The organism is Streptomyces sp. NPDC006140, from assembly GCF_040628815.1.
Lineage (GTDB): Bacteria > Actinomycetota > Actinomycetes > Streptomycetales > Streptomycetaceae > Streptomyces.
Window position 1 is genome coordinate 56,597 of record NZ_JBEXTS010000020.1, and the last position, 53,998, is coordinate 110,594.

55 protein-coding genes and 3 pseudogenes (2 of these 58 cut by a window edge) are annotated in these 53,998 nt (G+C 72.6%); 31 read left to right on the forward strand and 27 right to left on the reverse strand.

What is annotated here, in order from left to right; all coding sequences use genetic code 11:
- Positions 1-1,251 carry the 5' portion of a serine hydrolase gene (locus ABZ386_RS36335; RefSeq protein ID WP_356504599.1) on the reverse strand. Its footprint begins 189 nt before the window's first position, so 1,251 of the gene's 1,440 nt are visible here — the first part of the coding sequence; the start codon lies at positions 1,249-1,251; its stop codon lies off the left edge, out of view.
- 72 nt (positions 1,252-1,323) lie between these two features.
- On the opposite strand from ABZ386_RS36335, the gene ABZ386_RS36340 reads away from it, so the two are divergent.
- Entirely contained in the window at positions 1,324-2,295 is a 972-nt protein-coding gene (locus ABZ386_RS36340) for an LLM class F420-dependent oxidoreductase (protein WP_358967855.1), read from the forward strand.
- Here the strand turns inward: ABZ386_RS36340 and ABZ386_RS36345 are convergent.
- Positions 2,192-2,884, reverse strand: coding sequence for a hypothetical protein (locus ABZ386_RS36345; RefSeq protein ID WP_351348466.1), 693 nt, complete (start codon positions 2,882-2,884; stop codon positions 2,192-2,194). The genes ABZ386_RS36340 and ABZ386_RS36345 overlap by 104 nt on opposite strands.
- Before the next feature lie 150 nt (positions 2,885-3,034).
- Here ABZ386_RS36345 and ABZ386_RS36350 point away from each other — a divergent pair, with 150 nt between their 5' ends.
- Positions 3,035-4,090, forward strand: a complete 1,056-nt coding sequence (locus ABZ386_RS36350) for a hypothetical protein (RefSeq protein WP_356619075.1) — start codon at positions 3,035-3,037, stop codon at positions 4,088-4,090.
- A 62-nt stretch (positions 4,091-4,152) separates the two neighbouring features.
- Positions 4,153-4,578, forward strand: a complete 426-nt coding sequence (locus ABZ386_RS36355) for an SsgA family sporulation/cell division regulator (protein WP_114250088.1) — start codon at positions 4,153-4,155, stop codon at positions 4,576-4,578.
- A gap of 30 nt (positions 4,579-4,608) precedes the next feature.
- Here ABZ386_RS36355 and ABZ386_RS36360 read toward each other — a convergent pair whose 3' ends face one another.
- A complete protein-coding gene (locus ABZ386_RS36360) occupies positions 4,609-5,106 on the reverse strand; it encodes a DUF6328 family protein (RefSeq protein ID WP_114250089.1) in 498 nt (165 codons plus the stop codon).
- A gap of 152 nt (positions 5,107-5,258) precedes the next feature.
- Here ABZ386_RS36360 and ABZ386_RS36365 point away from each other — a divergent pair, with 152 nt between their 5' ends.
- On the forward strand, positions 5,259-5,603 hold the full coding sequence (locus ABZ386_RS36365; protein WP_356504603.1) for a hypothetical protein: 345 nt from the start codon (positions 5,259-5,261) through the stop codon (positions 5,601-5,603).
- A gap of 9 nt (positions 5,604-5,612) precedes the next feature.
- Here ABZ386_RS36365 and ABZ386_RS36370 read toward each other — a convergent pair whose 3' ends face one another.
- The gene (locus tag ABZ386_RS36370) at positions 5,613-6,596 is read right to left on the reverse strand and encodes an aldo/keto reductase (RefSeq protein WP_356504605.1); all 984 of its coding nucleotides are present in this window, start codon (positions 6,594-6,596) and stop codon (positions 5,613-5,615) included.
- Positions 6,597-6,735: 139 nt separating this feature from the next.
- Here ABZ386_RS36370 and ABZ386_RS36375 point away from each other — a divergent pair, with 139 nt between their 5' ends.
- A complete protein-coding gene (locus tag ABZ386_RS36375) occupies positions 6,736-8,463 on the forward strand; it encodes a cholesterol oxidase substrate-binding domain-containing protein (protein WP_358967858.1) in 1,728 nt (575 codons plus the stop codon).
- Here ABZ386_RS36375 and ABZ386_RS36380 read toward each other — a convergent pair.
- From ABZ386_RS36380 to ABZ386_RS36390, 3 genes are all read right to left on the reverse strand, one after another.
- Positions 8,453-9,037 carry a TetR family transcriptional regulator gene (locus tag ABZ386_RS36380; RefSeq protein WP_351348482.1) on the reverse strand — a complete coding sequence of 195 codons (585 nt, stop codon included), beginning with the start codon at positions 9,035-9,037 and terminating at the stop codon, positions 8,453-8,455. The two genes, ABZ386_RS36375 and ABZ386_RS36380, sit on opposite strands and share 11 nt — an antisense overlap.
- Complete coding sequence (locus ABZ386_RS36385; RefSeq protein WP_358967861.1) at positions 9,034-10,524, reverse strand: MFS transporter; 1,491 nt, start codon at positions 10,522-10,524, stop codon at positions 9,034-9,036. Before ABZ386_RS36385 ends, ABZ386_RS36380 begins: the two co-directional genes overlap by 4 nt.
- 91 nt (positions 10,525-10,615) lie before the next feature.
- On the reverse strand, positions 10,616-11,824 hold the full coding sequence (locus ABZ386_RS36390) for an FAD-dependent monooxygenase (RefSeq protein ID WP_358967864.1): 1,209 nt from the start codon (positions 11,822-11,824) through the stop codon (positions 10,616-10,618).
- A 341-nt stretch (positions 11,825-12,165) separates the two neighbouring features.
- On the opposite strand from ABZ386_RS36390, the gene ABZ386_RS36395 reads away from it, so the two are divergent.
- From ABZ386_RS36395 to ABZ386_RS36405, 3 genes are all read left to right on the forward strand, one after another.
- Positions 12,166-12,534 carry a tyrosinase cofactor gene (locus ABZ386_RS36395; protein ID WP_351348491.1) on the forward strand — a complete coding sequence of 123 codons (369 nt, stop codon included), beginning with the start codon at positions 12,166-12,168 and terminating at the stop codon, positions 12,532-12,534.
- 32 nt (positions 12,535-12,566) lie between these two features.
- The gene (locus ABZ386_RS36400) at positions 12,567-13,388 is read left to right on the forward strand and encodes a tyrosinase family protein (protein WP_355721416.1); all 822 of its coding nucleotides are present in this window, start codon (positions 12,567-12,569) and stop codon (positions 13,386-13,388) included.
- 101 nt (positions 13,389-13,489) lie between these two features.
- The gene (locus ABZ386_RS36405) at positions 13,490-14,437 is read left to right on the forward strand and encodes an IS481 family transposase (protein WP_358967866.1); all 948 of its coding nucleotides are present in this window, start codon (positions 13,490-13,492) and stop codon (positions 14,435-14,437) included.
- Positions 14,438-14,463: 26 nt separating this feature from the next.
- On the opposite strand, the gene ABZ386_RS36410 is transcribed toward ABZ386_RS36405, so the two are convergent.
- The gene (locus tag ABZ386_RS36410; RefSeq protein WP_358967869.1) at positions 14,464-15,177 is read right to left on the reverse strand and encodes a ribonuclease H; all 714 of its coding nucleotides are present in this window, start codon (positions 15,175-15,177) and stop codon (positions 14,464-14,466) included.
- Between the two features lie 33 nt (positions 15,178-15,210).
- Complete coding sequence (locus ABZ386_RS36415; protein WP_351347977.1) at positions 15,211-16,011, reverse strand: VOC family protein; 801 nt, start codon at positions 16,009-16,011, stop codon at positions 15,211-15,213.
- Positions 16,012-16,472: 461 nt separating this feature from the next.
- Here ABZ386_RS36415 and ABZ386_RS36420 point away from each other — a divergent pair, with 461 nt between their 5' ends.
- The 5 genes from ABZ386_RS36420 to ABZ386_RS36440 all read left to right on the forward strand — a co-directional run bounded on the left by ABZ386_RS36420 (position 16,473) and on the right by ABZ386_RS36440 (position 22,269).
- Positions 16,473-17,924: a family 2B encapsulin nanocompartment shell protein gene (locus ABZ386_RS36420; protein WP_351347979.1), complete on the forward strand. Its 1,452-nt coding sequence runs from the start codon at positions 16,473-16,475 to the stop codon at positions 17,922-17,924.
- A gap of 458 nt (positions 17,925-18,382) precedes the next feature.
- Positions 18,383-19,444 (forward strand): family 2 encapsulin nanocompartment cargo protein terpene cyclase, encoded by a 1,062-nt coding sequence (locus ABZ386_RS36425; protein WP_351347981.1) that lies wholly within the window; start codon positions 18,383-18,385, stop codon positions 19,442-19,444.
- A gap of 44 nt (positions 19,445-19,488) precedes the next feature.
- Entirely contained in the window at positions 19,489-20,373 is an 885-nt protein-coding gene (locus ABZ386_RS36430) for a geranyl diphosphate 2-C-methyltransferase (RefSeq protein ID WP_355718895.1), read from the forward strand.
- An 87-nt stretch (positions 20,374-20,460) separates the two neighbouring features.
- Positions 20,461-21,360, forward strand: a complete 900-nt coding sequence (locus tag ABZ386_RS36435; protein ID WP_358967872.1) for an SGNH/GDSL hydrolase family protein — start codon at positions 20,461-20,463, stop codon at positions 21,358-21,360.
- 33 nt (positions 21,361-21,393) lie between these two features.
- Positions 21,394-22,269, forward strand: a complete 876-nt coding sequence (locus ABZ386_RS36440) for an aminoglycoside phosphotransferase family protein (protein WP_358967875.1) — start codon at positions 21,394-21,396, stop codon at positions 22,267-22,269.
- A gap of 203 nt (positions 22,270-22,472) precedes the next feature.
- Here the strand turns inward: ABZ386_RS36440 and ABZ386_RS36445 are convergent, their stop codons facing one another.
- The gene (locus ABZ386_RS36445; protein ID WP_358967878.1) at positions 22,473-22,952 is read right to left on the reverse strand and encodes a VOC family protein; all 480 of its coding nucleotides are present in this window, start codon (positions 22,950-22,952) and stop codon (positions 22,473-22,475) included.
- A 103-nt stretch (positions 22,953-23,055) separates the two neighbouring features.
- Here ABZ386_RS36445 and ABZ386_RS36450 point away from each other — a divergent pair.
- From ABZ386_RS36450 to ABZ386_RS36460, 3 genes and pseudogenes are all read left to right on the forward strand, one after another.
- Positions 23,056-24,019 (forward strand): annotated as a pseudogene (locus ABZ386_RS36450) (epoxide hydrolase); the annotation flags it as partial.
- Between the two features lie 141 nt (positions 24,020-24,160).
- Positions 24,161-24,802 carry an ATP-dependent Clp protease proteolytic subunit gene (locus ABZ386_RS36455; protein ID WP_358967951.1) on the forward strand — a complete coding sequence of 214 codons (642 nt, stop codon included), beginning with the start codon at positions 24,161-24,163 and terminating at the stop codon, positions 24,800-24,802.
- Positions 24,802-25,404 (forward strand): ATP-dependent Clp protease proteolytic subunit, encoded by a 603-nt coding sequence (locus ABZ386_RS36460; protein ID WP_358967880.1) that lies wholly within the window; start codon positions 24,802-24,804, stop codon positions 25,402-25,404. Before ABZ386_RS36455 ends, ABZ386_RS36460 begins: the two co-directional genes overlap by 1 nt.
- Before the next feature lie 64 nt (positions 25,405-25,468).
- Here the strand turns inward: ABZ386_RS36460 and ABZ386_RS36465 are convergent, their stop codons facing one another.
- Positions 25,469-25,897 carry a helix-turn-helix transcriptional regulator gene (locus ABZ386_RS36465; RefSeq protein WP_351347993.1) on the reverse strand — a complete coding sequence of 143 codons (429 nt, stop codon included), beginning with the start codon at positions 25,895-25,897 and terminating at the stop codon, positions 25,469-25,471.
- Between the two features lie 251 nt (positions 25,898-26,148).
- On the opposite strand from ABZ386_RS36465, the gene ABZ386_RS36470 reads away from it, so the two are divergent.
- Entirely contained in the window at positions 26,149-27,033 is an 885-nt protein-coding gene (locus ABZ386_RS36470; RefSeq protein WP_351347995.1) for an RNA polymerase sigma factor SigF, read from the forward strand.
- 208 nt (positions 27,034-27,241) lie between these two features.
- Here the strand turns inward: ABZ386_RS36470 and ABZ386_RS36475 are convergent, their stop codons facing one another.
- Positions 27,242-27,706, reverse strand: coding sequence for an ATP-binding protein (locus tag ABZ386_RS36475; protein WP_114250108.1), 465 nt, complete (start codon positions 27,704-27,706; stop codon positions 27,242-27,244).
- A 185-nt stretch (positions 27,707-27,891) separates the two neighbouring features.
- On the opposite strand from ABZ386_RS36475, the gene ABZ386_RS36480 reads away from it, so the two are divergent.
- The 3 genes from ABZ386_RS36480 to ABZ386_RS36490 are packed head-to-tail and all read left to right on the forward strand — an operon-like array spanning position 27,892 to position 29,035.
- Positions 27,892-28,032 (forward strand): hypothetical protein, encoded by a 141-nt coding sequence (locus ABZ386_RS36480; RefSeq protein ID WP_232840372.1) that lies wholly within the window; start codon positions 27,892-27,894, stop codon positions 28,030-28,032.
- Positions 28,029-28,622 (forward strand): PRC-barrel domain-containing protein, encoded by a 594-nt coding sequence (locus ABZ386_RS36485; RefSeq protein ID WP_358967883.1) that lies wholly within the window; start codon positions 28,029-28,031, stop codon positions 28,620-28,622. Before ABZ386_RS36480 ends, ABZ386_RS36485 begins: the two co-directional genes overlap by 4 nt.
- Positions 28,619-29,035, forward strand: a complete 417-nt coding sequence (locus ABZ386_RS36490) for a PRC-barrel domain-containing protein (protein ID WP_351348000.1) — start codon at positions 28,619-28,621, stop codon at positions 29,033-29,035. The genes ABZ386_RS36485 and ABZ386_RS36490 overlap by 4 nt, the downstream gene beginning before the upstream one ends.
- 17 nt (positions 29,036-29,052) lie before the next feature.
- On the opposite strand, the gene ABZ386_RS36495 is transcribed toward ABZ386_RS36490, so the two are convergent.
- Positions 29,053-30,192 carry a DUF6777 domain-containing protein gene (locus ABZ386_RS36495; RefSeq protein ID WP_351348002.1) on the reverse strand — a complete coding sequence of 380 codons (1,140 nt, stop codon included), beginning with the start codon at positions 30,190-30,192 and terminating at the stop codon, positions 29,053-29,055.
- A 178-nt stretch (positions 30,193-30,370) separates the two neighbouring features.
- On the opposite strand from ABZ386_RS36495, the gene ABZ386_RS36500 reads away from it, so the two are divergent.
- Positions 30,371-31,669 carry a streptophobe family protein gene (locus ABZ386_RS36500; RefSeq protein ID WP_351348004.1) on the forward strand — a complete coding sequence of 433 codons (1,299 nt, stop codon included), beginning with the start codon at positions 30,371-30,373 and terminating at the stop codon, positions 31,667-31,669.
- Positions 31,670-31,679: 10 nt separating this feature from the next.
- On the opposite strand, the gene ABZ386_RS36505 is transcribed toward ABZ386_RS36500, so the two are convergent.
- From ABZ386_RS36505 to ABZ386_RS36520, 4 genes and pseudogenes are all read right to left on the reverse strand, one after another.
- The gene (locus ABZ386_RS36505; protein WP_351348006.1) at positions 31,680-32,675 is read right to left on the reverse strand and encodes a serine/threonine-protein kinase; all 996 of its coding nucleotides are present in this window, start codon (positions 32,673-32,675) and stop codon (positions 31,680-31,682) included.
- 428 nt (positions 32,676-33,103) lie between these two features.
- Positions 33,104-33,646: pseudogene (locus tag ABZ386_RS36510) on the reverse strand (hypothetical protein); the annotation flags it as partial.
- Positions 33,647-33,655: 9 nt separating this feature from the next.
- Positions 33,656-35,986: an FHA domain-containing protein gene (locus tag ABZ386_RS36515; RefSeq protein WP_358967886.1), complete on the reverse strand. Its 2,331-nt coding sequence runs from the start codon at positions 35,984-35,986 to the stop codon at positions 33,656-33,658.
- Positions 35,987-36,043: 57 nt separating this feature from the next.
- The gene (locus ABZ386_RS36520) at positions 36,044-36,454 is read right to left on the reverse strand and encodes a hypothetical protein (RefSeq protein ID WP_351348012.1); all 411 of its coding nucleotides are present in this window, start codon (positions 36,452-36,454) and stop codon (positions 36,044-36,046) included.
- Between the two features lie 336 nt (positions 36,455-36,790).
- Between ABZ386_RS36520 and ABZ386_RS36525 the strand changes: the two genes are divergently transcribed.
- Positions 36,791-37,174, forward strand: a complete 384-nt coding sequence (locus ABZ386_RS36525; RefSeq protein WP_351348014.1) for a nuclear transport factor 2 family protein — start codon at positions 36,791-36,793, stop codon at positions 37,172-37,174.
- A 74-nt stretch (positions 37,175-37,248) separates the two neighbouring features.
- Positions 37,249-37,536, forward strand: a complete 288-nt coding sequence (locus ABZ386_RS36530) for a DUF1905 domain-containing protein (protein WP_358967889.1) — start codon at positions 37,249-37,251, stop codon at positions 37,534-37,536.
- A gap of 231 nt (positions 37,537-37,767) precedes the next feature.
- Here the strand turns inward: ABZ386_RS36530 and mgrA are convergent, their stop codons facing one another.
- A complete protein-coding gene (mgrA, locus tag ABZ386_RS36535; RefSeq protein WP_356506069.1) occupies positions 37,768-38,760 on the reverse strand; it encodes an L-glyceraldehyde 3-phosphate reductase in 993 nt (330 codons plus the stop codon).
- 114 nt (positions 38,761-38,874) lie between these two features.
- On the opposite strand from mgrA, the gene ABZ386_RS36540 reads away from it, so the two are divergent.
- Positions 38,875-39,759, forward strand: coding sequence for a LysR substrate-binding domain-containing protein (locus ABZ386_RS36540; protein ID WP_356528119.1), 885 nt, complete (start codon positions 38,875-38,877; stop codon positions 39,757-39,759).
- 68 nt (positions 39,760-39,827) lie between these two features.
- On the forward strand, positions 39,828-40,343 hold the full coding sequence (locus tag ABZ386_RS36545; protein ID WP_351348021.1) for a DinB family protein: 516 nt from the start codon (positions 39,828-39,830) through the stop codon (positions 40,341-40,343).
- On the opposite strand, the gene ABZ386_RS36550 is transcribed toward ABZ386_RS36545, so the two are convergent.
- Entirely contained in the window at positions 40,325-41,404 is a 1,080-nt protein-coding gene (locus ABZ386_RS36550) for an adenosine deaminase (RefSeq protein WP_358967891.1), read from the reverse strand. The two genes, ABZ386_RS36545 and ABZ386_RS36550, sit on opposite strands and share 19 nt — an antisense overlap.
- Positions 41,405-41,449: 45 nt before the next feature.
- On the reverse strand, positions 41,450-41,842 hold the full coding sequence (locus tag ABZ386_RS36555; RefSeq protein WP_358967894.1) for a VOC family protein: 393 nt from the start codon (positions 41,840-41,842) through the stop codon (positions 41,450-41,452).
- Between the two features lie 148 nt (positions 41,843-41,990).
- Between ABZ386_RS36555 and ABZ386_RS36560 the strand changes: the two genes are divergently transcribed.
- The 4 genes from ABZ386_RS36560 (at position 41,991) to ABZ386_RS36575 (ending at position 44,473) form a co-directional block, all read left to right on the forward strand.
- The gene (locus tag ABZ386_RS36560) at positions 41,991-42,386 is read left to right on the forward strand and encodes a tautomerase family protein (protein WP_356506065.1); all 396 of its coding nucleotides are present in this window, start codon (positions 41,991-41,993) and stop codon (positions 42,384-42,386) included.
- 61 nt (positions 42,387-42,447) lie between these two features.
- Entirely contained in the window at positions 42,448-42,909 is a 462-nt protein-coding gene (locus tag ABZ386_RS36565) for a pyridoxamine 5'-phosphate oxidase family protein (protein WP_355725125.1), read from the forward strand.
- A gap of 88 nt (positions 42,910-42,997) precedes the next feature.
- Positions 42,998-43,579: a TetR/AcrR family transcriptional regulator gene (locus ABZ386_RS36570; protein WP_355725122.1), complete on the forward strand. Its 582-nt coding sequence runs from the start codon at positions 42,998-43,000 to the stop codon at positions 43,577-43,579.
- A 27-nt stretch (positions 43,580-43,606) separates the two neighbouring features.
- Positions 43,607-44,473, forward strand: coding sequence for an NAD(P)H-binding protein (locus ABZ386_RS36575; RefSeq protein ID WP_356618928.1), 867 nt, complete (start codon positions 43,607-43,609; stop codon positions 44,471-44,473).
- Between the two features lie 22 nt (positions 44,474-44,495).
- On the opposite strand, the gene ABZ386_RS36580 is transcribed toward ABZ386_RS36575, so the two are convergent.
- From ABZ386_RS36580 to ABZ386_RS36595, 4 genes are all read right to left on the reverse strand, one after another.
- Positions 44,496-45,407: an oxidoreductase gene (locus ABZ386_RS36580; protein WP_351348035.1), complete on the reverse strand. Its 912-nt coding sequence runs from the start codon at positions 45,405-45,407 to the stop codon at positions 44,496-44,498.
- 42 nt (positions 45,408-45,449) lie between these two features.
- The gene (locus ABZ386_RS36585; protein ID WP_356506061.1) at positions 45,450-46,817 is read right to left on the reverse strand and encodes a phospholipase; all 1,368 of its coding nucleotides are present in this window, start codon (positions 46,815-46,817) and stop codon (positions 45,450-45,452) included.
- Positions 46,818-46,887: 70 nt separating this feature from the next.
- Positions 46,888-47,778, reverse strand: a complete 891-nt coding sequence (locus ABZ386_RS36590) for a glycoside hydrolase family 19 protein (RefSeq protein WP_358967899.1) — start codon at positions 47,776-47,778, stop codon at positions 46,888-46,890.
- A 195-nt stretch (positions 47,779-47,973) separates the two neighbouring features.
- Positions 47,974-48,411 (reverse strand): MarR family transcriptional regulator, encoded by a 438-nt coding sequence (locus ABZ386_RS36595; protein ID WP_351348041.1) that lies wholly within the window; start codon positions 48,409-48,411, stop codon positions 47,974-47,976.
- A 78-nt stretch (positions 48,412-48,489) separates the two neighbouring features.
- Here ABZ386_RS36595 and ABZ386_RS36600 point away from each other — a divergent pair, with 78 nt between their 5' ends.
- The gene (locus ABZ386_RS36600; protein ID WP_358967902.1) at positions 48,490-49,593 is read left to right on the forward strand and encodes a substrate-binding domain-containing protein; all 1,104 of its coding nucleotides are present in this window, start codon (positions 48,490-48,492) and stop codon (positions 49,591-49,593) included.
- A 120-nt stretch (positions 49,594-49,713) separates the two neighbouring features.
- Positions 49,714-50,763, forward strand: a complete 1,050-nt coding sequence (locus ABZ386_RS36605) for an acyl-CoA dehydrogenase family protein (RefSeq protein WP_358967904.1) — start codon at positions 49,714-49,716, stop codon at positions 50,761-50,763.
- A 251-nt stretch (positions 50,764-51,014) separates the two neighbouring features.
- On the opposite strand, the pseudogene ABZ386_RS36610 reads toward ABZ386_RS36605, so the two are convergent.
- The 3 genes and pseudogenes from ABZ386_RS36610 to ssuE form a co-directional block, all read right to left on the reverse strand.
- Positions 51,015-52,169: pseudogene (locus tag ABZ386_RS36610) on the reverse strand (serine hydrolase domain-containing protein); the annotation flags it as partial.
- A gap of 98 nt (positions 52,170-52,267) precedes the next feature.
- Positions 52,268-53,416, reverse strand: a complete 1,149-nt coding sequence (locus tag ABZ386_RS36615; protein ID WP_351348047.1) for an LLM class flavin-dependent oxidoreductase — start codon at positions 53,414-53,416, stop codon at positions 52,268-52,270.
- Positions 53,417-53,464: 48 nt separating this feature from the next.
- On the reverse strand, positions 53,465-53,998 hold the 3' portion of the coding sequence (gene ssuE / locus ABZ386_RS36620) for an NADPH-dependent FMN reductase (RefSeq protein WP_114250133.1). The gene runs 21 nt beyond the window's last position; only the last 534 of its 555 coding nucleotides appear in the window; its start codon lies off the right edge, out of view — the gene reads right to left on this strand; it ends in the stop codon at positions 53,465-53,467.

Sequence of the window (53,998 nt, forward strand, 5' to 3'; positions counted from 1 at the left end):
CAGGGGCTCCTCGGCCACCGTCCAGCCCGGCGCGCCGCCGAGCCGCAGGTCCAGCCGGCCCTCGCGTCCTTCCTCGGTGAGCGTCAGCGTCCAGCCGTCCGCGTCCGGTGCGAGCCCGGCCGCCCGCACCGGGCCGGGCCCGCCGGAAGGCGTGAACTCGGCGGCGGCCCACTCCTCGGCCCGCTCCGGCGGTGCGGGCCTGCCCGGGGCGGGCGGCAGCGCGAGCCGGTCGAGGCGCTCCCGCAGCTCGGCGTCGGCGGCCTCCCGGCCGGGCAGCGGCTCGGGCCCGAAGGCGGGCAGCAGGTGCTTCCAGACGAGGTTCAGGTACTCCTGCATGCGCTCGGTCGTCTCGGCGGTCGCCGCGATCACCGCGTCCTGCTCGGGCAGCACCAGGCAGAACTGGCCGTACGCGCCGTCGCCCCGGTAGCCGTGCCGGGAGATCCAGAACTGGTGGCCGTAGCCCTGGTTCCAGTCGTCCCATCCCCCGTCTCCCATGGCACCGGCGGTCGGTATGTGCGGGCGTGAGGCGCGGGCCGCCCACCCCTGCGGCAGCAGCCGCTCGCCCTCCCAGACCCCGTCGGACAGGTACAGCTGGCCGAGGCGGGCGACGGCGTCGGTCGGGGCGTACAGGCCGCTGAAGCCGAGCTCGCGGCCGGTATGGTCGTGCCGCCAGACCACCTTCCCGATGCCGAGCGGGTCCAGCAGCCGGGGCCGCAGGTATTCGCTGAGCGGCAGGCCGGTCACGCGCTGCACGATCGCGGCGAGGGTGTACGTGGTGGGCTGGTTGTAGGCGAAGACAGTGCCCGGGTCACGGTCGGGCGGCAGCAGCAGGAACCCGCGGACGGGCTCCGCGGGGTCGCGCGCGTAGGCCTCCTCGACGGTCTCCCGCTCGTGGCCGCTCGCCATGGACGCCACGTGCCGCACGAGCATGGCCCGGCTGCGCGGGTCGGTGATGTCGGCCTCGAACTCCGGGAAGTACGAGAGCACCGGCGCGTCGAAGTCGAGCAGTCCCTCGGCCTCGGCCAGCGCGGCGGCGGTGCCGGTGAAGCTCTTGCTGAGCGAGTACAGCAGCTGGGGGCGGCCGGGGGTGTACGGCGCCCACCAGCCGGAGGCGACCAGCCGGCCGTGCCGCACGATCATCAGGCTGTGCGGCTCGATCCCGGGGGCGGCTTCGAGGGCGTCGAGGAAGGCGAGGACGCCGGACGCGTCGACGCCCTGGGCGGCGGGGTCGGAGGGTGAGAGCACGGTCATGCCCGCATCCTGCCTCGCCGGCGGACCTTGATCGAGCCGTTTTCCCGCCCGATGTCAGGGGACTCGGCGGTTATGGTGCAAATCGGATACACGATGATGACCGAGCAGGCCGGCCCCCGCGAACTCGTCGACCACGTGGTGCGGGCCGAGGAGGCGGGCTTCGACTTCTCGGTGACCTCCGACCACTACTTCCCGTGGCTGCGCTCGCAGGGCCATTCGCCGTACGCCTGGGCGGTGCTCGGCGCGGCCGCCCAGGCCACGTCGCGTATCCCGCTGATGACGTACGTGACGTGTCCGACGTTCCGCTACCACCCGGCGGTGGTGGCGCAGAAGGCGGCGACGGTGCAGTTGCTGTCCGAGGGCCGGTTCCGGCTGGGGCTGGGCTCGGGCGAGAACCTCAACGAGCACGTGGTGGGCGGCGGCTGGCCGTCCGTCGATGTCCGGCACGAGATGTTCGAGGAGGCCGTGGAGATCATCCGCGCCCTCTTCAAGGGCGGTCACGTCAACCACCGCGGCACGCACTTCGACGTGGAGTCGGCCCGGTTGTGGGACCTGCCGGAGGAGACCCCGCCCATCGGCATCGCCGTCTCCGGCGAGCGGTCCTGCGAACTCGCGGGCCGGCTCGGCGATCTGGTGATCGCGACCGAGCCCAAGGCGGGCCTGCTGGAGGCGTTCGACCGGCACGGCGGCGCGGGCAAGCCCCGTGTGGGCCAGCTGCCCGTGTGCTACGACCCCGACCGGGACACGGCCATCAAGCGGGCGCACTCCCAGTTCCGCTGGTTCGGCAGCGGCTGGAAGGTCAACTCGGAGCTGCCGCACCCGGACTCCTTCGAGGCGGCGACCCAGTTCGTCACGCAGGACGACGTCGCCGACTCCATCCCCTGCGGCGACGATCCGGACGCGTTCGTGGAGGCCGTACGCCCCTACGCCGAGGCCGGGTTCACCGAGATCGCCCTGGTCCAGATCGGCGGCGAGTCCCAGCCGGCGTATCTGGACTGGTCGGAGAAGACCCTGCTGCCCGCCCTGCGCGACGCGTTCGGCTGAGGTCCTCCGCCAGCGCCTCGACGACCTGCCCGACCAGCTGAGCCCTCCGGCCCGGGGGGCTCTTCTTCACGAGAGCGCTGACCCGCTGCGCCTCCTCGGTGCTGGGCAGTGCCCCGGCCAGGAGGAGGGGCAGCAGCAGGCGCCGGACGAGCAGTTCGCTCTCGGAGGTGACCTGCGGCCGGCGCACCACCGAGACGTTCACGCGGACCGCGTGCTCGTTGCCCGGCGGGACGCCCGGCCGGTCCGTCTCGATCGCGGCGTAGCGGAAACCGTGCGCCTGGTCGCAGGGCGGGCAGCCGGCCGGGCCGCGGGCGAGCCGGTCGCCGCAGCCGGGGCACGTGAGGCGGTCGAGGGCGGCGTCCACCACCCGCCAGTCGTGCCGGTCGGGTTCGGCCGCGACCATCTCGGCCAGCGCCGTCTCCTGCTCCGCGTCGGTGACGTCCCACCGTCGCAGGAAGGCGGCCCACGCCTCCTCCACGATGCCGTCGACGAGTGCGCGGCACGCATCGCAGCCGGGGGCACCGCCGTATTGGTACCCGCCGCACTCCGCGCAGCGGCGCGGCACGGCGCCGATCTCGGGTCGCACCATGCCAGGCATCCTCGCGCAGGCGAGCCGCGCGGGGGAACGGATTAAACACGGCGGCACCCCCACCGGCGGTGAACGGCGAGGTCAGCGGGGCCCGGTAGGCTGCCGTGCGCACTTCGCGCAGTTCCGATCAGCCCCCCAGGAGAGTCGTCCGTGACCGTAGCCCTCACCCCGCCCGAGACGTCCGCCGTGTCCCCGGATCCCGCGTCCACGGAGCCCGTGTCCGACCTCGTCGCGCGGGACGCGCGGGAGTTCGGGGCGTACGCCCGGACCGGAGGGTGGGCCTTCGGGCTGAAGGTGGCGCGCAGCGTGCGGCCCGGCGGGCAGGGCGCCGACGAGACGCCGAAGGTGTCCGCGAAGGAGTTCGCGGAGCTCGCCGGCTGCTCCCCGGAGCGGGTCATGCGCTACTACAAGGCGTGGGACCGGGCGGCCGACGACGGCCTGGTCCCGCACTTCGAGGCCCTGACACCGGGTCAGGAGGTCGAACTGCCGGACGCCGACGTGTGGCTGAGCTACTACGTCTCCCGCAACAGCGCCGCGTCGGAGCGCGGCACCGCCATCGCCGAGGCCGCCGAGGCGGAGGGCATCCGGCCCACCAAGGCGCTGGAGGTCGCGGAGAACCCCACCGCCCTGCGGGCCGCGATCCTCGCCGACCCCTCCACCGCCCGCGCGGCCCGCCAGGCCCTGCTGGACCGGGTCCGCGAGGACCCCGGCCTCCAGTCGGAGCTGGCCCGCGACGTCGTGCGCACCGACGAACTGAAGAAGGCCGTCGCCGGCGAGAGCAGGGCCGCCGACCGCATCGGCTACGTGCGCCAGATCGCCGAGTCGGGGCAGATCAGGACGCCTGCCGGGCAGACCGTCGAGGCGCCCGCCGACCTGCGCCAGGAGGCCGAGCGGCACCTGTCCCTCCTCGACGAGCTGGACGAGGGCGAGGACGCCGGCGAGTGGGCCGCCGAGGCGTACGACACCATGAAGTCCCTGGTCGTGGAGGCCGTGGAAGCCGACCCGGGGCTGCGCGTGCAGGAGCGGCGCACGAAGTTCTACAGCAGCCTGCAGAAGGCGACCAAGGTGTTCGAGGAGCTGACCTTCGACGACGTCCCGGAGTTCTTCGAGGACGACATGGTCACGCAGTTGGAGGAGCTCCAGCGGGCCGTGGCCGTGTGCATCGAGTCGCTGCGCGGAGCCCGCGGGAATCACCCGGAGGGCTGAGCATCTTGTGCGTGTGGGGGGTACTAGAGGGCTCTACGTCGGTTCTTCCCGGAGGCCCTCTCGTGAACTCCTTCGTGCACAAGACCCTGGTGGTGCAGCTCCAGGCGGGTGACACGGACCGCTTCTCCGTGCTCGCCCACCTGAGCTACGACGCCGCCGACCCGTTCGCCGTCACCGTCGTCTTCAGCCACGACGGCCGCGTCCTCGCCCGGTGGCAGCTGGACCGGGAGATGCTCGCCGACGGTCTGCGGCGTCCGGTCGGGGTCGGGGACGTGCGGATGCGTCCCGAGTCGCGGGGCGTGTGGCAGGAGCTGCGCATGGAGTTCCTGGGCGATGCCCGCCCCGACGGGGGCCGCCACCACGCGGTGGTGTTCGCCTGGGCCCCGGCGTTCGCGGCGTTCCTGCGGGAGACCCACGAGATGGTCCCGCCGGGCCGCGAGGAGGTCCGCGTCGACGACTTCCTCGCGGACGTCATCGCCGGGGGCTGAACCGCGGCGACCGGGGGCGGGCTCCGCCGGTCACCTGGAGGTGTGGCGGTGCCGGGTCCACAGGGGCAGGGCGAACCAGCACAGCAGGTACCAGCCGACCACGCCGGCCACCAGGTAGGGCACGAAGCCGTCGTGGGTGGCCACGCGCAGGATCAGCAGCAGTGAGGCGGTCGTGGTGGCCAGCAGCAGCACGAGGCCGAGCAGGGTCAGCCGGGACGCCAGCTGCACCGCCTGGGGTTTGACGCGCCGCCCGGAGACGAGGCGGTGCAGGGACACCGGCCCGATCAGCGCCCCGGTCGCGCACGCGCCGAGCACTACCGTCACCAGGTAGATCATCTGGTCCGTGTCGGTCAGGTCGTCGTACTTCTCGGTGAACACCACGGTGAGCAGAAAGCCGAACAGGATCTGCACGCCCATCTGCGCCACGCGGACCTCCTGGATGAGCTCCTGCCACATCCGGTCCGCTCTCTCCTCCTCGGTCTCGTTGCGCCCCCGGCGCCTGGCCCCGCCCTCTGCCGTGTCGGTCACTGCGTCCTCCCGGTGTGAGAACTCGCGCGTCCTTACTCCTGAGCGGGTTCCCCGGAAAGGGCCGTACTCCCGGCCCGCGCGCGGTTTGAGCGATCAGGCGGCGGTTACACGGACGGCGCGAATGACGCAGAGACCGAGGAGGTCGTGGACGCATGTCCGGTACGCAGCTCACCGTGACGCTCAGCGGCGGAGGCGCCGACGACGCGCGAGCGGTCGTCCGGGCCCTGGAAGGGACGTTCGGGGCGCCGGACGAGCTTCCCGCCGACGAGAACGCGACGGTGCACATGGCGACCTTCGACGGCGCGCAGGCCGGTGCCGGCGGAGGCACCGGGGAGGGCGCCGGGCGGCTGTCCGCGCCGGTGACGGTCACGGTGCAGGGCACTCCGGAGGCGGTGCGACGGGCGAGCGACACGCTCTCCCGGGCCTTCACGGCACGCGACGACGGTGCCGCCTCCGGCGACCAGGAGCAGGAGAGGCAGCTGCTCCTGGTGCCGTGAGGGCGAGCCTTACCAGCGGTTCTCCACCTGCTCCCGGATCCGCCGCTCGTACAGGTCGCGGATGGCCGTGAGCGTCTCGCCGGGCAGCTCCGGCAGCCGGGCGGCGGCCGCGTTGGCGCGGGCCTGCTCGGGCGAGCGGGCCCCCGGGATCACGGTCGTCACGCCGGGCTGCTCGATGATCCAGCGCAGCGCGAGCTGGGCCGGGGTGTATCCCTCGGGGGCGAGCGCGGCGAACTCGGCGGCCGCCTCGACGCCGGTGGCGTAGTCGACGCCGGAGAAGGTCTCGCCCACGTCGAAGGACTCGCCGTGCCGGTTGTAGGTGCGGTGGTCGTTCTCGGGGAAGACCGTGTCCCGCGTGTACTTGCCCGACAGCAGGCCGGAGGCCAGCGGGACGCGGGCGATGATGCCCACGCCGGCCTCACGGGCGGCCGGGAGCACCTCGCGCAGGGGCTTCATGCGGAACGGGTTGAGGATGATCTGCACGCTCGCCACGCCCGGCCGGGCGATCGCGGTCAGCGCCTCGGCGCAGGTCTCGACGCTGACGCCGTACGCGGCGATCCGCTCCTCCTCGACCAGGGTGTCGAGGGCGTCGAACACCTCGTCCGTGGAGTAGACGGGCGTCGGCGGGCAGTGCAGCTGCACCAGGTCGATGCGGTCGACGCCGAGGTTGCGCCGGGAGCGGTCGTTCCAGGCGCGGAAGTTGTCGAGCACGTAGTTCTCGGGGATCTGCTCGACCCGGCGGCCCATCTTCGTGGCGACCAGGACGTGCAGGTCCGGCCGACCGCCGAGGAAGGCGGCGATGGTCTGCTCGCTGCGGCCGTCGCCGTAGACGTCGGCGGTGTCGAAGAAGGTCACTCCGGCCTCGGCCGCCGCCTCCAGGACCGCGAGGGCTTCCTTGTCGTCGACGTCTCCCCAGTCGGCACCCAGCTGCCACGTACCGAGACCGACGACGGAAGCGTGCTGGCCCGACCTGTCGAATGTGCGCTCGTCCATGGGCGTCAGTCTGTCATCCGTCAGGGTCCCGCGTGGAAGGTACTGGTCCGGTCCGCCGACCCCGCCGAATTCACTCGCACGAGTGAATAGCGGGGGCGGGGACATGCCACGTGTCAACGGACCTCTAGCGTGACTGCACGTGACAACGGGTGCAGAGAGCAACTTCCCTTCGGGCGCCTCGCCCTGGACGCGCCGGGGCTTCCTCCGCACGGCGGCCGCGCTGGCCGTCGTGCCGGGTCTGCCGGCGGATCCGGCGGTGGCCGCCGCGGAGCTGCCGGACTTCCCGGCGGACGTCGCGCTGTACCGCTCGGCGTACCGGAACTGGGTCGGCGAGATCACCGCCGACGGCCTGTGGGCGTGCGCGCCGGACGGCCCGGAGCAGGTGGTCGCCGTCGTCAACTGGGCGTGGCGGCAGGGGTGGCGGGTGCGGGCGCGGGGCGCCGCGCACGGCTGGTCGCCCCTGACGGTGACGGAGGGGACGGCGTCCGGTGCGCCCGTCCTCCTCGTCGACACCGCGCCCCACCTCACCGGCCTCGCCCTGGACTCCCCCACCGCCGTGCGCGCCGGGACGGGCGTGACCATGGAGGCCCTGCTCGCATACCTGGAGGAGCACGGCCTGGGCGTCACGGCCGCGCCGGCACCCGGGGTCCTCACCCTCGGCGGGGTCCTGGCCGTGGACGGGCACGGCACCGCCGTCCCCGCGCGGGGCGAGCGACGGCTCCCCGGGCACACGTACGGCTCGCTCAGCAATCTGGTGCTGTCTCTGACGGCGGTCGTGTGGGACTCCCGGGCCGGCGCGTACGTACTGCGCACCTTCCACCGCGACGAGGCGGACGGCGCCGCGCTCCTGACCCACCTGGGGCGGTCGCTGGTGACCGAGGTGGTGCTGCGGGTGGGGGACAACACCCGGCTGCGGTGCGTGAGCCGTACGGACATCCCGGCCGGCGAGCTGTTCGCCGCGCCCGATTCCGGCGGGCGGACGTTCGCGAGCTTCCTGGACGAGGCCGGCCGGGTCGAGGCGATCTGGTTCGCCTTCACCGAGCACCCCTGGCTGAAGGTGTGGAGCGTCTCCCCCACCCGCCCGCTGACCTCGCGGACGGTGACGCGGCCGTACAACTACCCCTTCTCCGACAACATCCCGGCCCCGGTGGCGGAGCTGGTGGGCCGGATGACGTCGGAGGCGGCCTGGTACCTCGCGCCGGTGCTCGGCAACGCGCAGTACGACGCGGCGGCGCTCGGGCTGGTGGCGACGCTGTCGGCCGACCTGTGGGGGCCGTCCAAGAACACGCTGCTGTACCTGAAGCCGAGCACCCTGAAGGTCCATGCCAACGGTTACGCGGTCCTCACCTCGCGGGACGGGGTGCAGCGGGTCGTCGCCGAGTTCGCGGCGTTCTACCGGGAGCGGCTCACGGCGTACGCCGCCCGGGGCAGCTTCCCGGTCAACGGCTCGGTGGAGATCCGGGTGACCGGCCTGGACGACCCGGGCGACGTCGGGACGCCCGGGGCCCGCCCGCCGCTGTTGTCCGCGCTCCGGCCGCGCGCGGACCGCCCCGAGTGGGACACGGCCGTGTGGCTGGACGTCCTGACCCTGCCGGGCACGCCGGACGCGGAGGTGTTCCTGCGCGAGCTGGAGCGGTTCCTGCTGCGCACCTTCGACGGCGGTTCCGCCCTGACCCGGGTCGAGTGGTCCAAGGGGTGGGCCTACACGGACGACGCGGTGTGGAGCGACAGGGAGGTGCTGGGCTCGGTGGTGCCGGCGGCGGTCGGGGCGGCCGAGTGGGCCGAGGCGGACGCGGTGCTGGACCGTCTCGACCCGCACCGCGTGTACGGCAACGCCTTCCTGGACCGGCTGTTCGCTAGGGGGTGAGGTGCGCCTGGAGGGCGGGCGCGTAGCGGTCCACCAGGTTCTCGACCGTGCTCGCCCGCAACTCCGGGCCGCGGGCGATGCCGTACATCACGCCCAGGCCCAGCAGGGCGGCGACGGCCAGTTCGGCGCGCAGGCCCGCGTCGGGGCCGGTGAGTCGGGCGGTGAGGCGGTCGGTCACCTGGGTGCGGAAGTTGGCGCGCAGGATGTCGCCCTGCTCGCCGTGCAGGGGCGCGAACACGATCCGCAGCAGCGGGTCGGCGCCCTGCTCGGACTGGCTGACCAGCACGTGCCGGACCATGTGCCGGCCGAGGTCCTCCAGCGGCGCGGCCAGCAGGGCCTCGGCGTCGGCCTCGAAGGACATGACCCGGGCGAAGAGCGTGTCCTTGTTCCCGAAGTACTTGAGGATCAGCGGCGGGCTGACACCGGCGCGGTCGGCGACCGCCTTGAGCGTGATGTCGGCGTGCGCGTGCCGGGCCAGCAGGTACCGGGCCGCCTTCAGGATGGCCGCCTTGGTCGACTCGGCGTCCCTGCGGGCCGGTGTGGGCATGACGGGTGGAGTGCTCACGGCACTCATGCTCCCTCCATCGCCCTGTCGCGTGCGCCCCGGGTGCCGTGCCGGACCGGCCCGGGCCCGTCCGCGGGGTCCTGCGCCGGGTCGCCGGGGATGCACAGCGCCGTCGCGGCGGCCAGGAGGGCGACCGCGCCGGCCATCGCGAAGGCCAGCTGGTAGCCGTGCAGCGTGGGCACGGGCACTCCGCCGACCAGGCCGGTGTGGTGCACCAGCACGGCGGCCACGGCGGCGCTGGAGCCGGCCTGGCCGATCGTCCGCATCAGGACGTTGACGCCGTTCGCGGAGGCGGTCTGCCCGGCCGGCACGGCCCGCAGGATGAGCGTGGGCAGCGCCGAATAGGCCAGGGTGGTGCCGGTCGCGACGACCGTGGCCCCCGCGATGATCATCCACAGGTCGCGGCTGTCGGCGATGCGCACCGCGTACCCGGCGGCGATGACCGCCGCCCCGAGGGCGAGCGTGACGCGCGGCCCGCGTGCGGCGGAGATCCGGGCGGAGACGGGCGACAGCAGCAGCATGACGATGCCGCTGGGCAGCAGGCACAGGCCGGTGGCGACGATGGACAGCCCGAGCCCGTACCCGGTGGCCTCGGGCGCCTGCACCAGCTGGGCGGTGACGAGGGTGTTGGCATAGAACGCGAACCCGGCGAGCAGCGCCGCCCCGTGGGACAGCCCGACCCGGGGCCGGGCCACCAGCCGCAGGTCCACCAGCGGCTGCTCGGCCCGCAGCTGCTGCCACGACCACAGGGCGAGCACGACGGCGGCAGCGGCGAACAGGCCCGTGACACGCGGGCTGCCCCAGCCCCACTGCCCGCCCTGTGACACGCCGAGCAGCAGGCACACCAGCCCGGCGGCCAGGCCCAGCGTGCCCGGTACGTCGAACCGGCCCGGCTCCCGCACCGGCGACTCCCGCACCGCCCACCACACGAGCGTCACGCCCGCGGCACCGAGGGCGCTGGTCACCCAGAACATGGTGTGCCAGTCGGCGTACTGCACGATCACGGCGGCCAGGGGCAGGCCGAGGGCGGCGCCGATGCCGACGGTGGAGCTCATGAGGGCCACGGCCGATCCCCGGCGCTCGGGGGGCAGCTCGTCGCGCAGGATGCTGATGGACAGCGGGACGACCGCGGCGGCGGCTCCGGACAGGGTGCGGGCGGCGATGAGCAGGGCGATGTCGGAGGTCAGGGCGCACAGGACGGAGCCCAGGGTCATCAGGGCCAGGGCCGCCATGAGCACGCGCCGCTTGCCGTACATGTCACCGGCCCGGCCGAGGACGGGGGTGAGGACGGCGCCGGAGAGCAGCGTGGCCGTGACCATCCACGAGACCGTGCCCGCCGGGGCGCCGGTCAGCCGGGGCAGGTCGGGCAGCAGGGGCACGACCACGGTCTGCATGACGGCCATGAGGATGCCGCCGTACGCGAGCGCCGGGACGGTGAGCCGGTCCCGGAGGGTGCTCGCACCGGGCGGCTTGCGTATCGCGGCGGTGTGGTCCATGGGCACTCCAAGGGCTGCGCCTGCGCGAGGGCGCGGGTGAATTGTCATTCACCTTAGCCGGTGAATGACAATTCACCATAGGGCGGAGTGCCTACAGGCGGCTGGTCAGCTCCCGGGCGTGCACGGTCCGCGCGACCTTCGGGCCCAGCCAGCGCTTGAACCGGCGCAGCGCCTCCAACTGCCCGGCCGCCCGGTCGAGCCGGTAGTACAGCTGCGGCGGGACGTGGGGCAGCAGGGGTGAGTGGCGCTGGCCGAGCAGGGCGAACATGCGCTCCGGCGGCAGGTGGATGTAGCGCGGCAGGTTCTCGTACCACTGGGCGCTGTAGCGTGCCGCGCTCTGCAGGGGGACGAGGGCCGTCTTGCGTTCGTGTTCGTAGCGGGCCAGGGCCTGCGGAAGCGCGGCGGGCTCGCGCAGCGCCGCCGCCAAGGCGATCGCGTCCTCCAGGGCGAGGGTGGTGCCGGCGCCGATGGAGTAGTGCGTGGTGTGGGCGGCGTCGCCGAGCAGGACGAGGTTGCCGTGGTGCCAGGTGCGGTTCGTGAGGGTGCGGAAGGTCTGCCAAGGGGTGCCGCCGGGGCGGCCGAGCAGGGGGTGGCCGTCCAGGACGTCGGCGAAGAGGCTCTCCAGCAGGGCCCGTCCCTCGGTCTCGCCGGCGCGGTCGAGCCCGAGTCCGGTCCAGGTGGCGGGTGCGCATTCGACGACGCAGGTGCTGCGGTCGGGGCCGTAGGCGTAGCCGTAGCACCAGATCCAGCCGTACCGGGTCTCCACGAAGGCGAAGGTGAAGGCGTCGAAGACCTTGGTGGTGCCGAGCCAGACGTAGGGGTTGCGGCCGGTCGTGAGCCGGGTGCCGAAGTGTGCCGCGTGGCGGGTGCGCAGGGCGCTGTGGACGCCGTCGGCCGCGACGACGAGGTCGGCGTCGGGCAGTGCCCCGGGGTCGGCCTCGGACGCGTACTCCAGTCGCACGCCGAGCTCGCGCGCCCGGGCGGCGAGGATCTCCAGGAGACGGTGGCGGCCGATGCCGTGGCCCTGGTCACCGCTGTGCCGGGCCGTCAGGTCCCCCACGTGGGCGACGCCGTCGGACCACCGGACGGAGCCGGCGTCCAGGGCGCGCGCCGACTCGGGGTCCTGGGCGTGGAGTTGGTCCAGCAGTCCGCGCCAGTACGTCACGCCCCAGCCGTAGGTGGAGCCCTCCGGGTCGCGTTCGTGGACGGTGATGTCGTGGGACGGGTCCTGCCGCTTGAGCAGGATCGAGAGATACAGACCGGCGGGCCCGCCACCGACACAGGCGACCTTCACGCACACCCCTGAGAATTACCGAGAGCTGTCGATTGCGGACGCAGAGTAGCAGGACAAAAGCATCATCGACCGAACCGTCGTTTCGCGTCAGTTCCGCGGCGTGACGCACACCACGAGTCGCGGACCGCCCGGGGAGAAACATCCGCCACAGCGCCCGGACCGGGCGGAATTTCCCCCTCCAGGCCGGCGCGCGCGGACTGCCGCAGCAAGATCATCTTGGTTCAACCTTGCACCACATAAGGGGAATTGCCCGAATCGCAGCCAACCCGCTCGCGGGGATTTCTCCCGTTACCGGACAGACCGATAGGCATACGGCGTCATCACCCGAACGACCCCAGGAGATCCGTATGCCGGAACTCAGCCGTCGCCGCGCGCTCACCGCCGCGGCCGCCCTCGCCACCGCCGCGGGAACCGTGCCGGCCCTGGCCCCGGCCGCGACCGCCGCCGGGCACCACGACTCCCCCGCGTCCTTCGACGAGGTCTACAAGGGCCGCCGCATACAGGGCCGGCCGGCCTCCGGGTCCGGTCACCACCACCACGGCGCGGGCTACGCGGTCTTCGTCGACGGCGTGGAGCTGCACGTGATGCGCAACGCCGACGGCAGCTGGATCAGCGTCGTCAGCCACTACGACCCGGTGGCCACGCCGCGCGCCGCCGCCCGTGCCGCGGTGGACGAGCTGCAGGGCGCGCCCCTGCTGCCCTTCCCCGCCAACTGACCCGTACCGCACCGCACCTGGAGCACCCGCACATGGCTGTCCGCAAGAACCAGTCCGCCCTGACCGCCGACGAGAAGCGGCGTTTCGTCGCCGCCCTGATCGAGTTGAAGCGCACCGGCCGCTACGACGAGTTCGTCACCACGCACAACGCGTTCATCGTCTCCGACACCGACAACGGCGAGCGGACGGGCCACCGCTCCCCGTCCTTCCTGCCCTGGCACCGAAGATTCCTCCTGGAGTTCGAGCGGGCGCTGCAGTCGGTGGACGCGTCGGTGAGCCTGCCGTACTGGGACTGGACCGTCGACCGCACGCCGCGCGCCTCGCTGTGGGCGCCCGACTTCCTCGGGGGGACCGGGCGCGAGCGGGACGGCCGGGTGACGGACGGGCCGTTCGCCGCGTCGAGCGGGAACTGGCCGATCAACGTGCGGGTCGACGGCCGTACGTTCCTGCGCCGCTCCCTGGGGTCCGGGGGCCGCGAGCTGCCGACGCGGGCCGAGGTCGACTCGGTGCTGGCGATGCCGACGTACGACATGGCGCCCTGGAACAGCGGCTCGGACGGTTTCCGCAACCACCTCGAAGGGTGGCGGGGCGTCAATCTGCACAACCGCGTCCACGTCTGGGTCGGCGGGCAGATGGCCACCGGGGTCTCCCCCAACGACCCGGTGTTCTGGCTGCACCACGCGTACATAGACAAACTGTGGGCCGACTGGCAGCGGCGCCACCCCGGCTCCGGCTATCTGCCGGTCGCGGGCACGCCGAACGTGATCGACCTGCGCGAGACGATGCGGCCGTGGCACGACATGACCCCGGCGGACCTGCTGGACCACACGCCGCACTACACGTTCGACGTCTAGGTGTATTGATCACGAGCGTTGTTAACGCTGGCTGGGCTTGATCATGGCGAAGGCCCCCGTGTGTGGTGGAGGTGTCGAATCTTCACCGCACGGAGGCCTTCGTGTCCCACCGTAATGCCCGGCTGACCGTTCACGGCAGGCGGCTGCTGGTCGAACGTGTCCGCACCGGTCGCCCTGTCGCCCATGTTGCCGCCGAGATGGGCATCTCCCGCGTCACCGCGCACAAGTGGATGCGCCGCTGGCGGGCTGAAGGCGAGCAAGGGCTGCACGATCGGTCCAGCCGTCCGCGTACGACACCGCACCGCACGGCAGGGGCGATCGAGGCCCGCGTGTGCCGTCTTCGGCAGGACCGCAAGCTCGGCCCGGCCCGCATCGGTCCGATCCTGGGCCTGCCCGCCTCGACCGTCCACCGCATCCTGGTCCGCCACGGCCTGAACCGACTGGCCTTCCTGGACCGGCCCACCGGCCAGATCATCCGCCGCTACGAACGCGCCCGCCCCGGCGAGCTGGTCCACGTCGACGTCAAGAAACCCGGCCGCATCCCTGACGGCGGCGGCCACAAAGTCCTCGGCCGACAAGCCGGCCGCAACAGCATGGGCTTCGACTACGTCCACTCCGCCGTCGACGACCACTCCCGCCTCGCCTACAGCGAGATCCACGGCGACGAGAAGGCCGCCACCTGCGCAGACTTCCTGCGCCGGGCCGCAGCCTTCTTCGCCACCTGCGGCATCACCCATATCGAGCGGGTCCTGACCGACAACGCCTGGCCCTACCGCAAGAGCTTCGCCTGGCAGCACGCGCTCGCCGACCTCGGCGCGGCCGGCAGGCTCACCCGCGCCTACCGGCCGCAGACCAACGGCAAGGCCGAACGCTTCAACCGCACCCTGCTCGACGAATGGGCCTACCTGCGGCCCTACACCAGCAACACCGAACGCACCGCCGCACTGGACAACTTCCTGCACACCTACAACCACCACCGCTGCCACACCGCAATCGGCGGCCAGCCACCCATCACCCGCGTGAACAACCCTGCGGGTCAATACACCTAGGGCCCGAAGCGGCCGCAAGCGGCAGGTCAGACGGTCGCGCCCGTGCGGCACTCGGGGTGGCCCCAGCCGCTGTCGTTCTTGGTGATGGGCTCGCCGGCCGCGTAGGAGCGGCCGCACTGGCAGCGGCCGGGGAACTTCGCCTTGATCGTGCGCGACGAGCCCTTCGCCGTGGAGGTCTTCGCGGTGCGGGCCGCGCCGCCGCGGGGGCGGGAGCGCGGGGCCTTGGCCGGAGTGTCCGGGGCGGGCGGCGGCTCGGGGGAACCGAGGTCGCTGCCCGCGGGCTCCTGGACGGTCGCGGCCTGGCTGGCGGCGCGGTCGGCGAAGTCGTTGAGCCGGTCGCCGTCGACCTGGTGGGCGGGGACGTAGCGGAACTCGACCGAGCGGCCGTCGAGCAGTTCGTCGATGCGCACGACGAGGTCCTGGTTGGCGACCGGCTTGCCGGCGGCCGTCTTCCAGCCGTTGCGCTTCCAGCCGGGCAGCCAGGTGGTGACGGCCTTCATCGCGTACTGCGAGTCCATGCGGATCTCCAGCGGCACGTCCGGGTCGGTCGCCGCCAGCAGGCGCTCCAGCGCGGTCAGTTCGGCGACGTTGTTGGTGGCCCTGCCGAGGGGCCCCGCCTCCCACCGCTCCGGCGTCTCGGAAGCGTCGGCGACGACCCAGGCCCAGCCCGCGGGCCCGGGGTTTCCCTTCGAAGCCCCGTCGCACGCGGCCACAACACGTTCACCCATGGACACGATCATGCCATGGGCGGGCCGGGTGCCCGTCGCGGCCGTTCAGGAGACGTCGGTCATGGCCGGCATCTCGCCCTCGGTCCTGGTGGTGTCGATCACCGAGAAGTTCGCGCCCTGGGGGTCGGTCAGCGCCGCGAACCGCCCGAAGGGCGTGTCCATCGGCCCGAACTGCAGCGTCGCGCCGAGCCCGGTGGCCTTCGAGACCGCCTCGTCGCAGTCGGCCACGCTGAAGTAGACGTTGATGTACGGCGGCACCTCGGGCGGGAAGTCGTCCGTCATCTCCATCCGGCCGAGGGCGGGGCGCTCGCCGAGGTTGTAGACCCGGAAGTCCATCGTGTGGTCCTGCATCTGCTGGGCGCTGTAGCCGAAGACCGAGGGGAAGAACGCGTCGGACTTCTGCGGCTCGCGGGTGAAGACCTCCGCCCAGCAGAACGACCCCGGTTCGCCCATGTCCGCGGCGAACCCCTGGTGGGTGCCGGCCTGCCAGACGCCGAACAGCACGCCACCGGGGTCGCGGGCCAGGCACATGGTGCCGAAGTCCGCCACCTGCATCGGCTCCATCAGCACCTCGCCGCCGTTCTCGCGGATCTTCCGCGCGGTGGCGGCGGCGTCCTCGGCCGCGAGGTACAGGCACCACTGCGACATGCCTTCCTGGCCGGGCATGGGCGGGACGACGGCGGCGGCCGCCTTGCCGTTCGCGTAGGCCTCGGTGTAGTTGCCGAGTTCCGTCGACGCCTCGGCGAAGGTCCAGCCCAGGACGTCGCCGTAGAAGCTCTTGGCCCCTTCGAGGTCGCTGAACATCGCGTCGGCCCAGCAGGGGGCTCCTTCAGGTTGCACGGCCATGGCTGCGTCCCTCTCCGGACGGGTGGATGGTCCGTTTCCTCACGCTAGTCACCTGTGAGCCGGGCCGCGCGCCGAGCGCGAGCCGCTTCGGGACCGGTGCGCGGGCGGTGGCTACGGCGAGTGCACGACCGTGTCGGCGGCGTTCGCGCGCCCTGTGCGCCCGGCGGCGCGGGGCGGCAGACCGGCGTGGGGTCATACGGCTGTTCGTCCTCCGCCCCGATCGGGGGTTTGCCACCGCCGACGCGAGAAGCCGCCCCCTTCACGCGGTTATCCGGCCGCCTCCGCCGCTGTTTGGCTGGTACTCGTGCCGCGCCCGGCTCACCGGCGCCACGAGGCCGCCGGCCCCGCCGGCCGTCCCGCCGTCTTCACCGACCACTCCATCCACCCCTGCCGACCGCTCGGCCCGCCCCTGCTCGGTCCGGGGGCGTCCCACTCCGCCCGTTCCACCCCAGGGAGGGAATGTGTCCGCACCCGAGAGCACCACCGGACCCGCCACCGACGACCCGGCCCCCCGGCCCGCCGCAGCGCCCACGGAGGCGCAGCTCACCAGTCTCAGCACGGAGGCGGCCCGCCGGCTCGCCACGACCACCAAGTCCGTTCCGCAGATGCAGGCCATCACCTCACGATGGCTGCTGAAGATGCTGCCGTGGGTCGACGTCAGGGGCGGTGCCTACCGGGTCAACCGGCGGCTGACCCTGCGGCTGGGCCGGGGCCGGGTGCAGTTCGAGCAGAACGGGGCCGATGACATCAGGGTCATCCCCGAGACGCTGACCGAACTGCCCGTGCTGCGCGGCTACGCCGACACCGAGGCGCTGAAGGAGATCGCCGCCCGGTTCGAGGTCCGCGAGGTGCGCGTCGGCGAGGTGCTGTTCGAGGCCGGCCAGCCCGTCACGGAGGCCTATCTGATCGTGCACGGCCGGTTCACCCGGTACGCCACCGGCAAGTACGGCGAGGAGGAGGTCATCGGCGTCGTCACGGACGGCGAGGGACTCGGTGACGAGGCCGTGGGACGGGCCGATCCGCTCTGGCTGACCTCCGTGCGCGCGGAGACCGCGGGTGTGGTGCTGGTGCTGTCCTGGGACACCCTGCTGGAGTACACCGACCGGGTGCCCTCCCTCGCGGCCCATCTGGAGGCCTACGCCGAGCGGCAGAGCAAGCCCGTGAACCGCAAGGGCGAGGCGGATGTGCCGGTGCAGGCCGGGCACGTGGGCGAGCCGGTCCTGCCCGGCGGGTTCGTCGACTACGAACTCGCCCCGCGCGAGTACGAGTTGTCGCTCACGCAGACCGTGCTGCGCGTCCACACCCGGGTCGCCGACCTCTACAACGACCCGATGGACCAGACCGAGCAGCAGCTCCGGCTGACCATCGAGGAGATCCGCGAGCGCCAGGAGTGGGAGCTGGTCAACAACCGCGAGTTCGGGCTGCTGCACAACACCGACTACAGCCAGCGCATCAGCACCTTCTCGGGCCCGCCGACCCCGGACGACCTGGACGAGCTGCTGTCGATGCGCCGCAAGACGCGGCTGTTCCTCGCCCACCCGAAGGCCATCGCGGCGTTCTTCCGGCAGTGCAACAAGCGGGGGCTGGTGCCGGGCACCGTGAACGTCGAGGGCCACGAGGTGCCCGCCTGGCGGGGTGTCCCGCTCTTCCCGTGCGGCAAGATCCCGGTCAGCGACCAGCACACCAGCAGCATCATCGCGCTGCGGACCGGAGAGGCCGACCAGGGGGTCGTCGGACTGTTCCAGACCGGTATCCCGGAGGAGTATCAGCCGGGCCTGAACGTGCGGTTCATGGGCGTCGACGACACCGCGATCATCCGCTACCTGGTCACCGCCTACTACTCGCTGGCCATCCTGGTGCCCGACGCCGCGGGCATCCTGGAGAACGTCCAGATCGGCCGGACGGCCGGCTGACGGGCGAAGTGGAGTACGACGTGAACGCTCCCCCGACGCCCGGCGGACCGACCTCACCCCTCGGCGGTCCATCCGCGTCACCACGCCCACCGATCGGCCTGCCGGTGTCCGGCCCAGGGATCCCCGGTCCGCCGGTTTCCGGCCCGACGATCCCAGGCCCGCCGGTTTCCGGCCCACCGATCCCAGGCCCGCCGGTTTCCGGCCCGACGATCCCCCGCCCGACGAATCTCGGCCCCTCGATCCCCCGCCTACCGATTCCCGGCCCACCGATCCCAGGTTCACCGGTCCCCCGCCCACCGATCCCAGGCCCACCGACCTCAGGTTCACCGGTCCCCCGCCCACCGATCCCAGGCCCACCGACCCCAGGCCCACCGACCTCAGGCCCACCGATCCCCGGCCCTCCGGCCCTGCCCTTCGCCGGTGCCCCGGCCTCGGTGACCTCCGACGCCCCTGCCTCGGTGACCTCCGACGCCCCGGCCTCCGTTTCCCGGCCCGTCCCGCCCGGCCCCCCGCGTCTCGCCCGTGCCGGCCGGGCGCGCCCCGGCGGCCCGATCCCCGGGCTGCGGTACCGGCCCGCCGTGCCACCCGACCCCGAGAAGGTCAGGGAGATCGACCGCAGGCTGGAGGCCTGGGCGCACGGGCTGAAGCTGTTCCCGCCGGCCTGGACGGGGGACTTCGCGGGGTTCCAGTTCGGCCGGGCCGTGGTCCTGCAGCATCCGGGCGCCGCCGACCTGGACCGCCTCACCGTCGCCGGCGAGCTGCTGCTGGCCGAGAACCTCGTCGACAGCTGCTACTGCTCCGAGGACGAGGACCGGGGCGGGTCCTCCCGCGGACTCGGCGGGCGGCTGATCATCGCCCAGTCGGCCCTCGACCCCTACCACGGACCGCCCGACCGGGAGGCGGAGTGGCGCCGGGGCCTGACGGCCGACGGGCCGCTGCGCTCGTACCACTGCGCGCTCAAGGACTACGCCGCTTTCGCCACACCCAGCCAGACCGGCCGGTTCGTGCACGACATCGCCCGGCTGCACCTGGGGTACGTCGCCGAGGCCGCCTGGGCGGAGACGCGGTACGTGCCGCGCGTCTGGGAGTACCTGGTGATGCGGCAGTTCAACAACTTCCGCCCGTGTCTGTCGATCGTGGACGCCGTGGACGGCTACGAGCTGCCCGAGGCGGTCTACGCCCGCCCGGAGATCCAGCGGATCACGGCACTGGCGTGCAACGCCACCACCATCGTCAACGACCTGTACTCCTTCACCAAGGAGCTGGCGGGCGACCCCGACCACCTCAACCTGCCGCTGGTCATCGCCGCCGAGGAGCGGTGCGGGCTGAAGGCCGCCTATCTCAAGGCCGTCGAGATCCACAACCAGATCATGGACGCCTTCGAGGAGGAGTCCGCGGCGCTGTCCGCCTCCTCGCCGCTCGTCGAGCGCTACGCCCGGGGCCTGGCGGCCTGGGTGTCCGGCAACCACGAGTGGCACGCCACCAACACCCACCGCTACCACCTGCCCGACTACTGGTAGAGCGCACTCCCCTGACAGCACGCCAGAAGCACGAGGAGCCGTCCGTGACCACCACCGCAGACGCCGCGACAGCACCGCTGCCGACCCGGACCGCCGCCGACTCGACGTACCAGAACCGGGTGGCCGAGTACTGGAACGCGGAGGAGAACCCGGTCAACCTGGAACTCGGGAAGATCGACGACCTGTACCACCACCACTACGGCGTCGGAGACGCCGACCGGTCCGTCCTCGACGAGACCGACCCGGCCCGGCGCCGCGAGCGGATCACCGCCGAACTCCACCGCCTCGAACACGCCCAGGCCGAACTGCTCGCCGGCCACCTCGGCCCCCTCTCCCCCGCCGACCGCGTCTTCGACGCCGGCTGCGGACGCGGCGGCGGCAGCGTGGTGGCACACCTGAGGTACGGCTGCCGGGCCGACGGGGTGACCCTCTCCGCCAAGCAGGCCGACTTCGCGAGCGAGCAGGCCCGGCGCCGGGGCATCGACGGCAAGGTCCGCTACCACTGCCGGAACATGCTCGACACCGGCTTCCCGACGGGTGCGTTCGCGGCCTCGTGGAACAACGAGTCGACCATGTACGTGGAGCTGGACCTGCTGTTCGCCGAACACGCCCGGCTGCTGCGCCGCGGCGGGCGCTACGTGGTGATCACCGGCTGCTACAACGACACCTACGGGCGGGCCTCGCGCGAGGTCTCCCTGATCAACGCCCACTACATCTGCGACATCCACCCGAGGTCGGCATACTTCCGGGCCATGGCCCGCAACCGGCTGGTCCCCGTCCACGTGCAGGATCTGACGGCCGCGACCATCCCGTACTGGGAATTGCGCCGGCAGGCCGAGCACCTGGTCACGGGCATCGAGGACACGTTCCTCAGCGCCTACCGGAACGGCAGTTTCCAGTACCTGCTGATCGCCGCCGACCGCGTGTGACCCATCGCGTCCGGCGTACGTCTTCCCCCCGGCGCCCGGGTGTGCTTGCCTGAGGGCCGTTTCGGTGGCCGGGGTGGGAGTTGCCGTATGCGCAAGCCGTGGGTCGTGGGGGTGCTGCTGGCCGGGATGCTGCTCGGGGGATGCGGGGATCCGGCGTCCGCGCCCGAGGAGCCGCCGCCGGCCGCACCGCGTACGTCGGCCACGACCCACCAGCGCGCTCCCGTCTCCCCCGACCCGGTACCGAGGAAGGCGCCCAAGGTGCTGTACCTCGGCGACTCGCTGGCGATGGAGGCGCAGAAGGTCCTCGGCCAGGAGTTACGCCGGGACCTCAAGGCGGAGTACACCAGTGCCCCGTACTCCGGCACCACGCTCTGCGACTACCTGGAGGGCACCGCCGACCGGTCCCTCGTACCGGCCGCCGACAAGGCCGCCGCCCTGGTGCGCAGACTGCGGCCCGACTTCGTGGTGCTGCAGTTCTGGGGGAACTCCTGGGGCTACACGCCGTGCATGGACGGCATCACCTACGCCGAGTCCCCCGCCCGGTACTTCACCCGGTACGCCGCCGACGCGCGCCGGCTCGCCGAGCAGATCTCCGCGGCCGGGGACGACGGCCGCCCCAGGATCGTCTGGGTGTCCCAGGGCCCGGACCCGATCACCCCCGACCGGGTCCGGCGCGTCAACGCGCTCTACGAGAAGCAGGCCGCCGCCTCAGGGGGCCTGGTGTCGGACGCCGGGAAGGCGGTGAGCCCGGCCGGCGGCCGCTACACCTGGACGCGGTACCTGCCGTGCACGGCCCACGAGCGCGCCCACCGGGACTACTGCACCCAGCCGTCCCGGGACCGTACGGCCCTGCACCGCGACGACGACTACCTGCACTTCTGCCTGGCGCCCACGACGTCCAGGCCGAAGCCCTGCCCGGTCCGCTCCCCGGGGATCCTGCGGATCGCCCGGGAGATCGTCAAAACCATTCGACATTCGGTGGGTTGACCGCTCGAATGGGGCGCCATGTGCGCGCTGAGAATGCATGAGGACGAAGTCGCCATCGACGTCTCGCTCGTCGCCCGGCTGATCGCGGACCGGTTCCCGCGGTGGGCGGGACTGCCGCTGCGCCGCGTGGAGTCGTCCGGCTCGGAGAACGCCCTGTTCCGCCTCGGCGCGGACAAGGTCGTGCGGCTCCCCCGGCATCCCCGGGCCGTCGAGGCCATCTCGCACGAACTGCGCTGGCTGCCCCGGCTGGCGCCCGGGCTGCCCGCCGCCTCGCCCGAACCCCTCGGGCAGGGCGATCCCGGCGAGGACTTCCCGTGGCCGTGGTCGGTGTACGGCTGGCTGGAGGGCCGCAACCCTATACCCGGGGCCCTCGAGGAGCCCGGCCTGCTCGCCGAGGACCTGGCGGCGTACGTCAGGGCCCTGCGTCGCAAGGACGCCTCGGAGGGCCCTCTCGGGTACCGGGGAGTGCCGCTGGCGGCGCGGGACCCCTTCGTGCGGGACGCGCTCGCGCAGCTGGCGGGCCGGGTCGACACCGCGGCGGTGGCGGCCGTGTGGGAGGAGGCCCTGCGGACCCCCGCCCACGCCGGGCCGCCGGTGTGGGCGCACGGCGACCTGATGGCCGGGAACCTCCTGGTCGCGGGCGGACGGCTGAGCGCCGTGATCGACTACGGGACGGTGGGCGTGGGCGACCCGGCCGTCGACCTGATCAGCGCCTGGTGCCTGCTGCCCGCCGAGGTCCGCGGCGCCTTCCGCGAGGCCGTGGGCGCCGACGAGGCCGAGTGGGCGCGGGGCCGGGGCTGGGCCCTGTCGATCGCGGTCATCGCGCTGCCGTACTACTGGGACACGAACCCGCCGGTCGCGGAGAACTCCCGGCACACGATCGGAGAGATCCTGGCCGAGGCGGCGTAGGGACCGGGGGCCCGCCACACTGGCAGGGACTCAGGCCCACGGGCACGGGCTCCTGCCCCACGGCACGCGTCCCTGCCCCACAGGCACGGGCTCCTGCCCCCCCACGGCGCGGGTCCCTGCGCCCACGGCACGAGTCCGTGCCCCCACGGCACGAGTCCGTGCCCCCCCCGGGCACGGGTCCCTGCCCCCGCGGGCGCCGGTGGTCACTCGCCCGCGTAGGCCTTCTCCAAGGCCGCGATGTCGAACTTGCCCATCGCCATGAACGCCTCGGTCACCCGGGCCGCCTTCGCCGGATCCGGGTCGGTGACCATCTCGTCGAGCCGCTCCGGGACGACCTGCCAGGACACGCCGTACTTGTCCTTGAGCCAGCCGCACGGGCCGGGCTCGCCGCCGTCGGTGAGCCTGGTCCAGTAGTAGTCGATCTCCTCCTGGTCCGCGCAGAAGATCATGAAGGAGACCGCCTCCGTGAACCTGAACTGCGGTCCGCCGTTGAGCCCGAGGAACTTGTGGCCGTTGGCCGTGAACTCGACGGTCATCACGCTGCCGGCGGGCTGGAGCGCTCCCTCGGGGTAGCGGGCGATCTTGCCGATGCTGGAGTTCTTGAAGATCGAGACGTAGTGGTGGGCCGCCTCTTCGGCCTGGCCGTCGAACCAGAGGCAGGTGGTGAAACCGTCGGTCGCCATGAGTTCCTCCCGGGGCGCGGATCGCTGTCACCTGTGTCGACCGGCCGACGGCCCGGAACTCATCGCTCGGTGGGGAAATTGTTCGGCCGCGCCCGGCAGCGGTATCCGCCCCTCCCGCCCCGGCATCCCGCAACGCGACCTCGACGACCTCCACGACCGGCTCGACCACACCCGCTGGCCGGACCGGCTGCCCGGCTCGGGTGGGCCTACGGCGTATCGGCGGGGTATCTGCGCGAGCTGGTCCGGTACTGGCGGCACGACTACGACTGGCGGGCCGCCGCCCATGTCCGCTCTCCTGAGCCGCATGCCACCCCGCTGATGATCACCCACGGCTGGCCCGGCTCGATCGTCGAGTTCCTGGACGTCGTCGGGCCGCTGGCCGATCCGGCCGCCCACGGGGGCGATCCGGCCGACGCGTTCCACGTGGTGGTGCCGAGCGTCCCCGGGTTCGGGCTGTCCGGGCGACGCCGGACAGCGGCTGGGAGGCGGGCCGGATCGCAGACGCGTGGGCCGAGCTGATGCGGCGGCTCGGCCACGAGCGGTTCGGGGCGCAGGGCGGCGACTGGGGCGCGGCGATCACCCGGGAGCTCGGCCGGGCCCATCCCGACCGAGTGATCGGCGTGCACCTATCTGCTGCCGGGCGCCCACGCGGCCACGGAGCCGTCCCAGGAGGAACTGGACGCGCTCGGCCCTGAGGACCGGGAGCGCACCCTCGCCTCCTGGCACCGCTGGCGCGACTACTCCCGTGAGGGCACGGGGTACGCCGTGCTCCAGTCGACCCGGCCGCAGACCCTGGCGTACGCGCTCAGCGACTCGCCGGTCGGCAACTCGCCTGGATCGTCGAGAAGTTCCGGGAGTGGACGGACTCGGACGAGCTGCCGGAGGAGGCCGTCGACCGGGACCGGCTGCTGACCGACGTGATGCTGTACTGGCTGACCGGGACGGCGGGTTCGTCCGGCCGGATCTCCTACGAGCGGGCGCACGCCACGGGCCGTGCCGCCCGGCCGGCCGAGCCGCGGCACAGGGCGGAGCGCGCCGAGAACCTCGTGCGCTGGACGGAGTTCGACTCTGCGCGAGAAGGGCTGAGCCCGGCGCTCTGCCGGTGGCGGATCTGCCCAGGGCAGAGAAACGTCGTCCGAGCGTCGTGCGAGGTCGACAGTGGAGTCGACGGCACGTCCACGGCACTTCCGCCACCACGAGGAGAACCGATGACTCCACTGTCGACACTCGCCCCGCGGGCGGAGGAGGGCGACACCCCTCCGACCCGGTTCGACGACCATCTGGCCGCGCAACTGCTCGCGCAGCGCATCGTGCTGCTGGGCACGCAGGTCGACGAGGTCTCCGCGAACCGGGTCTGCGCCCAGCTGCTCATCCTGTCCGCGGAGGACCCGCGCACCGACATCAGCCTGTACATCAACAGCCCCGGCGGGGCGGTCCACGCGGGCCTGGCGATCTACGACACGATGCGGCTCATCCCCAACGACGTCTCGACCCTGGCCATGGGATTCGCGGCCAGCATGGGCCAGTTCCTGCTGAGCGTCGGCGCGCACGGCAAGCGCTACGCCCTGCCGAACGCGCGGATCATGATGCACCAGCCGTCGGCGGGCATCGGCGGCACCACCGCCGACATCGAGATCCAGGCGGAGAACCTGGAGTTCACCAAGCGGACCATCGAGCGGATCACCGCCGAGCACACCGGCCAGAGCCCGGAGACGATCTCCCGGGACGGCGACCGGGACCGCTGGTTCACGGCCGAGGAGGCCAGGGAGTACGGCATGGTGGACCGGGTCGTGGAGTCCCTCGAGGACGTCCGCCCGGCCGCCTCCCGGCGGCGGATGGGACTGCAGTGATGGGTACGTACACGATTCCGAACGTCGTCGAGCGCACCCCGCAGGGCGAGCGGTCCTACGACGTGTTCAGCCGGCTGCTGTCGGAGCGTATCATCTTCCTCGGCACCGAGATCGACGACGGCGTCGCCAACGTCGTCATCGCGCAGCTCCTCCATCTGGAGTCGTCGTCCCCGGAGAGCGAGATCGCGGTCTACATCAACTCCCCGGGCGGCTCGTTCACTTCGCTCATGGCGATCTACGACACGATGACGTTCGTGCAGGCGCCGATCTCGACGGTCTGCGTCGGGCAGGCGGCCTCGACGGCGGCCGTGCTGCTGGCCGGCGGGGATCCCGGGCGGCGGTTCGTGCTGGAGCACGCGCGCGTGCTCCTCGGTCAGCCCGCCACCGGAGGGCAGCGCGGCATGGTGTCCGATCTGGCGCTCCAGGCCAAGGAGATGGTGCGGATCCGCTCCCAGGTGGAGGAGGTGCTGGCGCGGCACACGCACCACGACGTGGCGAGCCTGCGGGCCGACATGGACCGCGACAAGGTGTTCACCGCGCGGGAGGCGGTGGCCTACGGGCTGGCCGACGAGGTGCTCGGCCGGCGCCCCGTGAGGGCCTGAGGCACCGGGCACGACCCGGATACCCCGGGGCCCGGATGCCGCCGGGCCCGGGGGCCGGCCGGGGTCAGGCGGCCAGGCACATCCCGTCGTACGACGACGTGGACGCCCCGCGGTGACTGCCGCCCGCGTACCGGGACGTGACGCGGGTCAGTTCGCCCTGCGCCCTCGACAGCAGGTCCCCCAGGCCCAGTCCGAGGGCGTGGGCGGCGGCCGCGAGGACCTCCGAGGAGGCCTCCTTGCGGCCGCGCTCCACCTCCGACAGGTAGGGCATGGAGATCCGCGCCTCGTCGGCGACGTCCTTCAGGGTGCGCTCCTGCGCGAGGCGTTCACGACGCAGGACGTCACCCACCAGGTCGCGCCACAGGGGCTCCTTCGGGGCGGGGGCGGGCGGTCCCTGGCGCGGCGGAGCGGCGGTGGGGCGGGCCGCCTGGGGGCGCGCGCCGTGCGGACGCAGAGGGATGACGCGGGCTTCGTTCGGCACGTGGTTGCTCACTGTTCCAGCCTAGGAGTCCTGCTCGCCGGGGGAAGGGCCCGGCGTTCCGCCCTGGGTGGAATCGCCCCAACGTCCGTCCCTGGCAGGGAGGTTGGGGGTGCCGGGTTCTGGCCCCGGTGTCCCCGGCGGCGGAGGCCCTACAGCCGGTTTTGCACCGGTCGGCCCTTCGCGGGCATGTGTGGCGCCTGACCGGGTACCCGCAACTCGGAAGGACCTAGGCAGATGTCCGCCATGACGTTCGGGGAGAGGTAATGGAGACCGCCGTGATCCGGTCGAAGGCACAGGTCGTCGAGGAGAACGCCGAGGCCAGCACGGGTGACGGAGCACTGCCGGTCGTGGACCCGCGGTCCGTGGCCCCGCGGGACGCGAGGGAGCTGTCCCGCCAGTTCTTCCAGCGCCTGACGGAACTCGAAGAGGGCACGCACGAGTACCAGTACGCGCGCAACACGCTGATCGAGATGAACATGTCGCTCGTACGGTTCGCGGCCGGCCGGTTCCGGGGCCGCGGCGACGACATGGAGGACATCGTCCAGACCGGCATGATCGGCCTGATCAAGGCCATCGACCGGTTCGAGTTGTCCCGCGAGGTCGAGTTCACCTCGTTCGCGCTGCCGTACATCGTCGGCGAGATCAAGCGGTTCTTCCGGGACACGACGTGGGCGGTGCACGTGCCGCGGCGGCTGCAGGAGCTGCGCGTGGAGCTGGCCAAGGCCCGTGAGGAACTCGCGAGCCGGCTGGACCGCGAGCCGACGGTCGCCGAGCTGGCCACGCTGATGAACATCTCCGAGAGCCAGGTCATCGAGGGGCAGATCGCCGCGAACGGGTACAACTCCTCATCGCTGGACGCCGCGCTCACCGGTGACGGACCGGAGAGCGGCGAGGCCGTCCTGGCCGACTTCATCGGGGTGGAGGAGGACGGGCTGCGGCTCGTCGAGGACTTCCACTCGCTCGCCCCGCTCATGGCGGAACTCAGCGAGCGGGACCGGCAGATCATCCACATGCGGTTCGTGGAGGAGGCCACCCAGGCGGAGATCGGCGAGCGGCTCGGCTGCTCCCAGATGCACGTCTCCCGCCTGATCAAGCGGATCATCACCCGGCTGCGCGAGGGCATGCTGGGCGAACTGGGCTGCGCCTGACGCAGCCGGACGCCGTCGCGGGTGCCGCCCCCCATGCGGGAGGGGGACGGCACCCGCGACGGCGTCCGCGTCCGGCCGACCGGCTCCGCCCGCGGGGCGACAGCTCACAGAGCGTCCCGCCGGAGACCCGGAGCACCCGAAACACCGGGAACAGCCGGAACACGGGAACAGCCGGAACACCTAGAACACCTAGGACACCCGCAGGGGCTCACCCACCGGCTTCGTCGGCGAGAGGCACCACGGCGCGTACGCGCTTGCCCACCGGCACCCGTTCCACGCTGACCTGTTCGGCGAGCGCGTGGACGATCTCCAGGCCGTGCCGGCCGACGCGCTCGGGGTTGCGCGGGAAGATGCGGGGCAGGGCGGAGCTGCTGTCGTAGACCGACACCGTCACCGAGGTGTCCGTGCCCACGAGCTCCAGGATGTACGGCCCGTTGCTGTGCCGGTCGGCGTTGGTGACCAGCTCGCTCACCACCAGCAGCACGGCGCCGTCGACACGGTCGTCGATGCGCGCGCACCACTCCGTCCTGAGCTGGTCGAGGAAGAGCGCGGCGAAGGACCGCGCCTCGGCGATGCATCCCTGCTCGCCCGAATAGTGTGCCGCCCGCCGCAGCGGTTCCACGGGCACGTCGAAACCAGTCGGTATCACTGCCCCGTCCAGGTGGTCGATCATTCGTTTCTCTCTGGGAAGCCGGACTGGCCGGACGCTCTGCACCAGTGCTCGTACCCCGAGCCGCGCGGTGCAGTCCTGACAGTGTCCGTCCGTCCCGTGCCCTGGGCATTGTCCCCCGTCCGCGGGGCACCCGGAAGGAACCAGGACCGGTCGAGGGCGGCCGGGCGGATCGCCGGAGGTGTGCGGTGGCCTGGTGGATATGGCTGGTCGTGGTGGTCGCGGCGCTCGTCGCGGTCGCCGTGGTGACGCTCGCCGTGCAGGCCGGCCGGCGGTCGGGGACGGTCATCGCGGTACGGCGCAGGCCCGGCGGGAAGGGCGTGCGATGAACGAGCTGATGGCCGCGCGGAGCCTGACGACTCTGCCGGTGGTCACCCTGGGCGGGGACGCCGTCGCGCAGATCAAGGACACCGTCTTCGACGCCGCGGCGGGGCGCGTCACCGGCTTCACGCTCAGCGGCCGCGGCCTGCTGTCCGGGCCGCTGAAGCAGAGCCTGCCCTGGGCGGCGGTGCACTCGCTGGGCCATGACGCCGTGATGATCCGTGACGCCCTCGCCCTGCAGGAGACGTCCGTCGTGGTGGCGCGTCGGGAGGCCCAGCAGGGCCGAGTGCTGCACGCGAAGGTGCTGACGGACGAGGGCGCGGAGGTCGGCACGGTGCTCGACGTCATCATCGAGGGCGGCACCAGCGGCCGGGTCGTGGGCTTCCGGATCGCCGCGGGCAAGGCGCTCGTACAGGGTTCCCGGCGCCGTCGGCACCGGGTGTACGTGCCGCGCGGGGAGACCCTCGCCGTGTCGGGGCGGGCGCTGGTCATCCCCGCGGACGCCACCCGTTACGTCGCCGACGACCTGACGGCCTTCGTCGCCCGGGTCGGAGCCTTCCGCGAGGAGCGCGAGGAGCGCAAGGGGACGCCGTCATGATGCTGTTCTCGCAGGCGCGGGGCCTGCCGGTACTGACGCTGACGGAGGCGGAGGAGATCGGCGTCGTGAGGTCGCTGACGGTCGACGCCGCCTCCGGTGTGGTCACCCACGTCCGAGTGCGGGGCCGGCACTCCCGCAAGGAGACGGTGCTGGCCTGGGGCGCCCTGCACGCCATCGGCCCGGACGCCGTCCTGGTGCGCTCGACCGCCGCCCCCGCCGAGGTGCCGCCGCACCACGAGCTGGCGGGCCTGCGGATCCTCGCCGAGACCGGTGACGAACTCGGCACCGTCCAGGACGTCGCGTTCGAGCCGGAGACGGGCCGCGTCGAGGCGGTCGTCGGCGCCCGGGGCGAGGTGCCGGCCGATCGTCTGCTCGGGCTCGGCGACTACGCCCTGGTGGTCCGTGCCGGGTGAGTCAGGTGCCGGTCGAGTCAGGAGGCCGGCGCCTGGTCCGTCGTGCCGTTGCCGGTGTCGCTCCCCGGGGGCGGCGGCTGGGGCTCGGACGTCGGCGGCTCGCTCGTCGGCGGCTCGGACGACGTCTCCGACTCCGGCTCCGAGGTCGGCGGTTCGCTCGTGGGCGGCTCCGACGAGGTCGTGTCGGTCGGTGACGTCGGCGTGGTCACGCTCACCGACGGGGAGGGCTTGTCCGGCTTCTCGGTCTTGCGGTCCTTCGTGCCCGTGTCACCCTTGTGGCGCTCGAACCACTCGCCGTCACGCTCGCACATGACGAAGACGTCGACCGGCTCCGCCGCGGGCGTGACCACGACGACGTTCGACGACTTGTACGACGGCCACGCGTCACCGGAGGCCTTCGGCGCGGTCTGCTGGGCGACCGGCGGGGTCAGCGGGTTGCCGCACGCGCAGCGCACCCGGGGCACGCCGCGATCGTCGACGAGGACGGCCGTGCCGGCCTGGAGGACGGCCTGGTAACTGGTGGCGGCGCCGTCCTTGTAGCCGTGGTTGGTGACACGGGTGTCCATGCGCAGCTGCACCGGGGTGAGCGAACGCAGGTAGGCGGGGACGTCGGGCGGGTCCACGCGGGCGACGGAGGCGAACGCCCGCTGCTTGTCCGGGGCGCCCTTGAAGTACGTGATCTGCTTCTCCACGTCGCAGCTGGAGACGTTGCGGGTGCCGCCGTACAGGCCGGGCGCGCCGCCCTGCACGCCTTGGACGGCGTTCTGCGGGGCCAGTTCGGTGGGCGAGGGCGAGACCGGCGCGGCGGAGCTCTCCTTCGCCGTGGACTCGGTGAACGGGTCCGGGCCGGTGTCCGCCGCGGGCTGGAGGAAGACCTCGCCCTCGGAGGTCCTGGTGCCGCCGTCGGACGCGCCGGTGCCACCGCCGTCGGGGCGGGTGAACACCACGGCCAGGATGACGGCGGCCACCACGGCGGTGGCGATCAGCGCGACGCGCGGGACGGATCCCCACCATGGGCGGCGGGGTTCCGGCGGCTCGCCGCCCCCGCTCGGCGGCTCGGGGGGCGGGCCGCCCCCCGGCGGCGGCTGGGACGGGCCGGACAGCGGGCCCGAGGGAGGTCCTGTGGGGCGGCCGGACGACGGCGGTTCGACGCTCACGAGCTCTTCTTCCCACGTGGGTTCTCTGCGGCCTTCGCACAGCCGAGGCATTGATCCCGGTACAGGCCGCTTTTTCCGCTACGAGTTCATTGTGTGCTCCGGTCCGGTACGCCCCGCAAGCCGACGCGGACGGACCTCCCGGCGGGCGGGCGGCGCGGGTGCTGCTTAGCGTGGCAGCGTGAGTTCGCGCACCCCCTCCGGCCAGGTACGTACCGCAGACGAGCGGGCCGTCGCCCGTCACGGCTGGGCGCAGGCCCTCGTCACGGTGCTCGGCGGGCTGCTCGCCATGGGAGTGGTGGCCGCGCTCGGCCTGTGGGCGGCCGGAGCCGCCGATCTGCCGGACGGCGCGTTCGCCCCGGTCGTCGCGGCGACCGTGGTCACCGCAGTGGGCGGCGCCGTGGAGCTCTCCGGGAGCGCCGGCGACCTCGCCGACACGCAGGCGGGCCTGACGGTGATCCCGTTGTCGGTCACGCTCACCGGGGCGCTGGTGATCGCCTGGGGCTTCCTGCGGCCGCTGCGGCACCGCGCGGTCGCCGGTGCCCGGGAGCTGGCCGGGTGGGCCGCCCGGGTCGCGGCGCTGTGGCTGCTCGCGCTGATCGGCTTGACGCTCGCCGCCCGGCACACCTTCGACCTCTCCCTCGGGAACGACGCGCTGGGCGAACTCGGTGACCTGTTCGGCGCCTCGCCGAAGGTCGGCTTCACCACCGACGTTCCGCTGTCCGTGTTCGTCGGCGTGGTGTGGCTGGCCGGTGTGCTGGTGCTGGCGCTGCTGGTGTCGCGCGGGGCGCCGCTGCCGGGCGCGCTGCTGCGGTTCCAGGCCTCGGTACGGCCGGCCGCGTACGCGATGGTGGCGCTGCTGCTCGCCTGCGTCGCCATCGGTGTGGTCGTCGCGCTCGTCGTCGCGGCGACGCGGGGGCACGCGGCGGAGACGTTCGCCGTGATCCTTCTGGGCATGCCCAACCTGGTGTGGCTGGCGCTGACGATCGGTCTCGGCGCCACCTGGAACGGCAGGGTGGAGGGGCCGTTCGGGCTGCCCATGCCGCACGTGCTGGACGAGGTGCTGCGCACCCCGGACATCTCGGAGCTGAACCTGCGGACGCTTGCGGAGCACGACGGCCGGGTGTGGTGGCTGCTGGTCGTCGCCGCCGTGCTGCTGGCGGCCGCGGCGTTCGTGATGGCGGCCCGGTCCCCGGCCCGGGTCCGGGCCTGGGAGCACGCCGTGCGCATGGCCGTCGCGCTGGTGCTCACGGTGTTCATGATCTGCCTCATGGCGCGCGTCTCGGCGCACTACGGCCTGTCCGTCCTCGGCATCGGCGACCTGGGCGGCGGTCTCGCGGGCGAGCTGTTCCTCCGGCCCCGGCTGTGGGGTGCGGTGGGGCTGGCCGTCCCGTGGGGGCTGGTGACCGGCTTCGCCGGCGCGCTGGCGGCCCGGCGCGTGCGACGACGGGGTGAGGTGCGCGGGGTCCGGGAGAGCTGACGACGGCCCGCTACGGTCGCGGCAGGAAGACCGGTTCGGCCCAGCGCGGGGGCGGCTTGGGCCGTTCGTCCCCCGCGACCGGCCGCTGCCGGTCCCCCCGAGGGGGTGCCGGGGCAGTCCCGGCCACGCCCCCGGTCGTCGCGGCGCGCAGGGCGGCCACGAAGTCGAGGCAGGACGGGTAACGGTCGTCGGGGCTCTTGGCGAGGGCCTTGGCGAAGACGGGGTCGGCCTGGACGGGGATGCCGGGCCGGGCCTCGGTCAGCGGCGGCGGGTCGTCGTACTGGTGGGCCCACAGCAGGGCCATGTCGTCGTCCCGGCGGAAGGGCGGGTGCCCGGCCAGGGTCTCGTAGACGACGCAGGCGAAGCCGTACACGTCGCAGCGGGCGTCGACCGGCTTGCCGGAGATCTGCTCGGGGGCGACGTAGTCGAGCGTGCCGACGAACTGGCCGACCGTGGTGAAGCCGGTCAGCGACAGCGACTTCTTCGTGAGGCCGAAGTCGGTGAGGTAGACGTGCTCGGGGTGGTCGCTGTCGGTGCCGCGGGAGACCAGGATGTTGCCGGGCTTGACGTCCCGGTGCACCAGGCCGTGCTCGTGGGCGGCGTCGAGCGCGGAGGCGACCTGGGCGGCGACGCGCACGGCGGTGGCGGGCGGCAGCGGGCCCTCCCGGTCGAGGACGTGCCGCAGGTCGCTGCCGGCGACGTAGCGCATGGCGATGTAGAGGACGCCGTCCGTCTCGCCCGCCTCGAACACCGGCACGATGTGGGGATGGTCGATCGCGGCGGCGGCGCGGGACTCGTGGGTGAAGCGGCGCCGGAAGGTGTCGTTGCGGGCGAGTTCCGGGGCGAGCAGCTTGAGGGCGACGGTGCGTTCCAGACGCAGGTCGCGGGCCCGGTAGACGACGGCCATGCCGCCGCGCCCGATCTCCTGCTCGATCCGGTACCCGGCGATCTGCTGCCCGATCAGCTCGGAGGGCCGCCCCGAGAACACGCTCGTCTCGCGGCTCAACGGACTTCACCCTCGGGCGACACGACCCGGGTGGGCGCCGCCTCCCCCGGCCGGTCCGCCTCGTCCACGTCCTCCGGCGTCACGAGCCGTGTGGGTTCGGGAGGCCCGGCGGATTCGGGAGGTCGGGGAGGTTCGGCAGAGACGATACGGGTCGGCTCGGGAGCCTCCGGAGACACGACCCGCGTCGGCTCGGGAGCCTCCGGAGACACGGCCCGGGTCGGCTCAGGGGCCTCCGGAGACACGACCCTCGTCGGCTCAGGAGCCTCGGGTGGCGTGGCCTGTGCCCGTTCCGGCGCCTCCGGCGAGACCACCCGGGTCGGCTCGGGAGCCTGGGGCGCCTCGGGCGGCGCGACCCGGGTCGGCCCGGGGGGTGCGCCCTGCTCGGGTGCAGGCGCCGGCGCCGGCTGCGAGCGAGGTGGTTCCTCGGGTACCACCCGCGTCGGTGGATGGGCGGGCGCCTCGGCCGGGCGGGACGGCTCCCGGTCGGCGCGGGGCGTCTCGTCCGTCGCGTACGTGGTCAGGCGGGTGCCGTCGGCGTACACCCAGTGCCCGTGCGCGGCGTCGTAGAGCCACACGGACTCGCCGTCGACGACCACGCCGATCCGCACCCCGCGGGTGCGGGCGCGGAAGGACTCCCGGTCCAGGCCGCCCGCGAGGTCCTCGACCGCCGACCGGTAGCGCGCCAGGGCTTCCTGCGCCCGGCTCAGCAGCGGACGCGGATCCGCGGCGCGGGTGAGCGGCCCGTCCGCGGCGGGCGGGTCCTGCGGCACGGCGACCAGGCGGCGGCCGTCGACCCAGGCCGACCAGCCGTTGAAGCACAGCACGTGCCCCCAGTCGCCCTGGCGCTCCAGCAGCTGCACCGGCAGCAGCGGGTCCAGGTCGACGGTGGGCCGGGCCGGGTCGGGCGCCTCCCAGGCGGGCATCCCGTGCTGGGGCACGACGTGGGTGGGCCGGAAGCCGGGAGTCGTCATGGCGGCTCCCTACTTCCGCATCACGGCCGGTTCGTGCCGGCGCAGCAGCCGGGACACGAGGAAGCCGAAGAGCGCCGACAGCACGAGCAGCATCCCGACGTCGAGCAGCCAGGTGCCCGCCGAGTGCTCGAAGAGGGGGTCCTTGGTCAGGTCGTCCGGCACGATCCTGGCCAGCCCGACGGTGCCGGCCATCGCCGCCAGCGCCCAGCGGGCCGGCACCAGCCAGCCCAGCTGCTCCAGCCCGGGCACGCCGTCCAGCTTCAGCAGGGCCCCGCAGAAGACGACCTGGACGATGGCGATGAGCACGAGCAGCGGCATCGTCACCTCTTCCTTGCGCACCAGCGCGGAGACGAGCAGCCCGAGCATCATCGCCGTGAACGCCAGCAGGGCGACGGCGACGGTGATCTCCACCAGGGGCGGCATCAGCACGCCTTCACCGCCCGGTGCGTTGAGGTCCACGCCGAGCAGGGCGACCAGCGTCAGCACCACCGCCTGGAGCACGGTGATGACGCCGAGGACGACGACCTTGGACATCAGGTACGCGGATCTGGACAGGCCCACCGCCCGTTCCCGCTGGTAGATCACGCGTTCCTTGACGAGCTCGCGCACGGCGTTGGCGGCGCCGGTGAGCACCGCGCCGACGCAGAGGATGAGCAGCGTGTTCATCGCCGTGTCGAAGGTCAGCTTGCCGGCCGCCAGGGCCCGCGCCATCACGCCCATCACGAACGGCAACGCGATCATGATGATCAGGAAGGTGCGGTCGGCGCTCAGCGCGGAGGCGTACCGGCCCACCAGCGTGCCGAGCTGGGCGGCCCGGCTGCGCGGCCGGGGCGGCGCCGTGATGACGACGGGTTCGGACCGGGGCAGCTGGGGCTGCGCGGAGGCGTCGGCGACGTACCGGCCGTGGAAGGGCGAGGCGCGGTACTCCTCGGCCCAGTCCCGGTCCGTGTCCCGGTCGAAGGCCTCGAAGGCCTCCGGCCACTGCTCGAACCCGAAGAACGCCAGGGCGTCCTCGGGCGGCCCGTAGTAGGCGATCTTCCCGCCGGGCGCGAGCACGAGGAGCCGGTCGCACACGTCCAGGCTGAGCACGCTGTGGGTGACGACGATGACGGTCCGGCCGTCGTCGGCGAGGCCGCGCAGCATGTGCATCACCGAGCGGTCCATGCCGGGGTCGAGTCCGGAGGTCGGTTCGTCGAGGAAGAGCAGCGACGGCTTGGTCAGCAGTTCCAGGGCCACGCTGACGCGCTTGCGCTGGCCGCCGGAGAGGCTGTGCACGGGCTGGTTCGCGCGCTGTTCCAGGCCGAGTTCGCGGATGACCTCGTCGACCCGGGCGCGCCGCTCGGCCTTGGCGGTGTCCTGTGGGAAGCGCAGTTCGGCGGCGTAGGAGAGGGCCTTTCTGACGGTCAGCTGGGCGTGCAGGATGTCGTCCTGCGGGACGAGTCCGATGCGCTGGCGCAGCTCGGCGTAGTCGCGGTACAGGTCGCGGCCGTCGTAGAGGACGGTGCCGTGGTCGGCGGGGCGCTGGCCGGTGAGGGCGTTGAGGAGCGTGGACTTCCCGGCGCCGCTCGGGCCGACGACGGCGAGCAGGCACTTCTCCCCCACCGGGAACGACACGTGGTCGAGCAGGGTCTTCCGGCCGCGGTCGACGGCTACAGCGAGGTCCTGCACGTCGAGGGAGACCTCGCCGGTGTCGACGTACTCCTGGAGTTCGTCGCCGACGAGGCAGAACGCCGAGTGGCCGATGCCGACGATGTCGCCCTGGGCGACCGGGGCGGTGGTGACGGGCCGGCCGTTGAGGTACGTGCCGTTGTGGCTGCCGAGGTCGGTGATCTCGTACGTGCCGTCGGGCAGGGCGCGCAGTTCGGCGTGCCGGCGGGAGACCACGAGGTCGTCGATGACCAGGTCGTTGTCGCCGGCGCGGCCGATGCGGACGGTGCGGGTGGGCAGCGGCCGCACGGTCGTGGGCTGCCGGTAGGTGCCGGTCAGGGCCGGCATGGAGACGGCGGAGGGGCGTTCCGGGGCGGGTGCGGGGCGGCCCAGGAGGACCACGCGGGGCCCGTCGGAGGGGTTGCCGAAGCGGATGACACTGCCGGGTCCGACGTCCCACTCGTGGATGCGCCGGCCGTCCGCGTAGGTGCCGTTGGTGCTGTTCTCGTCCTCGATGATCCAGTGGCCGTCCTCGGGCTTCAGTACCGCGTGGTGCCAGGAGACCCGGTCGTCGTCGAGGACGATGTCGCTCCTCGGGTCGCGTCCTACGTGGTAGTCGCGGCCCGGGATCATCACGGTGGAGCCCGTCTCGGTCTCCAGGACGAGTTCTGGTGCTACCGACGGCTGCGCCATGGCCAAGATTCTACCGATTTGCCCTGGTGTGCGCCTCCGTGCGGGTGTGAGGGCCGGTCAGGCCACGGGGATGCCGAGGGCGGGAGCCGTGCGCTGCATCCGCAGGGCGTCCACGGACTCGGCGAGCAGTTCGTACTCGGTGGTGTCGTCGCTGGTGGCGATGCGCACCAGCCGGCCGGCCGCCAGTTCCTCGGCGACCCGCTCCTGCTGGGCGGGGTCGCCGCACCAGGCGCGCAGCAGCGCGGGCACGTCGGGCACGGTGTCGGCGACCGGCACGAGCGCGCCCGGCGGTAAGTGCTCGGCATCCGGCTGGGGGTCGAGGCGCTGGGCGATCCAGGAGGCGCGGTCGCGCAGCCACCACAGGGCGAGGGCGAGGGTGGGGGCGCGGTAGGTGCCGAGGGGCACTCCGATGCGGCGGCCGTCGCAGACTCCGTACGCCGTGACGTGGCACAGAAACTCGTCGTGCACGTGACCCTCCCCCGTCGCCCTGCCCGTCTGCCGGCCCGGCCTCCTGCTCCCGCGGCTCGCGTGCTGTGCGTGAGGGCGCCGTCGCTGGACGTGAAAGCGCTCTCGCAGGTCAGTATGTTCACTACTGAAACACTGTCACCACGACTTTCCGGCCACTCTCCTGGCATATTCACGCCCCGAGTTGGCCGAAACGCTGCGGCGGTCTCCGAGGAGCATGACCCGGGAGGTAATCGACGGTTGCGGCGGGCCCGGGCAGGGTGGTCCGTGCCGGGTTCGCCGCGAGCGGTGATCCGGGCTCCGACCAGCAGGTATGACCTTTCTGGAGGCTGATCGCCCATGTCCGCACCCGACCGTCGCCACGAGGACGCCGTCGCCCGCTACTTCGAGGCCTGGAACGCCGAGGACCCGGTGGCGCGGGAGAAGGCGGTCGCCGCCGCCTGGACCCCGGACGGCGGTTACACCGACCCGCTGGCCGACGTCAGCGGCCATGAGCAGATCGCCGCGGTGATCGCGGCGGCCCGGGAGCAGTTCCCGGGGTTCGTCTTCCGGCTCGCCGGCGCGGTCGACGGGCACCACGACACCGCGCGTTTCTCGTGGGAGCTGGTGAGCGAGGCCGACGGCTCGGCGCCCGTCGCCGGGTCGGATGTGATCACGCTGGACGAGCAGGGCCGGATCAGGGCCGTGCTGGGGTTCCTGGACCGGGTGCCGGCCGGGGCGTGAGCCGGGGTCCGCGATGAGTTTTCCGGTGCCCGGCGGTCTGCCGTGTGAGAGACCGCCGAGCACCGGAGGAAGCCATGGCCCCGACCGGAGAACTGGACGCCGAGTTCACGGCCGTCCTGCACAAGAGCCCCGCCGAGGGCGGCTGGACCTATCTGGTCTGGCCCGAGTCCGTCGCGTTCTTCGGCACCCGCGGCCTGGTCAAGGTCCGCGGGACGATCGACGGGCATCCGTTCCGCAGCTCGTTCATGGCCCTCGGCGACGGCACGCACAAGCTGCCCGTGAAGGCCGAGGTCCGCAAGGCCATCGGCAAGGCGGAGGGCGACACGGTGACCGTGCGCCTGGAGGAACGGATCGGTTCCTAGGGGGTGTCCGCAAAGTCGCGCCGTTCGCCCGGAGGGCGGGCCCTGCGGCGTCATGGGGGTCACCCCTGCTCGAGCGAAGCCGAGAGCTCGGGGGAGCCTGCTCTCGGCGTGCCGAGGCCTGGCCCACGTACTGGATGGGAGCGTGCCAGGCATCGCGGGGCAGGCGGGACTTTGCGGACACCCCCTAGCCCGCGTGCCCGGGGGCGCGCTCCCCCGGGCACGTGACCACGGCTACTGACGGACGATGGCGTCGATGCGGGCCAGCTCGTCCGCGTCGAAGTCCAGGTTGGCGATCGCGCCGACGCTGTCCTCCACCTGCTGCGGGCTGCTCGCGCCGACCAGCGCCGAGGTGACCCGGCCGCCGCGCAGCACCCAGGCCAGCGCCATCTGGGCCAGTGTCTGGCCGCGCCCCTTCGCGATGTCGTTCAGGTCGCGCAGCCGGCCCACCAGCTCCTCGGTGACGGCGTCGGACTTCAGGAACGGGCTGTCGCTCGCGGCCCGGGAGCCCTCGGGGATGCCGTCGAGGTAGCGGGCGGAGAGCAGGCCCTGCTCCAGCGGGGAGAAGACGATGGAGCCGACCTGGAGCTCGTCGAGGGCGTCCAGGAGGCCCTCGTCCTCGGGGCGGCGGTCCAGCATCGAGTAGCGCGGCTGGTGGATGAGGAGCGGGGTGCCCAGCTCGGCCAGGATGCGGGCGGCCTCGCGGGTCTGCTCCGCGGAGTAGTTGGAGACACCGACGTACAGCGCCTTGCCCTGCTGCACCGCCGAGTGCAGGGCGCCCATCGTCTCCTCCAGCGGAGTGTCCGGGTCGGGGCGGTGCGAGTAGAAGATGTCGACGTAGTCCAGGCCCATCCGGCTCAGGCTCTGGTCCAGCGAGGACAGCAGGTACTTGCGCGAGCCCCACTCGCCGTACGGGCCGGGCCACATCAGGTAGCCGGCCTTGGTGGAGATGACCAGCTCGTCGCGGTATGGCGCGAAGTCGGCCTTCAGGAACTCGCCGAAGGCGGACTCGGCGGCGCCGGGCGGCGGGCCGTAGTTGTTGGCGAGGTCGAAGTGGGTGACGCCGAGGTCGAAGGCGCGGCGCAGGATGGCGCGCTGGGTCTCGACGGGCCGGTCCGGGCCGAAGTTGTGCCACAGGCCGAGCGAGAGCGCGGGGAGCTTCAGGCCGCTGCGTCCGGTGCGCCGGTAGGGCATGTCCGCGTAGCGGTCGGGGTGTGCGGTGTACAACGCGACTCCAGAGGGGTTCGGTCGGAGAGGAAACCGGTGTCCACTCTGGCGTGACCTGCGCCCATGCGTCCAACAGAAGAATCCGATGGAATTCAGCGGCTACGCTTCTCAGTCATGGAACTGCGCCACTTGCAGCATTTCGTCGCGGTCGCCGAGGACCAGCACTTCACCCGGGCGGCCGAACGCCTCCTGGTGTCCCAGTCGGGCCTGTCGGCGTCGATCCGGGCGCTGGAGCGCGAGCTGCAGACGCCGCTGTTCGTGCGCACGACCCGCCGGGTGACGCTCACCCCGGCCGGGCGGGCGCTGCTCGGCGAGGCGGAGCGGATCCTGGCGCAGGTGCGGGCGGCCCACGAGGCCGTGGCGGCGGTGCAGGGCGTGCTGCGGGGGATGCTCGCGCTCGGCAGCGAGCAGTGCATCGCCGGGGTGCACGTGGCGGGGCTGCTCGCCGCCTTCCGGCACCGCCACCCGGATGTGGAGATCTGCCTGCGGCAGGCCGGGTCGGGCGCGCTGGCGGAGGAGGTCGCGGCCGGGCGGCTCGACCTGGCGTTCGCCGTGCGGACCCAGGAGGACAGCGACCAACTGCGGTCGGTGCCGCTGACCAGCGAGCCGATGACGCTGCTGTGCCACGCCAGTCACCGGCTCGCCGCCGCGGGCGCGGCCGTGACGCCGGAGGAGCTGGGCGGGGAGGTGTTCGTCGACTTCCACCCGGACTGGGGTCCGCGCCGCACCACCGACGCGGTGTTCGCCGCCGCGGGCGTACGGCGGACCGTGGCCCTGGAGGTGAACGACGTGCACACGCTGCTCGACCTGGTCGGCGAGAACCTCGGCGTCGCCGTCGTGCCGCGGCACTTCGCGCACAAGCGCGCCTCCCTGACCGCGCTGCCCGTGAAGGGCACCGGCGAGGCGGTTTACGAGACGGTGGCGCTGCTGCCGCCCCGGCAGGCCACCAGCCCGGCGGCCCGCGCGCTGATGGAGCTGCTGGAGACCACCGGCGCGTGAACGGGGGCGCACGCGGTGCCTGCCTGATCGGGGGCGCACGCGGCGCGCCGATGCGCGATGGTGGAGCCATGCATGCGAAGGACATCCTCATCGACGGCTACAACCGCATCCAGGAAGAAGTCCACGCCACCGTCGAGGGGCTCGGGCCCGACGAACTGGCCGCCCGCCCCTCCCCCGACACCAACTCCATCGCCTGGCTGATCTGGCACCTCACCCGCGTCCAGGACGACCACATCGCCGACGCGTTCGGCCTGGACCAGGTGTGGCTGACCCAGGACTGGGAGAAACGCTTCGGCCTGGGCCTGCCCCGCCACGACACGGGCTACGGCCACAGCCCCGCCAAGGTCGCCAAGGTCAGGGTCGACTCCGGCGACCTGCTGACCGGCTACTACGACGCCGTGCACGCGCAGAGCCTTAACGCCCTGCGCGGTCTGGCCGCCAAGGACCTGGAGCGCATCGTCGACGAGCGCTGGGACCCGCCGGTCAGCCTGGGCGTACGGCTGGTCAGCGTCCTGTCCGACGATCTCCAGCACGTCGGACAGGCCGCCTACGTCAAGGGGCTGATTCAGAGCGCGGCCGCGTAGCCGGGCAGGACGACGTTCCGGATGAGCGCGTTCCGCTCGTCGAACGGCAGGAACGCGCTCTTCAGGGCGTTCACGGTGACGGTGCGCAGGTCCTCCACGGTCCAGCCCGCCTCCTCCACCAGCAGCGCCATCTCGCGGGTCATCGTCGTGCCCGAGACCAGCCGGTTGTCGGTGTTGAGGGTGACGCGGAAGCCGAGGTCCTTCAGCGCGGTGATCGGGTGCTCGGCGATGGAGGTCGCGGCGCCCGTCTGGAGGTTGGACGTCGGGCACATCTCGAGGGCGATGCGCCGGTCGCGCACCCAGCCCGCGAGCCGGCCGAGCTTGCCCGCCGCGAGGTCGGGGATGTCGTCGGTGATGCGCACGCCGTGCCCGATGCGCTGGGCGCCGCAGACCTGGAGCGCCTGGTGGATGCTGGGCAGGCCGTGGGCCTCGCCCGCGTGGATGGTGAACGGCACGTTCTCGCGGCGCAGGTGCTCGAAGGCCGCGAGGTGGTCGGCGGGCGGGAAGCCGTCCTCGGCGCCGGCGATGTCGAAGCCGACGACACCCGCGTCCCGGAAGGCCACGGCCAGGTCGGCGGCCTCGCGCACCCGGTCGAACATCCGCATCCCGCACAGCAGGGTGCCGACCCGCACCGGCGTGCCCGCGGCAGCGGCCTTGGCCATGCCCGCCGCCAAGCCCTCCTGGACGGTCTCCACGACCTCGGCCATGGTCAGCCCGCCCTTGGTGTTCAGCTCGGGGGCGTAGCGCACCTCGCCGTAGACGACACCGTCCGCCGCGAGGTCGAGCACGTACTCCTCGGCGGTCCGCAGCAGGCCCTCGCGGGTCTGCATGACGGCCAGGGTGTGCTCGAAGGTGGCGATGTAGCGCACCAGGTCGCCGGAGTTGGCGGCCTCGTAGTACCAGGCGGCGAGCTCGTCGGGGTCGGTGGTGGGCAGGGTGTGGCCGACCGCGGCCGCGAGTTCCACGACGGTGGCGGGGCGCAGGCCGCCGTCGAGGTGGTCGTGGAGCACGGCCTTGGGGAGGCGACGGATCACTTCGGTGTCTACGCGCGTAGCAGTCATGACGGGTCTTTCCTTGAGCGGGGTTGTGCGGGGGCGGGGGGAAGATCAGCGGGCGGGCTGGAGCAGGTCCCAGCGGTTGCCGTACAGGTCCTGGAAGACGGCGACGGTGCCGTACAGCTCGTGCCGCGGTTCCTCCAGGAAGGTCACGCCCGCGGCGGTCATCCGGGCGTGGTCGCGGGCGAAGTCGTCGGTGTGCAGGAAGAACCCGACCCGCCCGCCGGCCTGATCCCCGACCCGGGCCGCCTGCTGCTCCCCCTTGGCGCGGGCGAGCAGCAGTCCGGTGCCCGCTCCCGGGGCGCCGGGTTCGACGACGACCCAGCGGGATCCGTCAGGCCGGGGCGCGTCCTCGACGAGCCGGAATCCGAGAGCCTCGGTGTAGAAGCGGATCGCCTCGTCGTAGTCGTCGACGACGAGGGTGACCAGGGCGATACGTCTCATCGGGGCCTCTCGGAGTGCGGGGTTAGCGGGAGAGGTTATACGTAAAACGCACGGGATGCCAACCAGCCCACGGGCAGACCCCACACCGGTCACATCGTCTGTAACTACTAGTATGTACACTCACGCTCCACAACACGCAGGAGACCCCATGCCCTTCATCCGCATCGACACGCTCCGCGCCGGACCCGAGCGCCTCGCCGCGCTCGGCCGCGCCGTTCACGACGCCCTGACGGAGACGATCGGCATCCCGCCCGACGACCGGTTCCAGGTCCTCGTGGACCACGACGGCACGAGCGGCACCCTGCGATACGGCGACTACCTCGGCGTACGCCGCGACGACGGCATCGCCTACGTCGCGATCACGCTGCGCTCCGGTCGCACGCCCACGCAGAAGCAGGCGCTGTACCGCAGGATCGCCGAACTCGCCGAGGCGTACACGGGCACCGAGCCGCGGAACGTGTTCGTCGTCCTGACGGAGAACGAGCCGGCCGACTGGTCCCTCGGGGAGGGGGCGGCGCAGTACTTGGATGGCGCGGGGACCTAGGCCCGGTGCCTACGCCCTCAGCCCGAGGCGCGGCGCCCGGCCGCCCGCTAGCGTCCCCGCCATGAAGATCACCGAGCCGTCACCCCGCACCCCCGCGCAGCGCAAGGCCGACGTACTGGACCGTCTGGAACGGGAGATGGACATCTGGGTCGCCACGGCCGACGCCGACGGTGTGCCGTGCCTGGTCCCACTGTGGTTCGTCTGGCACGAGGAGGCCGTCTGGCTGTGCACCCGACTGACCAACCCCACCGGCCGTAACCTGCGGGACGGCCGCCGGGCGCGGCTGGCCTTCGGGGACACCCGGGACGTCGTGCTCCTCGACGGCGACGCGGAGACCTTCACGCGCCAGGAGGTGCCCACGCCGGCGGCCGAGGCGTTCCGCGCGAAGACCGGCTGGGATCCACGCAAGGCCCACGCGTCGTACGCCTTCTTCCGGGTCCGGCCGCGGGCGGTCCAGGCGTGGTGCGAGGTGCACGAGCTGCCGCGCAGGCATCTGATGCGGGAGGGGGTCTGGGCGGTCTAGTGGCAGTTCTGGATCGGAATGAGGCATCGATGACCCATTTTGAATAAAACTTTGCCACTTATGGGGCGTTGATGGCTACGATGGGGTCATGGCGAGCACCACCGGGGAGACCGGAGCCCGTGTCCGTACGCGAGGGGCCATCCTCAGCGCTGCGGCGTCCGTGCTGTCCCGCCGACGTGACGCCACGCTGGCGGACATCGCGGCGGCCGCGGACGTGGGACGCAGCACCCTCCAGCGGTACTTTCCGGACCGGGAGGAACTGGTGTCGGCGGTGGTCGAGGACTGTCTGCGACGACTCGACGACTCGCTGAAGGAGGCACGGATCGACGAGGGGCCACCCCTGGACGCGCTGCGGCGGCTGGTGGCCGCCATGCTCGACGTCGGCGACCAGGTGCTGTTCCTCTACGGCGATCCGCGCATCAGCGAGGCGGTCGCCGCTCGGGGTGGCCCCGATCCGGCGGCCGAGGAGATCGGCCGGTTGATCAGGCGCGGCCAGGCCGAGGGCGTTTTGGACCCGGAGGTGAGCAGCGACTGGATCGAGCACGTGCTGTGGGCACACGTGTCCGCCGGCTGCACGGCGGTCAGCGGGGGGAAACTGCCGCGCCACGGGGCCTCCACTTGGGTCATCCGCACGCTGGAGAACGGCATCGGGACCCGCACCACGCCCTGACGGACTTCAAGAGGCGAAAGGCGATCCATGACGATCCTGGTGACGGGGGCGACCGGCAACGTCGGGCGGAACGTCGTCCGGCAACTTGTCGAGAAGGGGCGTGACGTGCGGGCCCTGACCCGCAGGACGCGGGCCGGGGTGTTCCCCCAAGGAGTGCAGGTCCACGAGGGCGACCTCACCCGGCCGGAAACGCTGACGGATGCTCTGGAGGGTGTCGAGGCGCTCTTCCTCTTCCCGGTCGCGGCGACCGCCGCGGAGGTGGTCGGCAGGGCGAAGAAGGCGGGCGTGCGCCGCATCGTGGTGCTCTCCTCCGGCGCGGTCACCACCGGCTTCGACGCCGACTTCCACCTCCCGGTGGAGCAGGCCGTGGAGGCCTCGGGGCTGGAGTGGACGCATGTGCGCCCCGGGGAGTTCGCCATGAACAAGCTGGCGTTATGGGGGCCGCCGATCCGCGCCGAGCGCGTGGTACGCGACCCGGCCCCGGACGCCGCATGGTTCCCGGTGCACGAGCACGACATCGCCGACGTGGCCGTCCTTGCCCTGACCGAGGAGGGCCACACGGGGCAGGCGTACACCCTGAACGGACCCGAACTCCTCACGCATCGGTGCCAGGTGGAGCTGATCGCCCAGGCGATGGGTGAGGAGATCGACTTCCAGGTGGTGACCCCGCAGGAGGCCCGCGAGATCTATCTCGCGCAGGGCGGCTTCGCCGCGGAGAACGCCGACTTCCTCCTCGGCTTCGAGGACTACGGCGGCAATGAGTCGGACCCGTCGGAGGCCGAGGCGTTCGATCCCTCGTGCCTCGGCCCCATGCCGACGGCGGAAGCCGTCACCGGAAGGCCCGCCCGCACCTTCGCGCAGTGGGCAAGGGACCACGCCGGCGAGTTCCACTGAGTAGAGCAACGAGGGCCGGCTGTCACTGCCCAGCCTTCCTCCGCGGTCCGTCGAGCCGCTCCAGTTCCTCGTCGGTGAGGCGGATCGCGCCCGCTGCCACGTTCTCCGTGAGGTGGTCGGGGTTGCCGGTGCCGGGGATGGCGAGGATGTGGGGTCCCTGGTGCAGCGTCCAGGCGATGCGGATCTGCGCGGGGCCCACGCCGTGGGCCCGGGCCACGGCTTTGACCTCCTCGTCGTGGGCGGTGGTCGCGCCGTGCTCACCGGCGTCGCCGGCGACGGCGTAGAACGGCACGAAGGCGATGCCCTGTTCGCCGCAGATACGGAGGAGTTCGTCCGTGTCGGGGTCGGGACGGTCGAGGGCGTAGCGGTTCTGCACGCAGACCACCGGTGCGATGGCCTGGGCCTCGGCGAGGTGGCGGGGTGTGACGTTGGAGATGCCGAGGTGCCGGATCAGGCCCGCCTCGCGCAGCTCCGCGAGGGCGCCGAAGTGTTCGGCGATCGAGTCGTACGTCGGCATCCGGCGCAGGTTGACGACGTCCAGGTGGTCGCGGCCGAGCTGGCGCAGGTTCTCCTCGACGTGGCCGCGCAGTTCGTCGGGGCGTGCCGAGGTGCCCCACTCCCCCGTGTACGTCCGGTACGGGCCCACCTTGGTGACGATCACCAGGTCGTCGGGGTACGGCGCGAGCGCGCTGTTGATGAGTTCGTTGGCGGAGCGCAGCGACGAGAAGTAGAAGGCGGCCGTGTCGATGTGGTTCACGCCGAGGTCGATCGCCCTGCGCAGGACGGCGATCGACCGGTCGCGGTCGCTGGGTGTGCCGTGGTGGAAGGCGCCGCTGCCCGTCAGCCGCATCGCGCCGAGGCCGAGGCGGTGGACGGGCAGGTCGCCGAGTTTCCAGGTGCCCGCGGCGTCCGCGGTGATCGTCTGTGAGTCCATCGGCGGAGTGTCACACACGCCGCGCGGGCCGGTGCGGCGGTTTTACGGATACGTGTACGAGTTGAGGGTGGCGACGGCGGCGGCCGGGTTGCCGAGGTCGTAGTGGTCGACGGCGAGGAAGGTGGGCTTCTTGCGGGCGGCGGGCTCGCAGAAGCGCCGGGCGCGGTCGGCGAGTTTGGCGTTGTCCGTGGCGGCCGTGGCGGTGATCCCGGCGTCGCGGAAGTGGTTCATGACGAACAGCGGGCGGAAGCCCGGTTCGGTGCGGGTCAACGGGATGTTGGTGTGCGCGTCGTACCAGCGGCTGTAGCAGGACCAGTCGGAGGAGCCGATCCCGGGCCCCATGGACCAGTGGTTCTCGACGGTCCATTCGCGCTGGTACATGACGCCGAAGCCGTCCCGGGTCAGGCCCGCGGCCTGGTCGGCGGAGCGGCTGTGGTCGGTGAAGATCAGCAGCCGGTCGTTCGCGGCGATCAGGTCCGCCATCGCCGGCCAGCCGTTCTGCCGTACGCCGGTGCGGTCGGGCCGGTAGAGCACGTCGGACAGCCCCTCGACGCGGGCGAGTTCGGCGCGCAGGACGGCAGGGTCGACGTAGTCCTCCAGGAAGACGGTGACGAACTGGTCGGGGTGAGCCTCCAGGAAGTCCACGATGCGCTGAAGGTCGACCCACAGGGCGACCGGCCGGCTGACGAGAGTACAGCTGTTGTGGCAGAGGATCGCGCCGTCCGGGGTCTGGTGGATGTCCAGCATGAATCCTCGGACGCCGTCGGCGAGTTGCCGCTCGATGCCGCGGGTCTGGTTGGGCACCAGGTTGACGAAGGGCGGGGCGAAACCGCCGTCGACGCCATTGGCGTAGGCGTTGTGCGCGGTGAGGAACGTGACCTGGTCCAGGGTGCGCCGGTCCTGCGGCGGCATGGGGCCGGTGGCCGGGTCGACCGGGGTGAGGTACCAGACGGCGAGGTCGCCCGCGCCGCCGAGGGCGAGGCGGGCGGGGTGGTTGGCGCCGGACGGCTTGGGGGCCACGGTGAGGTATCGCGGGGCGCCCGGGGCCTTGAGCGTGTGCCGGTCGGCTCCGATCGGGGTGATCTCCCAGAGGGCGTCGCCGCCGGTGCAGGCGACGGTCGCGGCCTGGTCGCCGTCGCGGCCGAGGCAACGGCCGGGCGCGTCGGTGTTCTCCAGGAGGTACGCGGACCCGTGCGGCTTCAGCCGCCACTGCTGGCGGTCCTCGTCGCCGCGGGGCCGGTGCTGCTCGACCGCTCCGCCGCTGTCTGCCGCGTTGAGCCCGGTCGTGGCGCTCTGGACGTAGTAGGTGCCCGGAGCCGGGACAGCGGCGGCGGCCGGCTGCGGGGCCACGACCGCGGCTGCCAGGGCCGCGGTCGTGGCGAGCAGGGCGTGGGGGGTGCGTCTGCGCATGCGGGAGGCCCTTCGTCCGACTGGTCAGGTGCATGACATTCCGCATGCCACCATGCCCTGCGGTCCGGCGTCAGCAGTAGAGGTTGCCGCCGGGTGACGTGCCGAGGATCTGTGTGAACCGCTGGTAGTTGGTCACGCGGCTCTGCACCTGCGCCGGGTTCTTGCCGTCGCACTCCAGGGAGCCGTTGATGCTGCGGATGGTCTGGCCGAAGCCGGCGCCGTTGACCATGGCATGGTGCGGGGTCATGGTGCCGGGGCCGGTCTGGGTGTTCCAGTACCACAGGGCCGTCTTCCAGGCGACGGCCGAGTCGTTCTGCACCAGCCAGGGGTTGTTCAGCAGGTCGATGCCGAGCGCGTCACCCGCGGCCTTGTAGTTGAAGTTCCAGCTCAGCTGGATCGGGCCGCGCCCGTAGTAGGCGGCCTGCCCGGCCGGACAGCCGTACGGGCGGCTCCAGTCGCAGTAGTGCGGGTAGTTGGCGGTGTTCTGCTCCACCACGTGGACCAGGCCGCCGGTCTCGTGACCGACGTTGGCGAGGAAGGCGGCGGCCTCCTGCTTCCTCACGGTGTCGCTGCCGGTGTTGGCGAAGCCGGGGTAGGCGCTCAGGGCCGCGGTGAGACCGCTGTACGTGTAGAACGCGTTCCGGTTCGGGAACATCTGGCGGAACTGCGCCTCGGTGACGACGAAGCGCCCGTCGGGCGTGCCCGGACCGCTGTCGCAGGCGTACGGCTCCCAGTACCAGGTGCTGATGGTGGGGTCGTACCCCGGGTTGGCGTGCTCGGCGATGTACGCCTTGCCGTCGGTGTGGCGGACGATGTCGCCAGCGGCGTAGGACTTGCCCGCCACCCAGTTCGGGTAGCTGGAGCACGCGGCGGCGGAGGCGTTCGAGGTGGGCAGGAGCACCGGTGCGGTGCCCGCGAGGGCGAGGACGGCCAGGACGGCGGAGACACGGCGTCTCGACACGGGATCAACTCCTTTGCCGGGCACGGCCGCACCCGTCAAGGGCAGGACTGAGCAGAGCCCGCGCCGCACGCACCGGTGGACCGGTCACGGCGTGGGCGCGGCCGTGGTGGGGGGTGGTGGAGGCACACTCAACCGCGTTGGTCTGTACCAGTCAAGGGTGTAGACCAGTCATCCCCGCGCCGGTTCCCGGCGGGCTCACACGGGAGTCTGCTGCTCCAGCGTCGCCGCGAGCCGGTCGAGCAGGGCCCGCAGCAGTTCGTCGTCGCCCTCGCCGAGCGGAGGCCAGGCGGCCCGGACCGCGCGGTCGACGCGCTGACCGTACTCCTGGCCGCGCGGGGTGAGGTGGGCGAGGACGCGGCGGCGGTCGAACGGGTCGACCCTGCGGTGCACGAGGTTCTGGTCGACGAGCTGGTCGATCAGCTTGGTCAGGGTCGGCGGCGGCAGGAAGGCGGCCTCCGCGATCGCCGTCATGTGGTGCCCCTCGCCGTCGGACAGCAGCGCCAGCACCCGCCAGGCGTCCAGCGAGCAGCCCTCTTCCGCCAGCACGGCCTGCAGCCGACGGGCGGCGAGCCGCTCGGCCCGCGTGAGCAGCTGCACCAGGTCGTCGGGCCGACGCGGGGGTGGGGTGGGCATCCTGCTCCTTGCCTACGAGGGGTGTCCATCGTAGGAGACGCACTGGAGTTCGTCCGGTCGACCCGGAATCATGACGCCATGTTCCGGCACGACCTCCCCGCGCCCGAGTGGTTCACGGCCGACGACTCCGTGCTCGGCGTGGCCCTCGTCTTTCCGCTCCAGGGGCCGGCCGGGATCTTCGGACCGGCCTGCGAGCTGTGCGCGCGACTGGCCGCCGAGGAGGTCAACCGGGACGGCGGCGTGCTGGGCAGGGAGCTGCGGCTGGTGCCGGTCGACGGCTCGGGCCCGCCGCACGAGGTCGCCGCGCAGGTCGAGGCACTGGTGGACCTCGGCGTCGTGCAGGGCGTCACGGGCTGGCACATCTCCTCGGTGCGCCAGGCGCTGGCACCGCGCATCGCGCACCGCGTGCCGTACGTGTACACCGCGCTGTATGAGGGCGGCGAGGACACGGCGGGCGTGTTCCTGACCAGCGAGACCCCGCGCGACCAGCTGCGGCCCGCGATGGACCTGCTGGCGCACGAGCGCGGGGTGCGGCGGTGGTTCGTGGTGGGCAACGACTACGTGTGGCCGCGGCACACAGCCCGCTCGGCCCGTGTGTACGCCCGCGCGTCCGGCGGCCGGGTCGCCGGCGAGGCGTATCTCCCGCTCGGCACCCACGACTTCGAGCCGGTGCTGCGCCGGATCGAGCGCTCGGACACGGACGCGGTGCTGATGCTGCTGGTGGGCAGCGACGCGGTGCGCTTCAACCGGGCGTTCGCGGCGTACGGCCTGCACGCGCGCTGTCTGCGGCTGAGCACGCTGATGGACGAGAACATGCTGATGGCGAGCGGCCCGTCGGCCACCGAGGACCTCTACAGCACGGCCGGGTTCTTCGCGTCGCTGGCCAACCGGGACACCCTCGACTTCCACGGGCAGTACGCCGCCCGGTACGGCGTCGAGGCGCCCGCCCTCGGCAGTCTCGGCGAGTCCTGCTACGAGGGGGTGCTGCTGCTGGCCGCGCTGCTGAAGCGGGCCGGGACGCTGGACGTGGCGGCGATCGGCGCGGCGGCGGGCGCGGTGTCGTACGAGGGCCCGCGCGGGCTGCTGCACCTGCGCGACGCCCATGTGCGCCAGCGGATCTACCTGGCGCGGGCCGACGGGCTCGACTTCGACGTGCTCACGGAGCTGACCGCGCGCCCCTGAGGAGACCGTCCGGACCGCCCCCGGTGAGCGCCTTGCTACGGCGGTCGAGACCCCCCTCCTGCACGAACGACACACCCCCGGATCGACACCCCGAGCCGGCCGACCGGGAGAATTCCCCCCATGACCACCGCACCTCATCCTCTCGTCACCCGCGCCCGGCGACTGGCGCACGACCTCCTCGTCCCGCACGCCGAGCGCGTGGACCAGGAGGGTGTGCCCGCGAGCCATGTCGAGGCGGTGAAGCGGTCGGGGCTGCTGGGAGTGGGCGCGCCGCGGGCGTACGGCGGGGCGGACGCGCCCGTGGCGGTGGCGCGGGAGACCGCGGAGATCCTCGCCGGGGCGTGCTGCTCCACATGGTTCGTGCAGACACAGCACCACACGCCGGTGAAGCTGCTCGCCACATATGACTCGCCCGTCCGGGAGAAGCTGCTGCGTCCGCTGGCGACCGGCGAGCTGCTGGCCGGCATCGCGTTCGCGCATGTCCGCGCCTTTCCCTGGGTCCCCGTGCGGGCCGTGCCCGAGCGGGGCGGCTGGCGCTTCGCGGGCACGGTGCCCTGGTACACCGGCTGGGGTCTGAACGACGTGCTGCTGCTGGCGGGGGTGACGGACACGGCCGAGGTGGTGTTCGTCGTCGCCGAGGCCCGGGAGCAGCCGGGGCTGTCCGCGTCGGCGCCGATGCGGCTCGCGGCCCTCGCCGCCGCCCGTACGGTCTCCCTGGAGCTGGACGGCCTGTGGGTGCCGGAGGAGTCCGTCGTGCTGCGCGCCTCGCAGGAGGAGTTCGCCCTGGCCGACCTGCCCAGGGCGGCCAACGCCAGTCCGGCCGTGTTCGGGGTGGCGTCCGCGGCGCTGGACCTGGTGGCGCGGGCCCCGGAGGGCGAGGAGACGGCGCGGTCGCTGCGGGTCCGGCTCGACGCGGTCCGGCGGGAGGCCTACGCGCTGGCCGACCACCCCGCCCCGCACGAGTGCGTCCCGGATCGTCTGGCGGTGAAGACACAGGCGTACGACGTGCTGCGCGCGGCCACGACGGCGGCGATCGTGGCCGGGGGCGGCCGGTCCATGGACCTGGGCAGCCGGGCGCAGCGGCTGGCGCGCGAGGGGATGTTCCTGCTGGTGCAGGGCCAGACGGCCGAGGCGCGCCGGATCCACCTCGGCTCGCTGGCGTCCGGCTAGCCGAGCCGGGGCGGGGACGGTTCACCGACGCGGGAGGGGGCCTCGCCGGTCCGGGAGGGAGCCTTGCCGACGCGGGAGGGGGCGTCGCCGGTTCGGAAGAGCGCCTCGCCGGTCCGGGAGGGAGCCCTGCCGGCGCGGGAGGGAGCCTTGCCGACGCGGGAGGGAGCCTTGCCGACGCGGGAGGGGGCCTCGCCGGTCCGGAAGAGCGCCTCGCCGGTCAAAGACGGAGCCTTGCCGGTCCGAGAGGGCGTCCTGCCGCAGAACTCCGCTTCGATCACGCCGATGTAGAGCGACGGGTCGGGGAGCCAGTCGCCGTTGACGTTGAAGGTCAGCTGGTGCTTCCCGTCCCGCGTGCCGACCATGGCGGTCAGGGAGCCGTTCGTCCGGCCGGTCTTGCCCACCACCCCGACACCGCAGGACAGCGTCGCGAACTCGACCCCGAGCCCGAACCCGAGCCCGTCCCCCGTCGGGACCTCGTCGAGCATCTCCTTCATCTGCTTGGGGGGCAGCAACTCGCCCTTGATCAGCGCTCGTTGGAAGCGGTTGAGGTCGCCGCCGGTGGAGATGACGTCGCCGGCCGCGCCCAGCCAGGTCATGTTCTGTTCGGTGGCGTCGTGGACGGGGGCGTCCGGCCCGTCCTGGTGGAGCCGTGAGTAGCCGACGGGGTGCGACTTCGGCATGCGGGGTGACGTACCGGGGAACGAGGTCCCGCGCAGCTTCAGCGGCCGGACGACGCGGCGGGTGATCTCCTGCGCGTAGGAGCGGCCCGTCACCTTCTCGATGACCATCCCGGCGATCACGTAGTTGGTGTTGGAGTACGAGGGTGCCGTCCCCGGCTCGTTCACGGGCGGCCGCTTCAGCGCGATCGCCACGAGGTCCTCGGGCGTGTGCGTGTCGTACCGGTGCTCGGGGAATCCGGGTCCGGCGGCGTTGTGGCGGAACGCGGGGTCGTCGGTGTAGTTGGCGATGCCGCTGGTGTGGTTGAGGAGCCGGCGGAGCGTGATGCGGTCCGCGTCGTAGCCGTTGCCCCGTACCAGGCCGGGCAGCCAGCGCTCGACCGTGTCGTCCAGGCTCAGTCTCCGCTCCGCCTCCAGTTGGAGCAGGACGGTGGCGATGAACGTCTTGGTGATGCTGGCGCCGCGGAAATGGTCGCCCGGGGAGCGCTCGCGGCCGGTGGCGATGTCCGCGTGACCGGGCTCGGCGAACCAAGTCCCCTCACTGTCCCGGACCTTGGCGGCCACGCCGGGCAGGCCGCCTTTCTCGACCAGGTCGCGCAGTGCGGCCCGGGTCGCCTCGTGGCCGGGCTGCTCCGGCGCGGCGTGCGCGGAGGGCGCGACGGCCACGGCCCCGGTCGCTAACGCCATCGCCAGTGCGTACGAGACGGTCCGTGCGGCCCGCTGCTTCATAAGGTCTGCGCCTCCCGTTCACCAAGGGGCCGGGGTGCCCCTTGGTGCGGATGACGCCGAACTCGGGCCGGGAGGTTGATCGTTGTGTTCGGGCGGTGCTAACTGGCGAAGGGCACGGGTGTGGCGGCCGCAGCGGCGAGCTCCTTGCCGGAGGGGTGCCGCCACAGGCCTTCCGCGGCCAGGCGCGGCAGGACGCCCTCGCCGAACCAGTACGCCTCCTCCAGGTGCGGATAGCCGGAGAGGATGAACTCCTCGATGCCGAGGGCGTGGTACTCCCTGATCCGCTCCGCGACCTCGGCGTGACTGCCGACCAGGGCGGTGCCCGCCCCGCCGCGCACCAGGCCGATGCCGGCCCACAGGTTGGGGTGGATCTCCAGGCGGTCGCGCCGGCCGCCGTGCAGGGCGAGCATGCGTTGCTGCCCCTCGGACTCGCTGCGGGCGAGCCCGGCCTGCACCGACGCCACGGTCTCCGGGTCGAATCCGTCCAGCAGCCTGTCCGCTTCGGCCCAGGCCTGCTCGGCGGTGTCGCGGGTGATCACGTGCAGCCGGATGCCGAAGCGGAGGGTGCGGCCCTGCCCGGCGGCCAGGGACCGGATCCGGGCGATCTTCTCGGCGACCTGGGCGGGCGGTTCGCCCCAGGTGAGGTAGACATCGGCGTGCCGGGCGGCGATCTCCCCGGCGATGGGCGAGGACCCGCCGAAGTACACCTGGGGAACGGGGTCGGGCACGCGGGCGAGCGCCGCGTCCTCCACCCGGAGGTGCTCGCCGTGCAGGTCGACCGACTTGCCCTCCCACAACTCCCTGACGATCTGCAGGAATTCGCCGGTCCGGCGGTACCGGCTGTCCTTGTCGAGGAAGTCGCCGAAGGCGCGCTGCTCCTGGTTCTCGCCGCCGGTGACGACGTTGAGCAGGAGCCGTCCGCCGGTCTGCCGCTGGAAGGTGGCGGCCATCTGCGCGGCGAGGGTGGGCGAGATCAGGCCGGGACGGAACGCGACGAGGAACTTCAGGCGTTCGGTGTGCTGGCTGACCATCGCGGTGGTGAGCCACGCGTCCTCGCACCAGGCGCCGGTGGGCGTGAGGACGCCCTCGAAGCCCACTTCCTCGGCGGCGCGGGCGATCTGGCTCAGATAGGCGACGGTCGGCGGCCGGTCCCGTCCGGACGCGGTGGCCGGGCTGCCGTGGCCGCCGCCGACGACATGGCGGCTGTCGCCGTTGGTGGGCAGGAACCAGTGGAAGGTGAGGGACACGGGAATCTCCGATCGAGGGGAACGTCCGCGGGCGCGGCGGCGGGAGGGTCAGCCCGCCACGGCGAGGAGCGGGGTGCGGCCGAGCGCCGCGGAGAACTGGTCGACCACCTGGGCGAGCGCCTCGGTGGCGGCCGGAGCGACGGTCAGGGAGCCGTCGTCGTGGACGGTGATGTCCTTGTCGAGGGTGAACCAGCCCTGGACGGTGTGGGCCGCGCCCATGGAGGTGAGCACCGGGCGCAGGGCGTAGTCGATGGCCAGGACATGGGCGATGCTGCCACCGGTGGCGAGGGGCAGCACGGCCTTGCCGGTGAGGGCGTACTGCGGGAGCAGGTCCAGCAGGGCCTTGAGGACCCCGGAGTAGGACGCCTTGTAGACGGGCGTGCCGACGACGACGCCGTCGGCCCGCGCGAACAGTTCGGTGGCCTCGACGATGGCCGGGTGCCGGAAGTCCGCGCCGAGCAGGGCCTCGGCGGGGATGGTGCGGACGTCGAGCGGGATGACGTCGTGGCCCTGTGCGACCAGCCGCTTGTCCAGGTGGCGCAGCAGGCGGCTGGTGCGGGAGGAGGCGGAGGGGCTGCCGGA

Excerpts from the sequence above, each read along its gene's own strand:
- ABZ386_RS36550 (WP_358967891.1), bottom strand. The coding sequence starts at position 41,404 with ATGACTGCTACGCGCGTAGACACCGAAGTGATCCGTCGCCTCCCCAAG.
- ABZ386_RS36595 (WP_351348041.1), bottom strand. The coding sequence starts at position 48,411 with ATGCCCACCCCACCCCCGCGTCGGCCCGACGACCTGGTGCAGCTGCTC.
- ABZ386_RS36470 (WP_351347995.1), top strand. The coding sequence starts at position 26,149 with ATGGAGACCGCCGTGATCCGGTCGAAGGCACAGGTCGTCGAGGAGAAC.
- ABZ386_RS36455 (WP_358967951.1), top strand. The coding sequence starts at position 24,161 with ATGACTCCACTGTCGACACTCGCCCCGCGGGCGGAGGAGGGCGACACC.
- ABZ386_RS36460 (WP_358967880.1), top strand. The coding sequence starts at position 24,802 with ATGGGTACGTACACGATTCCGAACGTCGTCGAGCGCACCCCGCAGGGC.
- ABZ386_RS36365 (WP_356504603.1), top strand. The coding sequence starts at position 5,259 with ATGTCCGGTACGCAGCTCACCGTGACGCTCAGCGGCGGAGGCGCCGAC.
- ABZ386_RS36490 (WP_351348000.1), top strand. The coding sequence starts at position 28,619 with ATGATGCTGTTCTCGCAGGCGCGGGGCCTGCCGGTACTGACGCTGACG.
- ABZ386_RS36345 (WP_351348466.1), bottom strand. The coding sequence starts at position 2,884 with ATGGTGCGACCCGAGATCGGCGCCGTGCCGCGCCGCTGCGCGGAGTGC.
- ABZ386_RS36605 (WP_358967904.1), top strand. The coding sequence starts at position 49,714 with ATGACCACCGCACCTCATCCTCTCGTCACCCGCGCCCGGCGACTGGCG.
- ABZ386_RS36395 (WP_351348491.1), top strand. The coding sequence starts at position 12,166 with ATGCCGGAACTCAGCCGTCGCCGCGCGCTCACCGCCGCGGCCGCCCTC.
- ABZ386_RS36440 (WP_358967875.1), top strand. The coding sequence starts at position 21,394 with ATGCATGAGGACGAAGTCGCCATCGACGTCTCGCTCGTCGCCCGGCTG.
- ABZ386_RS36515 (WP_358967886.1), bottom strand. The coding sequence starts at position 35,986 with ATGGCGCAGCCGTCGGTAGCACCAGAACTCGTCCTGGAGACCGAGACG.
- ABZ386_RS36340 (WP_358967855.1), top strand. The coding sequence starts at position 1,324 with ATGGTGCAAATCGGATACACGATGATGACCGAGCAGGCCGGCCCCCGC.
- ABZ386_RS36565 (WP_355725125.1), top strand. The coding sequence starts at position 42,448 with ATGAAGATCACCGAGCCGTCACCCCGCACCCCCGCGCAGCGCAAGGCC.
- ABZ386_RS36540 (WP_356528119.1), top strand. The coding sequence starts at position 38,875 with ATGGAACTGCGCCACTTGCAGCATTTCGTCGCGGTCGCCGAGGACCAG.
- ABZ386_RS36415 (WP_351347977.1), bottom strand. The coding sequence starts at position 16,011 with ATGGCCGTGCAACCTGAAGGAGCCCCCTGCTGGGCCGACGCGATGTTC.
- ABZ386_RS36600 (WP_358967902.1), top strand. The coding sequence starts at position 48,490 with ATGTTCCGGCACGACCTCCCCGCGCCCGAGTGGTTCACGGCCGACGAC.
- ABZ386_RS36575 (WP_356618928.1), top strand. The coding sequence starts at position 43,607 with ATGACGATCCTGGTGACGGGGGCGACCGGCAACGTCGGGCGGAACGTC.
- ABZ386_RS36580 (WP_351348035.1), bottom strand. The coding sequence starts at position 45,407 with ATGGACTCACAGACGATCACCGCGGACGCCGCGGGCACCTGGAAACTC.
- ABZ386_RS36545 (WP_351348021.1), top strand. The coding sequence starts at position 39,828 with ATGCATGCGAAGGACATCCTCATCGACGGCTACAACCGCATCCAGGAA.
- ABZ386_RS36585 (WP_356506061.1), bottom strand. The coding sequence starts at position 46,817 with ATGCGCAGACGCACCCCCCACGCCCTGCTCGCCACGACCGCGGCCCTG.
- ABZ386_RS36445 (WP_358967878.1), bottom strand. The coding sequence starts at position 22,952 with ATGGCGACCGACGGTTTCACCACCTGCCTCTGGTTCGACGGCCAGGCC.
- ABZ386_RS36400 (WP_355721416.1), top strand. The coding sequence starts at position 12,567 with ATGGCTGTCCGCAAGAACCAGTCCGCCCTGACCGCCGACGAGAAGCGG.
- ABZ386_RS36525 (WP_351348014.1), top strand. The coding sequence starts at position 36,791 with ATGTCCGCACCCGACCGTCGCCACGAGGACGCCGTCGCCCGCTACTTC.
- ABZ386_RS36380 (WP_351348482.1), bottom strand. The coding sequence starts at position 9,037 with ATGAGTGCCGTGAGCACTCCACCCGTCATGCCCACACCGGCCCGCAGG.
- ABZ386_RS36475 (WP_114250108.1), bottom strand. The coding sequence starts at position 27,706 with ATGATCGACCACCTGGACGGGGCAGTGATACCGACTGGTTTCGACGTG.
- ABZ386_RS36485 (WP_358967883.1), top strand. The coding sequence starts at position 28,029 with ATGAACGAGCTGATGGCCGCGCGGAGCCTGACGACTCTGCCGGTGGTC.
- ABZ386_RS36560 (WP_356506065.1), top strand. The coding sequence starts at position 41,991 with ATGCCCTTCATCCGCATCGACACGCTCCGCGCCGGACCCGAGCGCCTC.
- ABZ386_RS36435 (WP_358967872.1), top strand. The coding sequence starts at position 20,461 with ATGCGCAAGCCGTGGGTCGTGGGGGTGCTGCTGGCCGGGATGCTGCTC.
- ABZ386_RS36385 (WP_358967861.1), bottom strand. The coding sequence starts at position 10,524 with ATGGACCACACCGCCGCGATACGCAAGCCGCCCGGTGCGAGCACCCTC.
- ABZ386_RS36530 (WP_358967889.1), top strand. The coding sequence starts at position 37,249 with ATGGCCCCGACCGGAGAACTGGACGCCGAGTTCACGGCCGTCCTGCAC.
- ABZ386_RS36410 (WP_358967869.1), bottom strand. The coding sequence starts at position 15,177 with ATGATCGTGTCCATGGGTGAACGTGTTGTGGCCGCGTGCGACGGGGCT.
- ABZ386_RS36570 (WP_355725122.1), top strand. The coding sequence starts at position 42,998 with ATGGCGAGCACCACCGGGGAGACCGGAGCCCGTGTCCGTACGCGAGGG.
- ABZ386_RS36370 (WP_356504605.1), bottom strand. The coding sequence starts at position 6,596 with ATGGACGAGCGCACATTCGACAGGTCGGGCCAGCACGCTTCCGTCGTC.
- ABZ386_RS36555 (WP_358967894.1), bottom strand. The coding sequence starts at position 41,842 with ATGAGACGTATCGCCCTGGTCACCCTCGTCGTCGACGACTACGACGAG.